44 protein-coding genes and 20 pseudogenes are annotated in these 57,671 nt (G+C 57.4%); 23 read left to right on the forward strand and 41 right to left on the reverse strand.

Annotated features, from left to right (window positions below; genetic code table 11):
* Positions 1-347 (reverse strand): annotated as a pseudogene (locus RCCGE510_RS30235) (transcriptional regulator); the annotation flags it as partial.
* A 130-nt stretch (positions 348-477) separates the two neighbouring features.
* Between RCCGE510_RS30235 and RCCGE510_RS34135 the strand changes: the two are divergent.
* Together RCCGE510_RS34135 and RCCGE510_RS30245 are read left to right on the forward strand one after the other, a co-directional pair.
* Positions 478-726, forward strand: a complete 249-nt coding sequence (locus RCCGE510_RS34135) for a hypothetical protein (protein WP_240539722.1) — start codon at positions 478-480, stop codon at positions 724-726.
* A gap of 32 nt (positions 727-758) precedes the next feature.
* A protein-coding gene (locus RCCGE510_RS30245) for an IS3 family transposase (protein ID WP_192815376.1) occupies positions 759-1,897 on the forward strand; the annotation gives its coding sequence in 2 pieces (ribosomal slippage) (positions 759-1,017 and positions 1,017-1,897; 1,140 coding nt in all).
* A 288-nt stretch (positions 1,898-2,185) separates the two neighbouring features.
* On the opposite strand, the gene RCCGE510_RS30250 is transcribed toward RCCGE510_RS30245, so the two are convergent.
* The 7 genes and pseudogenes from RCCGE510_RS30250 to RCCGE510_RS30280 all read right to left on the reverse strand — a co-directional run bounded on the left by RCCGE510_RS30250 (position 2,186) and on the right by RCCGE510_RS30280 (position 8,216).
* Complete coding sequence (locus tag RCCGE510_RS30250) at positions 2,186-2,413, reverse strand: hypothetical protein (RefSeq protein WP_007636731.1); 228 nt, start codon at positions 2,411-2,413, stop codon at positions 2,186-2,188.
* A 23-nt stretch (positions 2,414-2,436) separates the two neighbouring features.
* Positions 2,437-3,961 (reverse strand): annotated as a pseudogene (locus RCCGE510_RS30255) (IS66 family transposase).
* A gap of 144 nt (positions 3,962-4,105) precedes the next feature.
* Positions 4,106-4,390: pseudogene (gene tnpB, locus RCCGE510_RS30260) on the reverse strand (IS66 family insertion sequence element accessory protein TnpB); the annotation flags it as partial.
* Positions 4,387-4,818 carry a transposase gene (locus RCCGE510_RS30265; RefSeq protein ID WP_007636736.1) on the reverse strand — a complete coding sequence of 144 codons (432 nt, stop codon included), beginning with the start codon at positions 4,816-4,818 and terminating at the stop codon, positions 4,387-4,389. The gene RCCGE510_RS30265 and the pseudogene tnpB (RCCGE510_RS30260), both read right to left, overlap by 4 nt.
* Before the next feature lie 713 nt (positions 4,819-5,531).
* The gene (locus tag RCCGE510_RS30270) at positions 5,532-6,362 is read right to left on the reverse strand and encodes an amino acid ABC transporter ATP-binding protein (RefSeq protein WP_007636742.1); all 831 of its coding nucleotides are present in this window, start codon (positions 6,360-6,362) and stop codon (positions 5,532-5,534) included.
* The gene (locus RCCGE510_RS30275) at positions 6,359-7,333 is read right to left on the reverse strand and encodes an amino acid ABC transporter permease (protein ID WP_007636744.1); all 975 of its coding nucleotides are present in this window, start codon (positions 7,331-7,333) and stop codon (positions 6,359-6,361) included. The genes RCCGE510_RS30270 and RCCGE510_RS30275 overlap by 4 nt, the downstream gene beginning before the upstream one ends.
* 43 nt (positions 7,334-7,376) lie before the next feature.
* Positions 7,377-8,216: a transporter substrate-binding domain-containing protein gene (locus tag RCCGE510_RS30280; protein WP_007636746.1), complete on the reverse strand. Its 840-nt coding sequence runs from the start codon at positions 8,214-8,216 to the stop codon at positions 7,377-7,379.
* Positions 8,217-9,302: 1,086 nt separating this feature from the next.
* Here RCCGE510_RS30280 and RCCGE510_RS30285 point away from each other — a divergent pair.
* A complete protein-coding gene (locus RCCGE510_RS30285) occupies positions 9,303-10,691 on the forward strand; it encodes a M20/M25/M40 family metallo-hydrolase (RefSeq protein ID WP_007636748.1) in 1,389 nt (462 codons plus the stop codon).
* A 398-nt stretch (positions 10,692-11,089) separates the two neighbouring features.
* A complete protein-coding gene (locus RCCGE510_RS30290; protein WP_007636749.1) occupies positions 11,090-11,809 on the forward strand; it encodes a GntR family transcriptional regulator in 720 nt (239 codons plus the stop codon).
* A 58-nt stretch (positions 11,810-11,867) separates the two neighbouring features.
* On the opposite strand, the gene RCCGE510_RS30295 is transcribed toward RCCGE510_RS30290, so the two are convergent.
* A complete protein-coding gene (locus tag RCCGE510_RS30295; protein WP_007636750.1) occupies positions 11,868-13,133 on the reverse strand; it encodes an aminotransferase class V-fold PLP-dependent enzyme in 1,266 nt (421 codons plus the stop codon).
* A gap of 703 nt (positions 13,134-13,836) precedes the next feature.
* On the opposite strand from RCCGE510_RS30295, the gene RCCGE510_RS35805 reads away from it, so the two are divergent.
* The 4 genes and pseudogenes from RCCGE510_RS35805 (at position 13,837) to RCCGE510_RS30310 (ending at position 17,106) form a co-directional block, all read left to right on the forward strand.
* Positions 13,837-14,544 (forward strand): hypothetical protein, encoded by a 708-nt coding sequence (locus RCCGE510_RS35805; protein WP_240539723.1) that lies wholly within the window; start codon positions 13,837-13,839, stop codon positions 14,542-14,544.
* 98 nt (positions 14,545-14,642) lie between these two features.
* A complete protein-coding gene (locus RCCGE510_RS30305; protein WP_007636754.1) occupies positions 14,643-15,812 on the forward strand; it encodes a Xaa-Pro peptidase family protein in 1,170 nt (389 codons plus the stop codon).
* Positions 15,813-15,902: 90 nt separating this feature from the next.
* A pseudogene (locus tag RCCGE510_RS35345) lies at positions 15,903-16,173 on the forward strand (IS630 family transposase); the annotation flags it as partial.
* Positions 16,174-16,249: 76 nt separating this feature from the next.
* Positions 16,250-17,106, forward strand: a protein-coding gene (locus RCCGE510_RS30310; RefSeq protein ID WP_240539724.1) for an IS5 family transposase whose coding sequence is annotated in 2 segments (ribosomal slippage) — positions 16,250-16,532 and positions 16,532-17,106 — 858 coding nt in all. Because the reading frame shifts where the segments join, the coding sequence is not laid out codon by codon here.
* Positions 17,107-17,197: 91 nt separating this feature from the next.
* On the opposite strand, the pseudogene RCCGE510_RS34145 reads toward RCCGE510_RS30310, so the two are convergent.
* Both RCCGE510_RS34145 and RCCGE510_RS30315 read right to left on the reverse strand, forming a co-directional pair.
* Positions 17,198-17,546: pseudogene (locus tag RCCGE510_RS34145) on the reverse strand (IS630 family transposase); the annotation flags it as partial.
* Positions 17,547-17,689: 143 nt separating this feature from the next.
* Positions 17,690-17,905 (reverse strand): annotated as a pseudogene (locus tag RCCGE510_RS30315) (transposase domain-containing protein); the annotation flags it as partial.
* A 312-nt stretch (positions 17,906-18,217) separates the two neighbouring features.
* Here RCCGE510_RS30315 and RCCGE510_RS30320 point away from each other — a divergent pair.
* Positions 18,218-18,397 (forward strand): hypothetical protein, encoded by a 180-nt coding sequence (locus RCCGE510_RS30320; RefSeq protein WP_007636756.1) that lies wholly within the window; start codon positions 18,218-18,220, stop codon positions 18,395-18,397.
* A complete protein-coding gene (locus RCCGE510_RS30325; RefSeq protein WP_007636757.1) occupies positions 18,398-19,942 on the forward strand; it encodes a recombinase family protein in 1,545 nt (514 codons plus the stop codon).
* Here the strand turns inward: RCCGE510_RS30325 and RCCGE510_RS35810 are convergent.
* From RCCGE510_RS35810 to RCCGE510_RS34175, 9 genes and pseudogenes are all read right to left on the reverse strand, one after another.
* Positions 19,891-20,022, reverse strand: a pseudogene (locus tag RCCGE510_RS35810) (IS66 family insertion sequence element accessory protein TnpB); the annotation flags it as partial. The gene RCCGE510_RS30325 and the pseudogene RCCGE510_RS35810 overlap by 52 nt on opposite strands.
* A gap of 86 nt (positions 20,023-20,108) precedes the next feature.
* Positions 20,109-20,408: a hypothetical protein gene (locus RCCGE510_RS35815; RefSeq protein ID WP_007636760.1), complete on the reverse strand. Its 300-nt coding sequence runs from the start codon at positions 20,406-20,408 to the stop codon at positions 20,109-20,111.
* Positions 20,408-22,045: pseudogene (locus RCCGE510_RS30335) on the reverse strand (IS66 family transposase). The gene RCCGE510_RS35815 and the pseudogene RCCGE510_RS30335 overlap by 1 nt, the downstream one beginning before the upstream one ends.
* A 59-nt stretch (positions 22,046-22,104) precedes the next feature.
* Positions 22,105-22,455: an IS66 family insertion sequence element accessory protein TnpB gene (gene tnpB, locus RCCGE510_RS30340; RefSeq protein WP_007636762.1), complete on the reverse strand. Its 351-nt coding sequence runs from the start codon at positions 22,453-22,455 to the stop codon at positions 22,105-22,107.
* Positions 22,452-22,586 (reverse strand): hypothetical protein, encoded by a 135-nt coding sequence (locus tag RCCGE510_RS36020; RefSeq protein WP_007636769.1) that lies wholly within the window; start codon positions 22,584-22,586, stop codon positions 22,452-22,454. The genes tnpB (RCCGE510_RS30340) and RCCGE510_RS36020 overlap by 4 nt, the downstream gene beginning before the upstream one ends.
* Positions 22,587-22,697: 111 nt before the next feature.
* Positions 22,698-22,859: pseudogene (locus RCCGE510_RS35820) on the reverse strand (IS66 family insertion sequence element accessory protein TnpB); the annotation flags it as partial.
* A 92-nt stretch (positions 22,860-22,951) separates the two neighbouring features.
* Positions 22,952-23,062 (reverse strand): annotated as a pseudogene (locus RCCGE510_RS34980) (IS630 family transposase); the annotation flags it as partial.
* Positions 23,037-23,678, reverse strand: coding sequence for a hypothetical protein (locus RCCGE510_RS30350; RefSeq protein ID WP_081525816.1), 642 nt, complete (start codon positions 23,676-23,678; stop codon positions 23,037-23,039). The gene RCCGE510_RS30350 and the pseudogene RCCGE510_RS34980, both read right to left, overlap by 26 nt.
* A 38-nt stretch (positions 23,679-23,716) precedes the next feature.
* Entirely contained in the window at positions 23,717-24,394 is a 678-nt protein-coding gene (locus RCCGE510_RS34175) for a DUF4158 domain-containing protein (protein ID WP_081525817.1), read from the reverse strand.
* A gap of 135 nt (positions 24,395-24,529) precedes the next feature.
* On the opposite strand from RCCGE510_RS34175, the gene RCCGE510_RS30355 reads away from it, so the two are divergent.
* The gene (locus RCCGE510_RS30355) at positions 24,530-25,108 is read left to right on the forward strand and encodes a recombinase family protein (RefSeq protein ID WP_037080465.1); all 579 of its coding nucleotides are present in this window, start codon (positions 24,530-24,532) and stop codon (positions 25,106-25,108) included.
* Between the two features lie 246 nt (positions 25,109-25,354).
* On the opposite strand, the pseudogene RCCGE510_RS30360 reads toward RCCGE510_RS30355, so the two are convergent.
* A pseudogene (locus RCCGE510_RS30360) lies at positions 25,355-27,304 on the reverse strand (alkyl sulfatase dimerization domain-containing protein).
* Positions 27,305-27,763: 459 nt separating this feature from the next.
* A pseudogene (locus RCCGE510_RS34985) lies at positions 27,764-27,911 on the reverse strand (Tn3 family transposase); the annotation flags it as partial.
* A gap of 178 nt (positions 27,912-28,089) precedes the next feature.
* Here RCCGE510_RS34985 and RCCGE510_RS30365 point away from each other — a divergent pair.
* From RCCGE510_RS30365 to RCCGE510_RS30415, 12 genes and pseudogenes are all read left to right on the forward strand, one after another.
* Positions 28,090-28,816, forward strand: a pseudogene (locus RCCGE510_RS30365) (IS481 family transposase); the annotation flags it as partial.
* A gap of 155 nt (positions 28,817-28,971) precedes the next feature.
* Complete coding sequence (locus RCCGE510_RS30370; RefSeq protein WP_007636791.1) at positions 28,972-30,261, forward strand: acetyl-CoA carboxylase biotin carboxylase subunit family protein; 1,290 nt, start codon at positions 28,972-28,974, stop codon at positions 30,259-30,261.
* A gap of 114 nt (positions 30,262-30,375) precedes the next feature.
* A pseudogene (locus RCCGE510_RS34185) lies at positions 30,376-31,281 on the forward strand (IS630 family transposase).
* A 199-nt stretch (positions 31,282-31,480) separates the two neighbouring features.
* Positions 31,481-31,766, forward strand: a pseudogene (locus RCCGE510_RS36100) (hypothetical protein); the annotation flags it as partial.
* Positions 31,658-32,305, forward strand: a complete 648-nt coding sequence (locus tag RCCGE510_RS30385) for a group II intron maturase-specific domain-containing protein (protein ID WP_007636794.1) — start codon at positions 31,658-31,660, stop codon at positions 32,303-32,305. The pseudogene RCCGE510_RS36100 and the gene RCCGE510_RS30385, both read left to right, overlap by 109 nt.
* A 76-nt stretch (positions 32,306-32,381) precedes the next feature.
* A pseudogene (locus tag RCCGE510_RS30390) lies at positions 32,382-32,537 on the forward strand (integrase core domain-containing protein); the annotation flags it as partial.
* A 63-nt stretch (positions 32,538-32,600) separates the two neighbouring features.
* Positions 32,601-33,355 (forward strand): annotated as a pseudogene (locus RCCGE510_RS30395) (IS5 family transposase); the annotation flags it as partial.
* Entirely contained in the window at positions 33,352-33,696 is a 345-nt protein-coding gene (locus RCCGE510_RS30400; RefSeq protein WP_007636804.1) for a hypothetical protein, read from the forward strand. The pseudogene RCCGE510_RS30395 and the gene RCCGE510_RS30400, both read left to right, overlap by 4 nt.
* Before the next feature lie 82 nt (positions 33,697-33,778).
* Entirely contained in the window at positions 33,779-33,940 is a 162-nt protein-coding gene (locus RCCGE510_RS36025; protein ID WP_276310700.1) for a helix-turn-helix domain-containing protein, read from the forward strand.
* Between the two features lie 358 nt (positions 33,941-34,298).
* Positions 34,299-35,504: an aminotransferase class I/II-fold pyridoxal phosphate-dependent enzyme gene (locus tag RCCGE510_RS30405; RefSeq protein WP_240539725.1), complete on the forward strand. Its 1,206-nt coding sequence runs from the start codon at positions 34,299-34,301 to the stop codon at positions 35,502-35,504.
* A gap of 226 nt (positions 35,505-35,730) precedes the next feature.
* Positions 35,731-36,489, forward strand: a complete 759-nt coding sequence (locus RCCGE510_RS30410) for a GntR family transcriptional regulator (RefSeq protein WP_007636807.1) — start codon at positions 35,731-35,733, stop codon at positions 36,487-36,489.
* Between the two features lie 209 nt (positions 36,490-36,698).
* A complete protein-coding gene (locus RCCGE510_RS30415; RefSeq protein ID WP_007636808.1) occupies positions 36,699-37,424 on the forward strand; it encodes a response regulator transcription factor in 726 nt (241 codons plus the stop codon).
* A gap of 251 nt (positions 37,425-37,675) precedes the next feature.
* Here RCCGE510_RS30415 and RCCGE510_RS30420 read toward each other — a convergent pair whose 3' ends face one another.
* From RCCGE510_RS30420 to RCCGE510_RS36105, 19 genes and pseudogenes are all read right to left on the reverse strand, one after another.
* Entirely contained in the window at positions 37,676-38,842 is a 1,167-nt protein-coding gene (locus tag RCCGE510_RS30420) for a uridylate kinase (RefSeq protein ID WP_007636809.1), read from the reverse strand.
* Positions 38,839-39,860: pseudogene (locus tag RCCGE510_RS30425) on the reverse strand (aspartate-semialdehyde dehydrogenase). The gene RCCGE510_RS30420 and the pseudogene RCCGE510_RS30425 overlap by 4 nt, the downstream one beginning before the upstream one ends.
* 335 nt (positions 39,861-40,195) lie before the next feature.
* Positions 40,196-41,044 (reverse strand): annotated as a pseudogene (locus RCCGE510_RS30430) (pyridoxal-phosphate dependent enzyme).
* Positions 41,045-41,068: 24 nt separating this feature from the next.
* A pseudogene (locus RCCGE510_RS30435) lies at positions 41,069-43,524 on the reverse strand (glycoside hydrolase family 2 protein).
* A 67-nt stretch (positions 43,525-43,591) separates the two neighbouring features.
* Positions 43,592-44,551, reverse strand: a complete 960-nt coding sequence (locus RCCGE510_RS30440) for a DUF1839 family protein (RefSeq protein WP_007636815.1) — start codon at positions 44,549-44,551, stop codon at positions 43,592-43,594.
* Between the two features lie 2 nt (positions 44,552-44,553).
* Positions 44,554-45,462: an amino acid--[acyl-carrier-protein] ligase gene (locus RCCGE510_RS30445; RefSeq protein WP_007636817.1), complete on the reverse strand. Its 909-nt coding sequence runs from the start codon at positions 45,460-45,462 to the stop codon at positions 44,554-44,556.
* Positions 45,463-45,467: 5 nt separating this feature from the next.
* Positions 45,468-46,661, reverse strand: coding sequence for an acyl-CoA dehydrogenase family protein (locus tag RCCGE510_RS30450; protein ID WP_007636820.1), 1,194 nt, complete (start codon positions 46,659-46,661; stop codon positions 45,468-45,470).
* Positions 46,661-46,912 carry an acyl carrier protein gene (locus RCCGE510_RS30455; protein WP_007636822.1) on the reverse strand — a complete coding sequence of 84 codons (252 nt, stop codon included), beginning with the start codon at positions 46,910-46,912 and terminating at the stop codon, positions 46,661-46,663. Before RCCGE510_RS30455 ends, RCCGE510_RS30450 begins: the two co-directional genes overlap by 1 nt.
* On the reverse strand, positions 46,909-47,217 hold the full coding sequence (locus RCCGE510_RS35835) for an exopolysaccharide production repressor protein (RefSeq protein ID WP_342585740.1): 309 nt from the start codon (positions 47,215-47,217) through the stop codon (positions 46,909-46,911). The genes RCCGE510_RS30455 and RCCGE510_RS35835 overlap by 4 nt, the downstream gene beginning before the upstream one ends.
* Positions 47,218-47,337: 120 nt before the next feature.
* On the reverse strand, positions 47,338-47,655 hold the full coding sequence (gene fdxB / locus RCCGE510_RS30465) for a ferredoxin III, nif-specific (RefSeq protein WP_007636839.1): 318 nt from the start codon (positions 47,653-47,655) through the stop codon (positions 47,338-47,340).
* The gene (locus tag RCCGE510_RS30470) at positions 47,655-47,858 is read right to left on the reverse strand and encodes a CCE_0567 family metalloprotein (RefSeq protein WP_007636840.1); all 204 of its coding nucleotides are present in this window, start codon (positions 47,856-47,858) and stop codon (positions 47,655-47,657) included. The genes fdxB and RCCGE510_RS30470 overlap by 1 nt, the downstream gene beginning before the upstream one ends.
* 24 nt (positions 47,859-47,882) lie before the next feature.
* A complete protein-coding gene (locus tag RCCGE510_RS30475) occupies positions 47,883-48,371 on the reverse strand; it encodes a NifX-associated nitrogen fixation protein (RefSeq protein ID WP_007636841.1) in 489 nt (162 codons plus the stop codon).
* A 4-nt stretch (positions 48,372-48,375) separates the two neighbouring features.
* Positions 48,376-48,870 carry a nitrogen fixation protein NifX gene (nifX, locus tag RCCGE510_RS30480; RefSeq protein WP_007636842.1) on the reverse strand — a complete coding sequence of 165 codons (495 nt, stop codon included), beginning with the start codon at positions 48,868-48,870 and terminating at the stop codon, positions 48,376-48,378.
* Entirely contained in the window at positions 48,867-50,222 is a 1,356-nt protein-coding gene (gene nifN / locus RCCGE510_RS30485) for a nitrogenase iron-molybdenum cofactor biosynthesis protein NifN (protein ID WP_007636843.1), read from the reverse strand. Before nifN ends, nifX begins: the two co-directional genes overlap by 4 nt.
* Positions 50,223-50,231: 9 nt before the next feature.
* Positions 50,232-51,722, reverse strand: coding sequence for a nitrogenase iron-molybdenum cofactor biosynthesis protein NifE (gene nifE / locus RCCGE510_RS30490; RefSeq protein WP_007636844.1), 1,491 nt, complete (start codon positions 51,720-51,722; stop codon positions 50,232-50,234).
* Positions 51,723-51,780: 58 nt separating this feature from the next.
* Positions 51,781-53,322: a nitrogenase molybdenum-iron protein subunit beta gene (gene nifK / locus RCCGE510_RS30495; RefSeq protein ID WP_007636845.1), complete on the reverse strand. Its 1,542-nt coding sequence runs from the start codon at positions 53,320-53,322 to the stop codon at positions 51,781-51,783.
* Positions 53,323-53,443: 121 nt separating this feature from the next.
* The gene (gene nifD / locus RCCGE510_RS30500) at positions 53,444-54,946 is read right to left on the reverse strand and encodes a nitrogenase molybdenum-iron protein alpha chain (RefSeq protein ID WP_007636846.1); all 1,503 of its coding nucleotides are present in this window, start codon (positions 54,944-54,946) and stop codon (positions 53,444-53,446) included.
* A 106-nt stretch (positions 54,947-55,052) separates the two neighbouring features.
* Complete coding sequence (gene nifH, locus RCCGE510_RS30505) at positions 55,053-55,946, reverse strand: nitrogenase iron protein (protein WP_007636849.1); 894 nt, start codon at positions 55,944-55,946, stop codon at positions 55,053-55,055.
* Positions 55,947-56,890: 944 nt separating this feature from the next.
* Entirely contained in the window at positions 56,891-57,226 is a 336-nt protein-coding gene (locus RCCGE510_RS36105; protein WP_081525818.1) for a PqqD family protein, read from the reverse strand.
* Positions 57,227-57,671 lie beyond the last annotated feature (445 nt).

Below are 57,671 nucleotides of genomic sequence, written 5' to 3' on the forward strand. Positions count from 1 at the left end.
CGCTGTTTCTTCGGCGCATTAGGCGTTTCGACAACGGTCTGTCCATCGACATTGGTTGTCGTATTAGTCTCGTCGGCCATGCTCATCTCCTGTGTATCTGATGCAGTTGTCGACGGGCCGAGAGGCGCTGTCAACAACTGCTCGGCCTGATCTTGTTCCGGCAAAGACATTTCGCTGTCGGGTTTGTCACTCTGAGAGCTACCTGACAGAGCAGGCAATGCCTCTTCCTCTAGATCGCGCGCGACTGACTTTAGATCCACATTGCCCCAGATCGAGTTCGATCTGGTATCGAGTTTTCGCCTGCCGTTCTTGTACTCGACGGCAAAACTGCGTTGCACTTTTTTCAATATAAGAGGCCTTGGAGAATCCACGGGGTGGCTGATGTTATGCTGGAACGGCACGAATAGCGCCTACCGGACTTCCAGTCCATACCCACGGACTAGCCTGCGGCCAATTTTTTAGCCCCGCGTTATTTTTTTGAAGTACCGCGCCTCTGCCGATTTATCGTCGCCCCCGGGGAAGCGCTCGCGCATCCGCCACCGCATCAAGGCAAGTATCGCCGCAGAGGCCTCGGAAGTACTTTCCGATGATGAAATCGTCGCTTGGCTGAAGGAAACCGGCATCAGCATTGCGCGCCGCACTGTCACAAAGCATAGGGAGGCAATGGACAGCCAGAGCTGGCTCGGGGAAATCTGCACAGCTAGGATAAGTGGAATTTCTGCCTGACTTCGGCTTAGATGCCGGGAACAGGAGAGACCATGACGAGACGACCGCGCCGGAACCACAGCCCGGCTTTCAAGGCAAAGGTGGCGCTTGCCGCCATCAGGGGCGAGCAGACGCTGGTGGAATTGTCCCAGCAGTTTGACGTGCACGCCAACCAGATCAAACAGTGGAAAGACCAGCTCCTTGAGGGGGCGACAGGCGTTTTCGGTGATGAAGCGAAGGCGGAACCGGCGGGTCCAACCGTGGATGTCAAAACACTGCACGCCAAGATCGGCGAGCTGACACTGGAGAACGATTTTTTATCCGGTGCGCTCGGCAAGGCGGGATTGCTGGGCGGAAAGAAATGATCGACCGCAAGCATAAGCTATCCGTCGTGCGCCAGGCCAAGCTTCTCGGCTTCAGCCGTGGCAGCGTCTATTATCTGCCTCATCCCGTGCCTGACGGCGATCTTGCCGTGATTCGGCGGATCGACGAACTGCATCTCGACTACCCGTTTGCCGGAAGTCGGATGTTGCAAGGGCTCTTGAGGGGAGAAGGGCTGGAAACTGGGCGGCTGCACGTCGCCACGCTGATGAAAAAGATGGGCATCGAGGCGATCTATCGTCGCCCGAACACATCCAAACCAGCGCCAGGTCACAAAATCTATCCCTACCTCCTGCGAAAGCTGGCGGTCACCCGGCCCAACCAGGTCTGGGCAATGGACATAACGTACGTTCCGATGGCTCGCGGTTTTGTCTATCTCTGCGCCGTCGTTGACTGGTTCAGCCGGAGGGTTCTGTCGTGGCGGCTGTCGATCACGATGGAAGCAGCCTTCTGCATCGAAGCAGTCGAGGAAGCGCTGGCCCGTTTTGGCAAGCCCGACATATTCAATACCGACCAGGGCTCGCAGTTCACCTCGATGGACTTCACGGCGGTGCTGAAGAAGGCGGAAATCGCCATCTCGATGGATGGCAAGGGTGCTTGGCGGGACAACGTGTTCGTCGAACGGCTCTGGCGTTCGATCAAATACGAGGAAGTCTACCTCCATGCCTACAAGACCGTGTCCGAGGCCCGCGTCGGCATTGGCCGATATCTGACCTTTTACAATAGCCGACGCCCACATTCATCCCTTGACCGGCAGACGCCGGATCAGGCCTACTTCAACGCGCTGGCGCCAATGATGGTGGCGGCATAATCGAGGCGGAAATCCACTTAGCAAAACGCCGCAAACTGTTCAGACAAACCGAGCCAGCTCTATCTCGATGACCGCTGGCGTCGGTGGCGTGTCAGGTGCCTGGGTAGCGCTCACCTCCTCGGTGATTTCCACCGGAAGGAACATCGCTGGTCGACCGACATAGCTGAACTGCCGCCACAAACGGATCTGGCCAGGATGAATGTCATGCCGGCGAGCCACATCACCAATGCGAACACCAGTTGATCGTAAGCGCTGTTCTGAGGCCACGGCCAAGCGAGGAGATTAGTGCTACGTTGCGAGCTGGCGAGCAGTTAGAGCCTCTGCCTGTGCCATCGCGGCAGCCTTGGTTTTGAAGGGGCCGACATCGTTTTCTTCGGTGTCAGGTAACCACTTCGGAAGGAACCACCAGCCTCCAGGACGATAACTGGAACTGCTCCTCACTGAGCCGACATCCTTGGCGAAGAACCAGCCGGAGTCGATTCCATCCTGCTCCCAGGAGATGCTCTGCACTGTCATGACATATCCAATCGCTGCCGATTTTATCGGAGCATTTTATCCGTGCGATATGCCCAGGGCAATAACTCGTCGATCCGACTATTGGGGTGGCCGTTGACGATCCTGGTGAGCACGTCCGCGAGATAGCCGAGCGGTTCGACATCATTGAGCTTGGCGGTCTCGACGAGCGAAGCGATGGTCGCCCAGTGTTCCGCTCCGGCGTCGGAGCCTGCAAACAATGCATTCTTGCGATTGAGAGCAATTGGCCTGATGGATCGCTCGACGGTGTTGGAGTCGATCTCGATGCGACCGTCGTCGATGAACGTGGTCAGTCCATCCCAGCGTGACAGGGCATATCGGATCGCTTCGGCCAGCTTTGTCTTCTGGCTGATGAGGCCGAGCTGTTGGGCGAGCCAGGGCGCAAGGTCATCGGTGATCGGACGGCTCTTCTCTTGCCTGATGGTACGACGATCATCCTGCGTCCGGCCGCGCACCTTGTCTTCAATCTTGTAAAGTTCGGCAATGCGCCGCAGCGCCTCGGTGGCAATGGGTGCGGGACCGGCTGCGGCCAATTCGTAAAAGCGCCGACGAACATGAGACCAGCAGAACGCTAACGAGATGGTGTTCTTGGCGGCCAACGGGCGATAACCACTGTAGCCGTCGACCTGAAGAATGCCGACGAAGCCGTCGAGATGGGTCATCGGGCGCTCGGCTTTGCGGTCTGGTGCATAGACATAGACGACACCGGGTGGATCGGCTCCCAGCCACGGCCTGTCGTCGCGGGCATAAGCCCAAAGCTGTCCCGTCTTGGTCTTTCCTCGCCCTGGATCGAGCACCGGCGCTGTCGTCTCGTCGGCAAATAGCTTTGATGATGTCTTCAAAACATCGAGCAGCCTTTGATGAATGGGCCGCAGATGCCAGGCAGCGCGTCCGACCCAATCACCAAGTGTCGAGCGGTCGAGGTCGATCCCTGGTCGCTTGTAGATTTGCGCTTGCCGGTAGAGCGGTAAAATGATCGGCGTATTTGGAGACCAGAATCTGGGCGACGGTTCCCTCGGTCGGAATACCACCTTCGATCAGCCGGGCGGGAGCAGCGGCTTGGACGACCACATCCTCGCAGGCACGGCAGGCATACTTCGGGCGGCGCACGACTAACACACGGAACTGGGCGGGAACGATGTCGAGCTTCTCGCTGACATCCTCACCGATCCGATGCAGATCATGGCGGCAGCCTGGGCAGGCATGGTCATCGATATCGACGATCATCTCGATGCGCGGCAGATGGGCGGGCAAAGAACCCCGGTTCGCTCGCCGTTTGGCAACGCGCGACTGGCGCACAGCGATCGAGGCCTCTTCCTTCGCTTCGAGACCATCGGCCTCGACCTGTTCGGCTTCTTCTAAGCCTAAGAGAAGCTGGTCTTCGGGAAGCGTTTCGGCGCGACGGCCAAAGCGATGACGCTGCAATTCCTTGATGATCTGGCGTAGGCGGGCATTCTCTACCTCGCGCGAAAGCACCATCGCTTTCAGCGCGTTCAGATCATCTGGAAGCTCGTCCGCCCTTATTGTCATGGAGCAAGCACAGCATATTTTTCCTCCCAGAACGAGGTGTCAGATAGCGATGATTCAATTGGTCGCGGGCCCTTACCCGGCCTGAACGGGCGTGCGCGTTTCGCTCGGCGCATGCACGCGCTTCCAATCCAGTCCCTCAAACTAGGCCGAGAACTGGGCGGATGTCAGATGCATCGCACCGTCTTGCATCCGGGGCCAATGGAACTCGCCATCCTCAAGCCGCTTGGCGACCAAACATACGCCGCTGCCATCCCAGAAGATCAGTTTGATGCGGTCGGTTCGCTTGGCCCGGAAGACGTAGATCGTACCGGAGAACGGGTCGGCACCCATCTCGGCCTTCACCAGCGCCGCCAACCCCTCTGCACCTTTGCGGAAGTCGACAGGCTTGGTGGCGATCATCACTTTTACCACGCCGGACGGGCCAATCACAATGATGCCTTCAGTGCTTGGATGACGGCCGCAATCGTCGCGGCGTCCATGCCAGATGCGATCCTGAGTATCGCACCGTCGATCTCTAACTCGATGGCGACTGTTAGAGGCGTACTCTTCGCTATCGTCTTTCGCCGCCTCAAATGCATCTTTGCCGGAGTGTCGATCACCGCCGGTACGAACATCGACGGTGATGTTAGCTCGGGCTCGCTCCGCGATTGCCGCCACCAGGTGAATAACTGACCAGGCGACAAGCCATGCCGTCGCGCAACTGCACTGACCGACATCTCACCGCTATGGCTCTCGGCCACAATCTGACGCTTTTCCTCGTCGCTCCAGTCGCGACGGCGGCCTGCTCCAGTGAAAACCTCAAACCGCTGCACCGTCTCATCCGTCTTGGTGCTAGGCGTAAACCCTGTAATCGTCATATGTCGAAGCCCTGTTCGGGCATAACATCAACAATCGAACGCCGATCCGGAAGGTGGGACGAAAACAGCGCTTACGGTTGATCCGCTTCTGTCAATATCCTCAGTTTCGCCTCATCCGACCAGCGCCGCCTACGCTCAGTGCCGGACATGATCTCCATGCGAGCCATGCAACCTCTTCGATCTGGTTCTAATGCCAGAACATCGCCCGATTTGCCCGATCAGCAAAATCCGCTCGTCGGGCGCTTACGATATATTGACGAGGTACCCAACTGTTAAAATATTACTTTAATGCCTCGTGGGTATTGCCCCAGAAGGATGGCCTTGCTCGGTCTTCAAGCAAGAGTTCCGCACGAGCGTAATGGGAACTAAAAGCAATCGACTTGGTTACGCACTGATTTCCGCTTCTATGATAGCGGCGCGCGAGAACCGCATACCGGGTAACCCGACTCGGTCGGATTCTAGACTGATGATCATTGACGCTTGCCGCGCCGTCTCGTCGCCGTAGCATTCTGCTATAGCTCTTCCGTTCTAAAACGGGTATGGCCGTGCATGATTACACCTGGTACAATGACGGCACTCTGTTGGAAGGATCCAGTTCTTCACTATAGCCCGCTCCACCGCCGGTACTACTTCCCGACATGACAATAAACCTTCGTTCATGAATTCTGATTGGCGGCGCGCACGGCAGTAATCCGACTATCTCTCCTTAGCATTCAATGCTTTAAGACCTGACTGAGAAACAGTTTTGTTCTTGGGTGCTGCGGATTCGCGAAGAAGTCATTTGGAGCACCCTCCTCGACGATCTGACCTGCGTCCATGAAGATGACGCGGTCGGCAACAGATCGTGCGAAACCCATCTCATGCGTTACGCACACCATCGTCATGCCATCCTGGGCGAGGCTTGTCATCGTTTCGAGAACTTCTGACACCATCTCCGGATCGAGCGCCGAAGTTGGCTCGTCGAACAGCATCACGGCTGGTTCCATGCAAAGGGAACGGGCGATGGCAACGCGCTGCTGCTGTCCCCCGGACAGCTGAACAGGGTATTTGTTCGCCTGTTCGGGAATGCGCACACGCTCCAGGAATTTCATCGCAGTCTTTCTGGCCTCGGCTTCCGGAACACCCTTAATCCACATCGGACCCGCCATGCAGTTCATCAGCACGGTCATGTGTGGAAAGAGATTGAAGTTCTGGAATACCATGCCAACGCTTTTGCGAACCTCAGTCACGTTGCGCATCTTGTTGTGCAATCTGACGCCATTGACGGTGATCTCACCCTCTTGATGTGCCTCGAGCCGATTGAAACAGCGGATCAGCGTTGACTTTCCCGACCCGGAGGGCCCGCAGATAACAACGCGTTCACCCTTACGGACACTGAGGTCGACGTTCGTCAATACTCTGAAGCTGCCATACCACTTAGAAACGTTTTTGGCTGTAATGACATCCTCACAAAATTGATCCGAATTTAACTTATGCGCTACATCTTGGGCGGTGGCACAAGTTTTGCTACCTTCTAGGTCCATTTGAACTGTTTTGGTGATCATCGCATCTTGCTCCTGTGGTAATAGCGTTCAATCCTTGATTGAATCAGTTCGAGACAACAGGATAAAACCCAGTAAATCAACGAAGCCGCTACAAGCATCTCCATATTGTGAAAGGTGGGCTGGCCAATCGTGCGAGCCAGGAACGTCAGTTCCCATACGCCAAGGACGGACACGAGCGAGCTATCTTTCAGCATCGAGATGAAGGTGTTCCCCATCGGTGGAACGATAACGGGAAGCGCCTGCGGAAGTATAATCCTTCGCATTGTCAGACCGAAGCCGAAGCCCATGGACCTGGATGCTTCCCATTGCCCGCGGTCGATGCTCTGAATTCCAGAGCGGAAGATTTCCGTCATATAGGCGCCGATACAGACTGAAAGGGCCAATATTCCTGAAGGCACCGCGTTCAGAACGATACCGAACTGAGGCAAACCGAGGTAGATGAGGTAAATCTGCATCAGCAGGGGGAGACCGCGGAAGAACGACGTGTAGAAACTTGCGATCCCGTAAGCGAAGCCGTTACTCGAAAGCTTCGCAACAGCGGCGATGATTGCGATGAGCGACGCAAAAAGCAGCGAAATTGCCGACACATACAACGTCGTAAACACACCCTGCGTTATCAGAAAGGGAAGGTTCTCCCGGATGAAAGGCAGACTGAGCTCAAACGACTTGAAGAATGCTAGAATGAGCAGGAGCAACTCAAGCCAAACCAAGATGATTTGGGCTTTTATCGGCGCGAACCCGATGAGCACGAGATTGAGACTGAACGCAACCGCAATAACAAAAGCGATCGCAAAGCGGCCGTAGAGGCCGCTTTGCGACGGATCGCCGATGACGGGGCGCATAAGCTCCCCCATGGTTGTGCCAGTCAGGTTATACATCAGAAACAGAGCGAGCACGACAGCGAAGGTAGAGGCCACAAACCACGGCTTGTGAACCAAGACCTCGGAGTCAATTGTATCCTGATAAAGCATTACGGCGTCCTTCGATAAGGTTGCTCAAACAGAGGTTTCCAACCTATTCAACGGTGCTATCGACACCATACCACTTAATTGAGAGCTTAGAGAGCGTACCATCAACCCTCATGCTTTTGATGGCGGCGGATATCTTGTCAGAGAACTCTTTGTCTCCCTTTGAAATTGCAATGGCTCCCGGCGTTGGGAACAATGCATCACCGAGGACTTTCAAGGGGTAACCAGCTTTGATCACACCGTGCGCACTCACTTCGTCAGTGATCACTGCATCGAGGCGAACTCCATCACCTAGCCGCAGGTCATCCACCTGCAACGAGGTATTCTCATAGTTTCGCATTTCGCCCAGTGTAAACTTGTATTCTACCGGCTTTTCGTCCGCCCAATCCAACGTCAGGTTATGACGGGCATATGCGATTGCCGCATCATCACCTGTTACGAGGCCGATCACCTTTCCATCCAGGTCGGAAAGTTTGGTTGCTTTACTGTCTTTGTGAATGACAGCAACGTTCCTCGTGTAAAAGTAAATGGCAGGAAAATCGAACTTTTCCGCGCGTGCCTTGGTCGGAACCATCTGGCCCATCGCCATATCCCAACGGCCTGCCCATTTGCCTGCAACTATGACGTCCCAGCCCGGCGTTACGAACTTGACGGAGACCCCAAGGTGTTTCGCCACTCCCTTGGCAACCTCGATCTCAAAACCATCGAGTTCCTGTTTGTCATTCAGAAACGAACTGTTAGGCCAACCGCTAGAAGTCGCTACTGTGAGCGTCTTTGCCGCCTGGACTTGATCGAGAACGGCGCCAGCGTTCGCTGGCAAAGCTGTCGACACAACCGCAATCAACGCCGCAGTTGCAGCTGCAGCTGAAATTAAAGATTTGCTCATGTGATGTTCCTTTTGTGTTCCCCTCGGCCGGTGATGCGACCGTGTTAATCTACCCAGTTCAAACCAGACGTGAGGCTCTAAGCCGCAGTCTGAAGCGATCGCCTTGCAGTCAACGGAGCATCCCGTCGTCCGAAGGTCGAAAGCGCCCGCCGATATTCACTCTCGCTGCGACGCGTTTTCGATCATTCTGTTTCACCAAAGGCTCCCGCCTTTCTGTGATCTCAAATGTGACGATCTGAGATATATTATTGCATGATTTGAGACCTGTCAACGGCGGCGCGAGGGCCAACACGAAGGATGCGATATCACGCAGAGCAAGTCCTGTTTGGGCTTGCCTCGATTCACGAAGGGATCTTTCCTTCCATCTTCACGTGAGGCGCGGCCGCCACGACGACATCGGTTCGGCACAGGCGGCTTCCGCATTCGGCTGGCCAAGACGGTGTGGTCAAGACAGACCTCGGCGTGGCTCACCGGCAGCGGGTGTGCAGCGAGGCAGTCAGTCGGGCCCGATGGCGAGGCGCCTACTTAAATTGCTCCAAACAGGCCAGAAAGAGCCAAAAAGCCCCTCTAAGGACGGTTTATCCGGCTTCGCGCCGCCTAGCCGGCGATGGCAATCGGTGGCGCGGCGTTGATGGTCTATACCTGTCATAGACACGCAGCCGGCCTCTCTATGCGGCCGTTGGAAAAGCCGAGAGGCTTCTATTCGCCGCTAGTATCATGGGCATGACGATGCCGCCCCAGTCTTATCGTGCAGGTTAAATTCGCAGACGACGCCAAACTTCCCGTCGCGCGCTGTGCGGTATTGAAATTGAAGTAGAATGGTATAGGATTCTCGTAAGGTTGTGATGCCAAATGGTGCATACTTGCATTTCGTCGAGCGGGTCCGCAAGTGCGGCCTCGATGCGATCGTGTTAGGAGAATGACCGAAAACTCGGTTGCGCGAGACAGCGTTGCATCTCGTAAAAATGACCGCCGGGACCCCAGTCCAAAACAGATGCCCGCGGGCCACAAGGATGGACTCTGCAGGCGGAGCGCTCGGAACCCACCAGCTTTTTTGAGCTAACAGTAAACACGTAGGAGACCTTAATGACTGCGCTACCTGCCGTCTTGCACCACATCGATACCGAATGCGACGCTGCGGTGTCGCGCCTTTTCAGCCTTTTGCGCATAAAGTCGATCTCCACTGATCCGGCCTACAAAGCGGATTGCCAAAGGGCTGCGGAATGGCTTGTGGATGATCTAGCCTCGATCGGCTTCGAAGCCAGCATACGCGATACTCCAGGTCACCCAATGGTCGTCGCTCACCATGACGGACCCCCCGGTGCTCCGCATGTCCTCTTCTACGGCCACTATGATGTTCAGCCGGTTGATCCCCTCGAGTTGTGGACCCATGACCCGTTTGACCCCGCCGTGCGCGAGAGCGAGGATGGCTACCAGGTCATTGCCGGACGTGGCGCTTCGGATGACAAAGGTCAACTGATGACGTTCGTGGAAGCGTGTCGTGCTTACAAGGCGGTGGGTGGGGTATTGCCCTGTAAGGTTACAATCCTTTTTGAGGGTGAGGAGGAGTCTGGCTCTCCCTCGATGCGCGCGTTTCTGGCGGCCAATGCGGACGAATTAAAAGCAGACTTCGCGCTAGTCTGCGACACGAGCCAACGCGACGCGATGACTCCTGCCATCTGCGTTGGCATGCGTGGACTGGTGGAAGAAGAGATGACGATCCATGCCGCCAGCCGCGACCTTCACTCAGGCATCTACGGCGGCGCGGCGGCGAACCCTATCCGAGTGCTTGCGAAGATCCTTGGGGATATCCACGACAACGATGGCCGCGTGACAATTCACGGCTTCTATGACGGCGTCGAGGAGACCCCGAGCCAAGTCTTGGCCTCGTGGGAGGCCCTCGGGGAGACGGCCGAAAGTTTCCTCGGACCAATCGGCCTGTCGGTTCCTTCGGGTGAAAAGGGGCGCTCGATACTCGAGCTGGTTTGGGCGCGTCCCACGGCCGAATTCAACGGGTTTTCCGGTGGCTACACGGGTAAGGGTTTCAAGACAGTCATTCCGGCTGAAGCGTCTGCCAAGGTTTCGTTTCGTCTCGTACACAAGCAGGACCCAGCCAACGTTAGGGCCTCGTTCCGCAAATTTATCGAGGAGCGCCTCCCGGCAGACTGTAGGGTGGAATTTCAATCGCACGACTGCTCGCCGGCGCATCAGCTTCCCTACGACGCCCCATATCTGGCTGCCGCCAAGTCAGCACTGGCCGACGAATGGACAAAAGCGCCGATCATGAGGGTAGTGGGTGGTTCGATACCTGTTGTCGGCGAGTTTCAGGCATATCTGGGGCTGGACTCACTCTTGGTGGGCTTCGCGCTCCCTAACGATCGCATCCATTCGCCCAACGAGAAGTATAATCTGACATCCTTTCATAAGGGTCAGCGATCCTGGGCGCGGATACTCAACGCGCTGACGAGGAACTAACACACAACGCGAGGCAAACCGGGAAGGAAGAGAGGCCGCTTTTTTTAAATCTAGTCGTTGACCGGCACCGTATTACTTCGCCCGGTCAACGAAAATACGGGGCATCACAGTGGGGACGTCGGAACGATGCAAATCCTGCCTATCGATGGACCTTCGAGAAGCAAAAGAGCTCAAGGGGAGAACTTCTATTCATCACTGCCTCACGTACACGATCCAGGACTGCCTCTGAAGGCTTTTTACTCCCGAGTGCGCGCACCTCGACAGGGTCAACGAGAAAATAGGCAAATCTGCTCTAAGCCCGTTGGCGCCCTCCAAAGACGGTGCCAGTGGCTAGCTAAGGTGTGAATAGGATGATTTTGAGTCTGCAGCGTCTTGTTACAGATGCGTCGTCGATTTAAATGATTGATCAAAATAAGGAAGCCAGAGGTGGGAATTTGATCACGCCGACAACCGCCGTTTTGAGAGACCAGGTTTATGACCGATTAGGAGCGCTGATCCGCGGTGGCCATTTCTCTCCGGGCGAGAAAATCACTATTAGAGACCTTGCCAAGAACCTGTCTATGAGCCCGACACCTGTTCGTGAGGCTCTCTATCGCTTGATATCCGAGGGGGTCCTACAGGGTGAAGTGAACAGGTCCGCGGTTGTCCCCCTATTGATGCCCGAGCAAATCGCCGAACTTAAGGATATCCGTCTGCACATTGAGTGCTTTGCCGCAGAGCGCGCTGCACTTAAGGGCACGCCAGAGACTGCAGACGCGTTACGCAAGACGTCGGAAAAACTGAAAACGGCTCGCGCTGCTGGCGATCGGCGTACCGACATTGCGCTGGTCTATAAATTTCAGTTTGAGCTCTATGCTGCGTGCAGCATGCCCGACCTTATCCGGATCATCAATTCCCTTTGGCTAAAGACGGGACCATATCTGAATTTGCTGTACCCCCACTATATTGCCTCGATATCAGCCGGGCGCGGCGACTGGCGGGAAAGGATCGCGAGCGGGGTCGAGAAAAGAGATGCCGCAGCCGTTGCCGAAGAGATACGGCTGGATATCGACCAGGCGCTGACCTACATCTCCAGTATCATCACGGCTGCGGCATTGTTGAATCAGACACGCGGCTAGCGTTGTAATTCACTCGGGGAGTAGCTGCCGCGGGTCCAGGTTACTCAACGTTCAATCCTCATTTGGTCCCGTAGGTTCCAATGAGGGAACGATCAAAGGATTTTTCGCCCGCGTTGAGCTGAGCAATAACGTCCCGAAGGTCCGTTAAATAGGCCTCCACCACTTCCCCAAAAGCGAGACTGAGAATACCCAAATTGATCGCGGGTGGATTGAGAGACGGTGCAACAGTATGCCAGCCCTTGTCAGCGAGACCTGCCGCAATATCGGCCGCGTCCAGCGACTTTGAACCGTAACTCATCACCGTAAGTTCGGGATCACCGTAAACAAACAAGTCCTCGATTGTCGGGATCTCGCGCATAAGCGTTTCACGTATCGTCCAGATTTGTTCTGCGATTTTGCAATAGCCTTCATTACCCAAGAACCGCATCACGGCCCAGGAAGCAGCAATGTTGGCGCCAGAACGGGTGCCGGCGAATGTGGATGTCACGTACCTTCCACGCGACCAGTTGTTGAAGTCAAACACCTGGTACTGCTGATACTCGGCATCTGAAAAGGCGACAATCGAAGCCCCCTTTGGAGCAAAGCCATATTTGTGCAAATCTGCAGAAATCGACTTTACGCCCTTTACTCGAAAGTCCCAAAGCGGGATCTGGTGTCCATTCTGCTCGGCGAATGGAGACAAAAAGCCGCCGACACAAGCGTCAGTGTGAAACCAGATATTTCGCTCCGACGCGAGGGCAGCAAGTTCTTCAATCTGATCGAAAACTCCCATGGTAAACTGCGGCGCCGATCCTGCCATTATGATCGTTTGTTCATCTAGAGCTGCCTTCAGCGCGGCGATGTCCGTTTTGAAGTCGTCACGCGGCATAATTCTCACGACTTCCAGGCCCAGGTACTTTGCTGCCTTGTCGAAGGCCGGGTGCGCACTGTGGGAAATGAGCATTTTCGGCTTGGTGACCTCGGGGCGAGCAACTTTTGCCCACTCCCGCGCAGTCTTCATAGCGATGAAAATACTCTCGGTTCCCCCCGACGTGATGCTCGCCACACCGCCAACCCCGTGAAAAAGGGAGAGGGCCCATTCGGCAACTTCCGACTCGAATTTCTTGATCGATGGAAATGCGCTGAGTCCCAACGCGTTTGTCGCGTGGAATTTTTCCAGAGCGATTTTACCGATGCGATCAACATCATCATTGGCGAAATGAACGTAAAAGCCCGGCAAACGTCCCGCTCTCCAGTCCACGTCGCCCTGCCTCGCGCACTCCATCGCCTGCCAAATTGCCGCTTCTTCCAGGCCTTTTTGCGGGAAAGTCATCTTTTTCGTCATCAGCTCCGTCTCCATTGGTATGCCAAAGCTATAATAACGATATTACAATTTCAACGAAAATATATATCCTTTCTCCGCTGGGACAACGCATACGCAGCACGCTTGAGGGCAAACTTGGTCACCTGGCGACAGGGCTATAAGTGGTGGCGGCGGTAGCGGTTATATGTGAACCGGAGCTCCCTTCCGCCAATTTACAGGGCTTCTTGGCGGCAAAAGGCGCATCGGCGCCAAAGATGGAAAGCGTACAGGACAGCGAGAAAGCCAGTCCACGCCGCCGGCGGTGCATCTTCATAGCGTGAATGCTGTGACCTGTTTCGAGATCGGCCAGTCAATTGTTCGGGCAGGCATTGCCGTTGACATGCTTCGAAACGAGGAATATTGTATCTCATAATAACAAATTTGTGATCACAGAAGGCGAGGAGCAGCGATCGAGCGGATCTTGGGAAGGCGCTATCGTCACGAGTCGAATATGGTTGAGCGCTTGCGACCTGTCGGCCACGGCTGAGCTGGGTTTGCGCTTCACCTTCGACCGGGTGCCGTCCTTTGTCTGAACACGAGACCTGACAAAGCCTGGAGGTATCAAAGCCATGATCAGCACCGCGGCGCGCGACATCTCTCGTGCCGCGGAGATGGCTGAAAGTGGTATCTGCGCGAGAGGCCTGCCGAAATGCGTACACGAGACAACTTTAGGGGAAAGTACTTCATGACTTCACGAACGACACGGTCTCTCGGAATTCTAACCCTCGAACGAGGGGTGCCGCCGGGGGGCAAGCCGCCGACGCCCGCGCCCGGCTCGATACTCAATCCGTCTTCGTTTGAATCCCCAGCGATCCAGGAGATCGTAGCGGGAGCTTGGGTTGAAAATGTCGTTTCTGGTGATCCGGCACTCGAGCCAGCCTATATAGCGGCCGCCAACCGCTTGGTCGAACGAGGTGCTGTCGCGATAAGCTCAACTTGCGGCTTCTCAATCCGACATCAATCGGCGGTGGCGGCCGCTGTCAAAGTGCCTGTTGTTATGTCAAGCCTGATCCTGTTGCCAGCACTGCTACGGCAAGTGCCGTCGCCGGGCAAAATCGCTGTCTTGACCTATGACTCGAAGCATCTGAGTGAAGACTTGCTTGGGGTTGCTGACCCAGCCGAGCGGGCGCGGGTCGTGATTGGAGGCATTGAAGGCGGTAAGTATTGGCATGACGAGCTAAAGCGTCCAGCGCCACCAATGGACGTTAAAGCGATCGAGTCAGATGTTGCCGACTGCATCGCACGGCTCCGGCGCGCGCATCCCGAGATAGCAGTTATTCTGTTCGAATGCGCGGGATTTCCGACGGTCGCGTCCGCGATCCGGCGAACCGCGAACCTGCCCGTTTACGACATCACCGATCTTTGCCGGATGACAATGGCATCCATAGCCTGAGTTGCGCAGAAAAAGGTCGGGCTGGGTTTCCGAAATCAGTTCACAATGACGCAGTGAGAGCTTGTTCGTTCAACTGCAATAAGAAAGGAAGTTACCTCATGACAATGCCAAAAGGACCGCAAGCGTTTCCACGGGCCGAGTATCTGCGAAGGCTGGCCCTTGTTAAGGCTAAAATGGAACAACGCGAGGTCACTTCGTTACTGATCACCTCCCCTGCAGACATCACTTATCTATGTGGTTACACAGCCAAGTCGGCGTACATTCCACAAGGCCTCGTCATCTCCTTGAAAGATGAAGAGCCAACTTTCTTGACGCGTCGTATGGATGCGCCGGCGGCGGTGCATCAGACGTTTATGGAAAGGGACCGGGTAATTGGCTACCCCGAAGCTCTGATCGCTGACCCTGACAAGGACGGCTTCGACGCTCTAATTAATTTCCTGCGAGACGACGGCCTCGGTGGTGGGAGATTAGCGCTTGAAAACAACTTACTCTCGGCGAAGTTGATCGACAGGTTCCAGGCCGGGGCTCCGGGGACAAAATTAGCAGACTTCAGCAACGAAGTGCCCTGGATCCGACTGGTCAAGTCAGATCTTGAAATCGAGATGATGCGAGAAGCCGCCGCGATTACGGACGCAGGAATGCTGACAGGGAAAGAAGTAATGCGTCCGGGCGTAAGAGAGGCGGATGCTGCTGCAGAAATCATCGCGACGCTGGTTCGCGGCGTCAATGGCAAAGTCGGCACAGATTTGAGGCGAGTTTTCATTTGTGCCTCGCCGCGTTCGGGCACTGCGCACATTATCTGGACCGAAGATGTTTTCCGCCAGGGATCGCAAATTAACCTTGAGATGGGCGGTGTACGTCACGGTTATGTCTCGGCCCTGATGCGGACCTACTCGATCGGTAAGCCGTCAGATCGCCTTCGCCGGGTCCACCACGCCGAGGTTGCTGGCATGGAGGCCGCACTTTCTGCCGTCAAACCGGGCGCCACCTGTGGCGATGTCGCCGTCGCTTTCAACACCACGCTAAAGAAGCATGGACTAGAGAAAGAATCGCGATGCGGCTATGCGATCGGGATTGACTGGACCGAACCTACGGCCAGCCTGAGGGAGGATGACCATACGGTGCTTCAGCCGAACATGACGTTCCACCTGATGCTAGGGAATTGGATTGACGAAGACTTCGGCTACGTGATCAGCGAAACATTTCGTGTTACCGAAAGCGGTGCCGAGACCTTCTCCGCACTTCCGCGGGAGATTTTCGAAATCTAGACCGCTTCCATTTTCAGCTGAATCGGTAGGAATTTCGATTTTTAGCTATCTGTGATTCAAGATGCTGGCTAGAGTGGAAGCCAGCATCCTATGACTCGACCTCATTTCAAATGATCTTCATAATCGTGTTGTTGATGCAATTGAAGCCGGCGAAATCTGCCGGTCGGTGGTGGCGCGGTTCGGTATTGCGGTGTCTTCAGCGATGAAGTGACTTAACGTTACCGTCCCAGCGGATCTGTCGCGCCTGGGAAGATGGGCGGTCACCGCAAGCGTGTTCCTGAGTCGTACCGGGCGTTTATCGCCGAAGGTATCCCACGACACCGTATGGCAATTCCCGCGGCGCGAGGGGCTGCGGTTAAGAGCTGCCCCAAAAAGATTTGAGTGATTTCAGCCAGTTGTGATTCCTTCGGATTTGCGAAGATTCGATGGAGTGCACAATGGCCTGGACTGAAACCACCCGACAGCAATATGTCCGTCGGACGAGCCGATATGCAAGCGATGTTACCGATCGCGAATGGGAATTTATTGCGCCGTTCATGCCCGCGCCACGGCGTCTGGGCCGGCCACGCAAGACCGATCTGCGCGAGGTTTTAAACGCCCTTCTCTATATCGCCTCGACAGGCTGCCAGTGGCGGATGCTGCCGAAGGACTTTCCGCCCTGTTCAACGGTGCAGCGGTATTTCTATGAATGGCGGGCAATGGGTCTTTGGCCACGGATCACCATCACCTTGTCATGGAGGCGCGGGAGCTGGATGGGAAAGAAGCTTCACCGACGGCTGGTGCCATTGACAGCCAAAGCGTCAAGACTACTGAAAGCGGTGGTATTCGGGGCTTTGACGCTGGCAAGACCGCGACAAACTGCGTTTGCGCTGAGATCAAGGGCCGCAAGCGTCATATCATTGTCGATACGCTCGGGCTGATGGTTGGTCTCATGGTGCACAGCGCTGATATCCAGGACCGCGACGGGGCTCCCGATCTTCTGAAGTCCATCCGCAACCGATGGCCGTGGCTCCTTCATGTCTTCGCCGATGGCGGCTATGCGGGCGACAAGCTGAAAAAGCGGCTGCAGAAAAGAGGAAAATGGAAACTCGAAATCATCAAGCGTACCGACAAGGCCAAGGGTTTCGAAATCCTACCGCGCCGCTGGGTCGTCGAACGGACGTTTGCGTGGTTGGGTCGATGCCGCAGGCTGGCCAAGGACTTCGAGACATCCATCGCTTCAGCAGAAGCCTGGATAACCATCGCTCACATCCGAATGCTCACCAGGCGGCTGGCAAGATACGGATATCGTTGAAACCTTTTCGAGTCCGACTCTACCGTTCGCCCTTGAACCGGGGCGTGCGGACATCGCGAGGCAACGACAACACTAGAGTCTGTCAGGTTTATTATGAACCATACCCTGCATGTCTGAGGTAGTTGGAGCACTCTTGGGGACTGAACGCCTTCAAGAGCTCTCCAATGCGTCTCCATGTTGTTTCGACGGCTCGTTCGTCTGCCTTTCTGACGAGTGTCTTGAGCTTTGCGAACATCATCTCGATGGGATTGACCAGACACTGCCGAACCCATGCGGTAAAAGCGATGCCGTTGATGGGACCATCGAGGACGAAGGGGGCAACGATGCTATCGCGGCGTAAGCCAGCCAGGAAGGTCAGCGTCTTCCAATGACTATGAGGGACTTTTGCAATGAGGGGCTCTCCCCGCCTAACACCATCCGCAGGTGCGTGTCATGTTGGTTTTGACCCAGGGGTGAGTAGGCCGGAGGGATTTTACCTAGGTCGGGGCTGTAGGGGGCAGGAAGAAGGTAAGCGCGATTTTCGATGCGCATTGACGGCTGCGGCACTGAACCGCCCTCACATCGGTAGCGATATCCAGCTCTATTAGGCCGCAGAGTTTTTGGAGAAGTTGAACGGTAGCAGGTCGACGATGTTGGCCGCTTCGTCGCGCTGCGGCAGCTCAGTTAGCACATGGCGCAGCCAGGTGAGTGGGTCGATCCCACAGGCGCGGCAAGTGAGCATCAGACTGTAGATCACGGCGCTGGCCTTGGCTCCGTCAGCGGTGTCGCTGAACAGCCACGATTTTCTGCCGGTCGCAAAGCCCCGTTCATTCTGCCCATGTCGGCGATGAAGTCGAGGTTCACTATCGCTGGCATCCATATTTTGGCCAGAGGGTTTCCATTCGTCGCGTCGAAGAACGAGCGACGGGTCGGTTTCTGAAGGTTTTGGGGCCGACAGGTGTCGTGGTCTCGATTTCGGGCTGGATGATTGATCCTGTGGTGTGCGGCGGCATGACCATGGGTCTTGCACGTGTCGATCTTGGGGCGCTGATCGAACTGAACAGGCTGGTCACCGGCGGCGACAAGCCTGCACTCTTCCGAGGTGGACGTAGAATCACTCAGGAGGAAGACGATGAGATCCCGCAATACGCTGGTGCCGGCATCACGCCGGCAGCTCGACCTGATATTCAAATCCCGGACGCTCGACGGACTGAGCGACCACGACCGCAAGAAGGCGATATTAACGGTAGCTTGCCTGCTGATGCAGGCGGCCGGTCAGGTCGTCGAGGAGCTTAACGATGACCAGCACTGATTGTTTCCGACAGCGCTGCTCGCGCGCAAGGCCGTCGTTTATGTGCGGCAATCCACGCAGTCGCAGGTTATGGCCAATCTGGAAAGCCAGCGACGGCAGTATGATCTTGTTGACGTCGCGCGACAACGCGGCTTCAGCGACATTGAGGTCATCGACGACGACCTCGGACGCTCCGCCAGCGGAACTGTCGCCCGCCCCGGCTTCGACCGTCTCGTCGCGCTGTTGTGCGCCGGCAAGGTTGGTGCCGTTCTGTGCTTTGATGCATCACGCCTTGCACGGAACGGACGTGATTGGCATCATCTGCTCGAACTTTGCGGCGTTGTTGAAGCCCGCGTCATAGACCATGATGGTGTCTACAACCCATGTCGACCCAATGATCGTCTGCTCCTGGGAATGAAGGGCAGTATCAGCGAGTTTGAATTGGGCGTACTGAGGGGCCGCATGCTCGATGCCGCCAGATCAAAAGCGAGCCGTGGCGAATTACGACTTTCCGTTCCGTTCGGCTACATTTGGCATCGGGAAGCCGGGCTTGGGCTGGACCCCGATCTGCGTCTGCAAGACGTGATCCGATCCATATTCGCCCGTTTCCAAGAGCTTGGAAGTGCGCGCCAGGTGCTGCTGTCGATGACGAAAGATCAGATTCACTTCCCCCGGCCGTCGGATGAAGGGCGCATGACCAACTTCGTCTGGACGCCGGTCCGTTATCGCAATGTGATCGGCATCCTCAAAAACCCTTTCTACGCGGGGGTCTACGTCTATGGGAAGAGTGAGAAGCGGACTGCCATCGTCGATGGACGGGCGCGGCGCAGTTACGGGCATGGCAAGCCCGCTGGTACTTGGGAGGTGATGATAAAGGACCACCACGAGGGTTATATTAGCTGGGACGAGTACGAGCGCAACCAACAGCAACTGGCTCTCAATAATTATGGCCGCTGGGACGGGACTAAATCGGGCCGCGGCGGCAAAGCGCTATTGTCGGGTCTCCTAACCTGCGGACGGTGTGGGCGGCGGCTGAGTGTTGCCTATACGGGCAATCCGCAAAGTCCTGTCTATCGATGCTATAAGCAGAATCTGATGATGGGCCTGCCCCGGTGCATGACGTTCGGCGGCCCGAAGGTCGATGCGGCGGTTGCGCGCGAGTTGTTGCGCGCGGTAGAACCATTAGCGATCGAGGCGACTTTTGAAGCAGAGCGGATGCACCGGGAGCGACAGGAAGACCAGCGCCACATTCACGATTTGGAGCGACAACAGGCCCGCTACGAGGCTAGCCTCGCCGAGCGCCGCTATGCGGCATGCGATCCCGACAACCGCCTGATTGCGGCGCAGCTCGAGAAGAATTGGGAAGCTGCATTGCGCCGCGTGCGGGATCTGGAAGGGCGCAAGCCTGCCGATAGTCCTTCGACCATCGAGGTCGACCCAGGCACCTTCGCGAACTTAGCCGACAATCTCTTGGCAGCCTGGGATTCGCCTGATGTGACCATGCGGGTGCGCCGCGCCAGCCGAGAGACCGAAACGCCGGGCTCTAAACACGCTGCGACAAGCTGATCTCGCGAGGCAGGGTCATATCGACGGCGGCCGTCGCGGCCAACAAGCCGCACCTGCAGTTTAGGAGCATCTTCATCCATGATTTGGTGTCCACCTATTTTGGTGGACACTTCATGCCTGAGTGCACTGCGCTTCAGAAGTATCCATTCGGTGGAGGCCGCGACAGTTATGATTTCGGCTCGTCTGCCATGATGCGTTCGATCTTTTCAGGATCGCATTGCTCGTCGTTGAGGAACTGCCGAACACCGCCCTCCCAAGTGCGGATATCGGCGATAAACTCCTTCAAGCTCTCGACGCCGCGTTCGGTGAAGGTCGTGATGCCCTCGTCGCTGCCGTCATAAGCGTGGATCATCTCGCCATAATCGATGTTGTCGGAATTGCTGGCGATTTCCTGGAGGAGTTCGAGGTTCTCGCCGATCAGCGTGGCAACGTAACCGATCGTGTAGACATGCGTCGGCCGCGCCATCAAGCGGCAACCTGCCTGGCATGGCCTGCGACAGACCAGTTCCAGGGCAACAGTTCCGGCAGCCGTGATACGGGAATGCCGGGCATGCGGGCGAGCACGTCCGCCAGCCAGGCCTGCGGATCGATATCGTTCATCTTTGCCGTGACGATTAGGGAATACATGAAGGCCGCACGCTCGCCGCCGCGCTGGGAACCGGCGAATAGCCATGCCTTTCTTCCGAGAGCGATACCGCGCAGGGCGCGTTCGGCCGCATTGTTCGAAAGGCAAAGCCTGCCGTCGTCGAGGAACCGGGTGAAGGCTTCCCAGCGTCCTTCCTTCTCGAACATGTAGTTGATCGCCTTGGCGACGGGATTGTGCTTCGACATCTGGGCACGCTGGGCCATGAGCCAATCGTGCAGTTCCTCGACGAGCGGACGAGCATGCTGCTGTCGGGCAGCAAGCCGATCCTTGGCAGGCATTCCGATTAGGCCGCGCTCGATGTCGAAGAGCGCGTCGATGCGGGCCACGGCATCGAGCGCGACGGGCGATATCTCGTGGGCAGGTTTGCCCTTGCGCACGTTGCCGGCGATATCAGCGAGTTCGAAGAACTTGCGCCGCGCATGGCTCCAGCAGAGCGCGCTGTGGACCGGCGCAGGGCTGCGGTCGGCACGATAGAGGTCGTTGTAGCCACCGTAGGCATCGGCTTGCAGGGTGCCATGCCATCCGGCGAGATACCTATTGGGATGGGTCTTCTCGCGATCGGGAGAGAAGTGGAAGAGGGCTGCGGGAGGCGCGCCGCCCGCAAAGGGACGGTCATCGCGGACGTAGGTCCACAACCTTGCCTGCCGTGTTGCGCCCCGAGCCAGAAGCGGCACCGTGGTGTCGTCACCATGCACCCGTTCGGCGGCAAAAACATGGGCACGGATCAGGTCATGGATTGGTTGAAGCGCCGTCGCGCACGCCCCGACCTGGTCAGCCAACGTGGAGAGGCTGAGATCGACACCCTCCCTGGCGTAGCGCTCGGCCTGACGGTTCAGTGGTTGATGCTGGCCGAACTTCTCGAACAGGATCGTCGCCAGTAAATTCGGTCCTGCCCATCAACGTGGGGTCGCATGGAAAGGTGCCGGCGGCTGGCTGATCTTCTCGCAATCCCGACAGGTAAACTTCTCGCGCACTGTCTGGATCACCTTCCACTGGCGCGGGATCACCTCCAGCGTCTCGGTGACGTCCTCTCCCATCTTCACAATCCGGGCTGAGCCACAGCAGGTGCAAGTCGAGGGAGCTTCAATGATCAGGCGCTCTCGGGGCAGGTGATCAGGAAACGGCTTGCGGGCCGGCCGACGGCGTTCGAAGGCGGAAACACTCGTGATCTTTCCCGCGACGCGTTCCGCCGCGATCTCATCTTCGGTGGCGTCTGCCTCGAGTTCTTCGAGCTGCAGTTCCATCTGGTCGATCAGCCGGGCGCGGCGTTCCGAACTTTGGCCATACTGCTCGCGGCGCAACTTGGCGATCTCGAGCTTGAGGTGCCGGATCATCGCCTCCGATGTCGTAACGACAGCGCGCACCTGTGCGAGATCAGCCTCGGCAGACGCGGCACGCGCTTCCGATGCCGCAAGCGCGGCGCGCAGTCTGGCTATCTCCGAAGCAGCATCATCCATGGGAGAAAGCTATCATGGAAGTCGCTGAAAGCCCAACAAAAACAGGGTAATGCGAGCGATCAGCCTGCTCTGGAAGGTCGTTGCGTCCAGCGCGGATTGCGCCAGTCGATCCCTTCCAGGAGATAGCCGAGCTGCGCCGCCGACACCGGCACGGCGGAGCCATTCTGGCTGACCGGCCAGATGAACTTTCCAGCTTCCAGCCGCTTCAGGTAAAGCGACATGCCGACCCCGTCATGCCACAGGACCTTGATCAGATCACCCTTGCGACCACGAAAGCAGAAGACCTCGCCGCCATGAGGGTCACGGCCAAGGCCTTCCTGCACCTTCAGCGCCAAGCTGTTCATACCGCAACGCATGTCTGTCACGCCGCCCGCGATCCACACCTTCACCCCAGCCGGAAACGCGATCATGATGCATCCAGGATCGGCAACAGGCGGGCAAGGATGGTCGGATCAAGCGAGGCTGGGATCGTCAGTCGCCGGCCATTCGGCAGGCCGATCTCGATCAACTTATCGCCGTCCGCCTGGAGTGGAGCCATCATCTCGGAAGATGCTGCAGGCGGCGGCAAAATCGAAAGCGGCACGAAGCTCGTTGATCCGGAAACGCTCAGAAGCCCGCTTCGGTACTCCCGCCGCCAGGTCGTCAACAATGACCGCGACAATCCATAACGCCGGGCTGTCGCCGAACCCTGCCGGTATCCGTGCAGACTTTCTTCGACAATCCGCACCTTCTCTTCATCCGACCAATCTCGACGGCGACCAAGATCGTCGACGGACAGAACCTCAATGGGGGAAACGACTGTAGCGCATGACATAAGGCATGGACTTAAAGCCAATCAGCAAATCAAGACAGACGGCCTTCGCCGGATGGATACCTTCAGAAGGTGCGCAGAAATTCGCGCTTACGGAAGAAGAGATGTGCACCGACGTCTCGGATCGCATCGCGGGCGGGCTTTCCCTTGTGGCTTCCCAGATTATCGAGGGTGACGATGTCACCGGCTTTGAGTGTTGGGAACAAGCGGCATCCAGCCTTTCGGCGCGAAGGATATGGGAGCGTTGTCCGGTATTGCCCGTTTCCCTGTACGATAGAGATCGGCAATCACGGAGAGCGCCCGCAAAAGATTCGCCGCCACGGCGTGGCCGCGGAACACGAGTGTCGAGAGGAATTGCAGCGCTAGTTTCCGGATCGTCGGATAGCGCTGGATCATTTCGATTTTGCCGTCGATGACATCCGGCGCGATCAGCGTGTCGACCGCCTGGACACTGGCGGCAAAGGCTGGCCATTGAACGACCTGTTCGAGCGCCTTGGCGATATCCTCCCCTTTCTCCTTGGCCTTGATGATCGCATGGCAAACTTTCGAAACGTCCTTCAGTGGCTTCTGCACCTCCCGCACGGAGCGGGTGACGCGGGCGGCCGCCTGATTGTCGGCCCGCCGCGTCAACATGCCCATGAGCTTCTTGAACATGTCGATGGCGCCGTCGGTCAATTGGCGGGAAAGATACAGCACCGTCGCCGCCAGCACAGCATACCGGCGTTCTGAGTTGAGGTCGCGCAGATGTTGGGCGCTCGTGCGCATCCCCTCTGCGGCAAATTCATCAAAGACCTTGGCCGGAATGCGCTCCATCAGCGTCACGGGCAGGTCTAGGGACCGAAGAAAGCGAATTCGCTCGGCTATTCTGTCGAGATTGGCGGCGGCTGGCGATAATGCTGGTGTCCTCGCCCAAGCGAGGACGGTGACGCTCGTCCCCTCACGCGGGTCGAGAAGTTTGTCCAGGTCGAGCTTGTGGCCCTCCGACAATCCGCCCGCCAGCGCCCGGTAGGCGATGCGGACCCCGTGCCGGATTGCCAGATGAAGGATGGCTTCAAGGGCGGGGCGCGCAGGCAGGAGAATGCGGCGGCGGCGCAATTCCTCCACCACCATATCCGCCAATGCATGGCCTGGCGCAGGCTTTGCGCGGCAGGCGTCAGCCAGCCGGTGAGCGCTTTCACGTCCGCGGGCGCAAAAGGGCGCATTTTCATCCTGTCGAAAAGCAGGGCGAGATGCTCGCGTCGTGTCTGCGGGCGCTCGAAATAGCGATCGATCTCGCGGTGATCGACGCCGATCTGCCGTGCCAGAAACCGCAAAACGCCAGACGGCAAGACCTCGCCATCCGCAAGCGGTCGGCCGGGATATCGCAGCAAGGCCATGACACAGGCAAGGCCCAGCCTGTTCGAGGCCTTGTTCTGCCGCATGATCAGGTCGAGATCCGGCCGGTCCAGCGTGTAATGTTTGGCGATCTCCCTTTCGTCCTGCAGGATGGTTGTCGCCTGTAGCCACCATATCTCGCTCAGCAGTGCTCTTCGTGCCATTGTTTCGGCTTCCAGTTTCGTTGCGGAGACCGCAGCGAACTGGAATCCATGTCCGACAAACGACCGTTTCGCGGCATCCACAGTTTTTGTCCGCAAACCTTGTTCTTGAACGGCAAATCGGACAAACCACGTCTCATGACCTCTATCGGCTATGCAAGGGTCTCCACCGGCGACCAGGACACCGCCCTGCAACTCGACGCTTTGCGCAAAGCAGGTTGTGAAAGGCTGTTCGAGGATAAGGCATCCAGCGTGAAGACTGACCGGCTCGGATTGGCGGAGGCGATCCGCTACGTTCACGACGGCGACACGCTCACGGTCTGGAAGCTCGACCGCCTCGGCCGGTCGATGAAGCACCTCATCGAGATCATCACCGAACTGGAGGCCAAAGACGTCGGCTTCCGGTCCATCACCGAAAACATCGACACCACGACACCCGGCGGTCGCCTGGTCTTCCATCTGTTCGGGGCGCTGGCACAGTTCGAGCGCGATCTGATCAGGGAACGAACACGTGCCGGTCTGCAAGCCGCAGAGGAGCGCGGCCGGCGCGGTGGCCGACAAGTTGTCGTAACCCCGGAGAAACTTGCCAAAGCCCGTCAGCATCTGGCGGCCGGTTTGAACGTCCGGGAGGCCGCGGCCCGCGTGAAAATCGGGAAAACTGCCCTCTACGAAGCTCTCAGGGCCGAAAAAGCTACGACGGCCCCTGAACATCATTAATGGGCCTAACCGGCCCGAATGTGCGATTTTGGCCATTTGAAAGAACAGAAGGATCTTCTCTTCATCCGTCCCATCCCGCCGACGGCCCAGGGCATCGGCAGGCAGAACCTCAATTTGTGAGACAACTGTAGCGCATGACGTAAGGCATGAACTTAAAGCCATTTATAAAATCAAGGCAGACGGCCTTCGGCGGAGGCATGCGGTTTATGCGGCACTTGGGCACGGCATCGGTTGCTCCCTTGCAGATCAACCACCCGAAGTGTCAGCCGGCTCCTCCGCCGCAAACGGGGTTTCCGACGATGTTGAAACGCCTTCTTCCTGGCATGTCCCCGGCATTAATTCGAAGTTCGGACTGAATGTGTCCAGAGCGTTCGCGAGTTTGTCGAACGGGGCGCGATCGCCGTCGAACTTGGCTTTGCCGGCCTTGATCAGATCGTCAAACGTTGCTGTACCCGCCATGATGGTTTCAAGATCGGTACGATTGACCGTGATCGTCAGATCAGGATCCTTGGCCCGTTGCCCCTTGATGTTTGTGAGGAACGCATTGCTGACCTCAACCACATATTCCTCGCCATTGTCAGGCGTGATGAGGTTGATGACGTATTCAAGACCTTCGATCTTGCTGCTGTCGAGGCGAATTCCGAGGAAATTGAGCCAGAGTTCGGTGGTCATCCCCCGGATCGTGTCGACCCCACTGCTCTTGGGCGCAGTACCTTTCGGCATGCCGTGGCGAAGTTCGTAGGCGGCGGCGAGGAAGCTGTTGCGCACGCTCGGGCTCTCTTTTTGGTAGCCGATCTGCTCAAAGATATCCGCCAGAAGATCTTTCGCTGGTTGCCGGGCTCGGCATAGACGAGCTTGTTCATGATCTCCATTGCCTCACGATATTTGCCGTCGCCGTAGAGCTGTGTACCCTTGGCAATAATTTTTTCCGCGCCGCCCATCATCTCGACATACAGGGGTGCAGACTCGCGTGGCGATAGCGGGATCAAGGTCGCCGGATTGCCATCCCAGTAGCCGAGATAGCGATTCAGCACAGCGCGGCTATTATGCTCCTCAGACCCGTGATAGCTATGCGCTGCCCACTGTTTCTGAAGGCTGGCGGGCAGCTTGTAGACATTTTGGATCTCGTTGATCGTGACGCCCTGGTTGGCAAGGTGCAGTACATTGTTGTTGAGATGCGCATAGGTGTCGCGTTGTGCCCGCATGACCTCCTGAATGCGTTCGTTCCCCCAGCGACTATGGGCGGCAAACATGAACTCTGCCTCTGTCCCGTAACGGTATAGAGCGGTGTTGACATGCTTCGACCAGGCCAGCGCATCGCGCACGAGGGCGCAACGTGTAGATATTGTGGATGGTCCCGGTAATGTTCTCTGCCGCCCAGAAAGCCTTGAACTGCGGAAACCATGTATTCATCTCCGCCGGCGCTTCCGTGCCCGGCGTGTTCTGGAATTCCATCGTGACGCCATCGATCGTCAACGTCTCGAAATCTTTCTCGATGTAGCACGTCGGCTGGATCAGGCCCAGGTTACCGGCGGCAGTATTCTTGCCGATAGACTGGTCCACGTGACCGAACGGGCTGCGCGGCAGCAAGACGCCATACTGAAAGAACATGCGCCGGTTCATCGCGTTCCCCGCATAGACATTCTCCGAGACAGCATGTTCCATGAAGCCGGCTGGCGCTATCACCGGCACCTTTCCGCTCCTCACGTCCGCTTCGTCCACCACGCCGCGCACGCCGCCGCAGTGGTCGGCATGAGAGTGGGAATAGACAACCGCAACCACGGGGCGTGCGCCAAGCTTCTCGTTGATGAAGTCGAGTGCTGCCTTGGCGGTTTCCTTCGCCGTCAATGGATCAAAGACGATCCAGCCCGTATCGCCTTTGATGAAGCTGATATTGGCGAGGTCGAAACCGCGAACCTGGTAGATCTTGCCCGGCACCACCTCGTAAAGTCCGTAAGCCATGTTCAGGATCGCCTGACGCTGCAGCGATGGGTTGATGCTGTCGAAATCCTTGCCCTGTAGCAGAAACTCATAGATGCCCATGTCCCAGGCGACGTTGCCGGCCTCGGCCATGATGCTTTTATAAGGAGGTGCAGCGATGAAACCCTTACTGGCCTCTTCGAAATCACGCTTGTCCTCAAAAGGCAGCGACTTGCGCTGCGCCTGCTGAAGTTCGATCGTATACTTTGACGGCATCTTGCCCTTGGGATCGAAGTGCTTGCCTTCCATGGCCCCGGGATCCGCCACGGTTGCCCCTCCTCCGGCGGCAAGGGCGAGCACGGAAATTCCCGAGACGAGCGTGGCAGCAAAGGCCACGACGAGTTTGTTTTTCCTCTTCATAGGTGGTCTCATCCACATTGAATCCGATATGGGCGCGTCCGCTTCAGTTCAGCGGTGTCTAATCTATACAACCAGCAGGGGCTCACAGATTTGATCTGCGTCAATGCGAGTTGCGCGCGAAGGAGGCCATAATTAGAAGATGTGACGCAAGGGGCTGCTAGGTTGCACGGGGCGAAAGGCGGCCGTGGGGTTTGTCGCGATTATCCCGACTTAAAATGAGATTTTGCGTCAGATTATTGTAGCGTTTCTATCGCCCATGATTGGTATTGGCGTATTGTTCAGGCCGCAAGCCATCCGAAATCTGGTGGCGATCTTGCCGAAGAAGACGAAGCTGTTGGCACTGATCCAGTTTTCAACAACGTTCAAGCCTTCGTGGATTTCCCGCCTCTTGGCGTAGATAGCGGCACAGAAAGATGGTTTTGACCGCGCGGCCGAACTCGCTCAGAGCCTTGTAGGTCGGATGCATGCGTGAGAATCCGAAGACCGCCCTCTACGAAGCTCTCAGGGCCGAAAAAGCAACGACATCCACGGTTAAACTAACCTGAGTTCCGGATACGTTCTCAAAAGTCGGACAGATTCACCAGTTCGTGTCGTGACGCCCTCATGGGAGCGCCACGACGACAGAGGCAGTCCGTCGAGCGATACAACATAGTCAAGAGAGCCTGAGGACGCTTTCGAAGCGTTATGGAATCAATCAGAAGACCGTCGCCAAGTGGCGGAATCGGTCCTCGGTAGCGGACCTTCCGACCGGCCCGAAAGAGCCGAGATCGACGGTGCTCTCCGTCGAGGAGGAGGCTGTTATCGTTGCCTTTCGCCGGTATACGCTGTTGCCGCTCGATGACTGCCTCTATGCACTGCCGCCGACAATCCCGCATCTTACGCGGTCTTCGCTGCATCGTTGCTGCAGCGTCACGGCATCGGCCGCTTGCCAGATGTCGACGGCGACAGGTCGGCGAAGAAGAAGTTCAAGAGCTACCCGATCGGCTACTTCCACATCGACATTGCCGAGGTGCGCACCGAACAGGGTAAGTTACACATGTTCGTTGCCATCGATCGCACCTCGAAGTTTGCCTTCATCGAACTGCACGAGAAGGCGACCACCGCCGTCTCGCGCGAGTTCCTCCTGCGCTTGATTGCAGCCGTCCCCTACAAGATCCACACCGTGCTCACCGACAACGGGATCCAGTTCACCACGCCCGGTGCTGGAGGCTCCGCTGTGCCGCTGATCAAAGAAGCAATCGCCAATGGCGAACCTTTCTGGCCCATGCCTTCGAATATACCTGCGCCACTAACGATATCGAGCGCCGCACCACCAAGGTAAAGCATCCATGGACCAACGGTCAGGTTGAGAGAATGAACCGAACCATCAACATTCAAAAATCATTCAACAAAGTTTACAAATTCTTTGCAATTATAGATCGCGGACAATGGTACCTTCACCTCGAATCTGGGCCAGGCACGAACAAAGGCTGATGCCTGCTGATCCTCAGACCGCCCAAAGAGTGCAACGGAGGTCATCGCCAATGGCAAGAAGGACGCTCATCCTGCTTGAAGGCCACAGAAGTATTGGCCCAATGTACTTAAAAGAAGCCCGAGGACTTGGCCTCAATCCAATTACTCTGTCGGCTGATCCAACCGAGTACGATTATCTTGCAGCGGAAGGAGTCGACGTAATCCAAGTGGATACAGAAAATCTCGGTGCACTAATCGACGAATGTTCCCACCTGCGCGCGAAGCATGACATAGCTGGCATCACCGGCTTTACGACCCTCGACGAGTCGCTCTATGCGACAGTCGGCAAACTCTGCAGGCATTTCGATCTCCCGGGACCCAACCCTGCATCGATTGAACGATGCTGCGACAAATTCGCTCAACGTCAGCTTCTCGCGCAAACCGGTGTGCCGATGCCTGATTATCGCTTGGCAGCGAGCGCGACGGACGTAGAAAGATATGCTGCGGAGATCGGCCTGCCGGTGGTTGTTAAGCCAGCCGCGGGTACGGGCAGCAGCGGTGTCCGATTGTGTCGCAGTGTCAATGAATTAGCGGAACACACAACTTATCTATTGAGCAGAAAGCACACATGGAAGTCGTTGCCAAGGATACTAGTTGAAGAATTTGCACAAGGTCCTTTCTATGGCGCTGATATAATGGGAAATGAGGTCGTTGGGATTGGCACCGCTGATTTTGCCTCCCCGCCCCATTTCATCTTTCGTGAGTGCACCTATCCGGCACCGCTAACTGACGACGCGCATAAGCGTATTGCCGATGTTTCGCTAGCCTGTCTGCAAGCTCTCGGCCTTGATTGGGGCCCAACGAGCATTGAGTTCCGGTGGACGAAGCGTGGTCCAGTTGTCATTGAAGTCAATCCACGTCTTTCGGGTGGGACCAATCCTCAAAGGGTTCAACTGGCTTATGGTGTCGATCTCGTTGCCGAGCACATCAAGGTTGTCATCGGCGAGGAATGGAATTTGCGCAGAAGCCGTTCAGACGTTGCGGCCACACGGTACCTTATTCCTGACCGCGACGGCACCCTTGATTGGATCGATGGCGGCAGTCGGGCGGCGGCCGTACCAGGTGTCGCTGAGGTCAAATTGTATGTTGAACCTAAGAAGACGATCGCCAGGAACGGCGATTACCTTGACGCTATTGGACATGTTATTGCAGCCTCACCCAGCCTTGCCCGGACCGAGGCAACACTTGAGCGCGCGGTCGACTTAATCAGTTGGTCGATCGCACCATCTCCGACCGAACAGGAAAAACCAGAGGCCCCCCACCTCTCCGCACCAGCACAAGTGCCCCCAGCTAAAAGGTGATCATCGCCGAACATCGGTCGAATCGCTAGAGCAAGTCCTGCGATCGATGAATCGATTGTGATGTGACGGCGTCCATCGAAGCTGATTCAAACATCCACAGAGAAGAGGTGGATGATGGGACAAGCACTGAGCGATGATCTTCGAATACGGGTTTTGAAAGCGTCTGCGGCGGGAATGTCGGCTCGACAGGCCGCAGCTCGGTTCGGAATTGGGATTTCGACGGCGATCCGCTGGATTGCGAGAGCGAAAGAGGGTGAGCTGACTGCTCGGCCGCAAGGGTGGAGACGCCCGTCGGCGGTGGATGCACACGAGGAATTCGTTGTCACACTGATTGAAGAGCGTAAGGACGTGACGCTCGATGAATGGTCGAACGTTTGTCTGTCGAGCGGCAGGTGAAGATCAGCCGCAGCGCACTTGGCGCTTGGCTTCGAGGCCGCGGATGGACCTTTAAAAAAAGACCGCCCACGCACTGGAGCAGGACCGGCCGGATGTCCTAAAGCGCCGGCGTGTCTGGTTCGACGGCCAACTGGATCTCGATCCAGAAAAGCTGATCTTCATCGACGAAACCGGCCTTTCGACCAAGATGGCACGGCTACGCGGACGTGCACTTCGAGGTGAGCGTTGCCGAGCTGGCGTGCCACATGGCCATTGGGATGACCGCGCCGTTTGTCTACGATGGCGCCATGAACGGTAGTGTCTTTCCTGGCTTACGTCGAACAGGTATTGGGGCCTACCCTGGAGATCGGCGACGTGGTGGTCATGGACAACCTACCGGCTCACAAGACAGCCGGTGTACGCGACTCCATCGAACGTGTCGGCGCCACGCTCATGTTCCTGCCCCCTGACAGCCCAGACTTCAATCCGATCGAGAACGCCTTCTCCAAACTGAAGGCGATGCTGCGAGGTCGGGCAGAGCGAAAGATTGACGCCCTGTGGGATGCAGTTGGCGCCTTGATACCCCGCTTCACCCCCGCAGAATGCGCCAATTACTTCAAGGCTGCTGGATATGATCCGAATTGAACAGGATTTGCTCTAGACGCGAGAGATGCAGGTCGTTGATCGTACTTTGCTGTCGGTTAGTAATACCTATCACGCTGTTCTTGCCGAACCGAGATGCTGTGTTGCTGCGAGCGGAGTGATCACGATTGAGCGCTCCAAAAGCCTCAGCCGATTGAGGAGGAGTGGGAGTGAACTAGTTGCAGCATCGGACCCAGGGCTGAAGCCGATTCGGATCCGCAGGAGCCAGTATTTGAACAATCGGATCAAACAGCACCATTGACGCATCAGGCGCCGAGTCTGGCCGATGCTCGGCTTCAATCGACGCCCACCGCCCCACCCTTTCCGGCATCGAAGATTCACATGATGGCAAGCGACAGGAGGGTAAGCGCGTAGCCCCGTGCTGGCGAATCTCTTTCTTCACTACGCGTTCGATCGCTGGATGCAGAGGGAGTTTCCGACCATCCCGTTTGAACGCTATGCAGACGACGCGATCTGCCATTGCGTAAGCAAGGAGCAGGCGCTTGAGTTACGTCAAGCGCTGGAACGGAGGTTTGCGGAGTGCCAGCTACAGCTGCACCCGCAAAAGACCAAGGTTGTCTACTGCAAGGATGCAAATCGCCCGGGAGACTACCCGGAGCGATCGTTCGACTTTCTCGGCTATACATTCCGGTCGAGAGTAGCGATCGGCCGCAACCACAAGCGCTTCGTCAGCGTCATTCCCGCTGTCAGCGATAAGGCTGCCAAGAGAATGCGGCTCGAGGTGCGCAGGTGGCGACTGCATCTTCGGAGCGACCTTGATCTGGAGGAAATAGCCAAGTGGGTTCGCCCCGCTCTCGTTGGGTGGGTGCGCTACTACGGCCGTTTCTATCCCTCCAGGCTTCGTGAGGGACTGCGCACGATTGATGCGTTCATCGTGCGATGGGTGTCTCGCAAATACAAACGGTTCCGGGGGCACACGTTGGCGGCCTGGGAATGGTTACGCTCGCTTCGGCGACGCAACCCCAAACTGTTCGCCCACTGGACCATAGGACGAGCGGCTGGATGATGGGAGCCGGATGAATCGAGAGGTTCACGTCCGGTTCTGGGAGAGCGTGGGGCTGCAATGCCCCGCGCCACTCACCTACCTCCATGCTTACAAGACCGTGTCCGAGGCCCGCGTCGGCATTCGCCGATATTTGACCTTTTACAATAGCCGACGCCCACATTCATCCCTTGACCGGCAGACGCCGGATCAGGCCTACTTCAACGCGCTGGCGCCAATGATGATGGCAGCATAATCGAGGCGGAAATCCACTTAGCAAAACGCCGCAAACTGTTCAGACAAACCGAGCCAGCTCTGTGACATCGCCGCGAAGCTCCTGGGTGCGATCCTTTCGCAGCCCAAGGTAAAGCGGCTGCTGTCAACGGACCACTTCTCTGTCGATGGCACGCTGATCGAAGCCTGGGCGTCGATGAAGAGCTTCAAGCCGAAGGACGGCCCAAGGGGCGATCATGGCGAACCACCATCGGATGGCGGTGGTCGGAATGCAGAAGCAGACTTCCATGGCGAAAGGCGCTCCAACGAGACGCATGCTTCAACGACCGACCCAGATGCAAGACTTGATAAGAAAGGAAAGGGCAAGGAGGCCAAGCTGTCCTTCATGGGGCATGGGCTGATGGAAAACCGCCATGGCCTGCTGGTCGATGCCTGCCTGACTGAGGCCAGCGGATATGCCGAACGGGTCGCGGCGCTTACCATGATCGAGCCCTTCACTGAGCGGACACAAGCGATCACGCTGGGTGCCGACAAGGCCTATGACACAAGGACTTCGTCAAAGATTTGCGGTCGATGAAGGTGACGCCGCATGTGGCGCAGAACATCAATGGTCCCCGCTCGGCCATTGATGGGCGCACGACGCGCCATTCGGGCTATGGGGTCAGTCTGCGCCTCCGCAAGCGCATCGAGGAGGCGTTCGGCTGGATCAAGACCGTCGCGGGGCAGGACAAGACGAAGTTCCGTGGCCGCGACCGCGACCGCGTCGGATGGGCCTTCACCTTCACGGCCGCCGCCTACAATCTGGTGCGGTTGCCGAAACTGATGGCGGTGTCGTCATGAGCGCGGCCGCGAACTGCCACCTGATTGGCCGCTGGCGGATCGTCGCGGCCGATCTATGGGATCGGGATTATCTCGACCTGGTTGAGCCCGCCACAATCACCATCGGGGCCAATGGCCATGGCGAAATCGGCTTCGGTGCGATGCAAGCGAGCCTCGATCTCGGCTACAGCCCGTCCATGGTCTTCTTCCGATGGGCCGGATGCGACGAAATGGACGAAGTCTCCGGCGACGGTCATGCCGAGTTACTCGATGATGGCGTGATCGAGATCACTTTTGCATACGACAGCGGAGACGAGGCCATCCTAAAAGCCAAACCAGAGACTTCTTCAACAGCCTGCTAGAGTCTGTCAGCGCTAGGAATCGTGCGGAGATTCCCTTGGCTTTAGTTTTGTGATTCAAGATCGTTGCTGGAGGCCGGCAATGATGGTGCGACCTCTTTCTCTGAATTTGCGAACGCGCATTGCTACAGCGTTGAATGATGGTATGACGGTTCGCGCCGCAGCGGAGCGGTTCGGCATATCGGCTGCGACAGCGGTACGGATAGTAGGACGTCGCGAAGGTGTCATAACCGACTGCCTCGGGTGATGTCGAAAAACTGACAACTGCTGTCGTTTGGTTCAAGATGCGACACGATCACGTTGGAACGAAATCCTGCTGTGCGAAACTTAGCCTTGAAAGATCTACAGATAATCTGTTCTGGCGCTCCCTCGGCGGAGTTGGCACGGCTATTGATACTCCTTGACCAGCTACTAGGATTGGCTTGAAGCCGGGACTTGGTGCTACGGGACATGAGGTGCAGACCCGCTGTTATGCAGGCTCCCTCAGAACGGCCTAACGACGTTGCCGTTTATGAACTTTGAGCCGCGGTGTGATGGGATTGAACGTTGACCGCTTAAGATAAAACAAGCGCAGTTATCTTATGGTCATGTCGATGGAGAGTGACGTGAACAAGCAGAGATTCCGTAATCTTGCAAGTGTGATTGAGAGGTCGAGATCAGATTTCGACTACGCGTACTCCAAAGGAATAATGACCCTGTATGCTCGGTCGCTTGAGCATCGACATGTGGAGATCGGGCCGGGACGATCAGTTATCGACTTCGCGAGAGGCAGCTATCTCGGGCTTGATAACCATCCACTGATCGTGGACGCTGCAATAGCAGCATTAGCGTCATATCGCTCAATACAATGGTCCGGTGCGCGCACGAGATTGAATTTTTCGCTAACTGGAGATCTCGAAAACAGCTTATCTGAACTTTTCGATGCTCGGATAGTCGTTTACTCGTTGGTTCTGACGGCGAACATGAGCGCGCTCCCGTTGCTCGCATGCGGGGCTTTCACCAGAGGACGTGAGCCGGTACTGGTCTTCGACCGATTTGCACATGCCACTTTGGCATACCATAAGGCCGTTTTGGCCGAAGATGCGCAGGTTCTGCAAATTAGACACAATGACGTTGAGGAACTGGAGGGTATTTGTCAGAAACACACTTGCGTCGCCTACATATGCGATGGTGTGTATTCAATGGGCGGAAATGCCCCGATCAGTGAGCTATTGCGTCTCCAAGAACGTTATGGGCTATTCATCTACATCGACGATGCGCATGGCATCTCAATCCGCGGAAGGCATGGCCAAGGATATGCCAAATCCCAAATCGCAGATCTCGGCGAAAACACAATTATCGCGGCTTCTTTAAGCAAGGGCTTTGGAGCGACCGGCGGTGTTCTCATGCTTGGGACGGACGAACAGGAGAAACTGCTTAGACGTTACGCCGTCCCGCACGCATTCTCAATGGGGCCAGACTTGGCCGCAATTGCGGGTGCCTTAGCATCAGCAGAGATTCATCGTTCTACGGAATTGGGTGAGCGCCAGGCCCGCCTGAGTAGGGTTATTCAAGCTTTTGACGAAAGAACCCCGACGCAATCATCAGGTGACGGAATGCCGATCCGGATGATTCCGATTGGTGAGTCTCGGGCAGCTGTGGATACGGCGGCCGAGCTATTGCGGCGCGGCTTTTATGTGGCCGCAGCATTCTATCCAACGCTACCCCGAGACAAGGCTGCTTTGCGCGTATGCCTGACTGCGGACCACAGTCAGGATGAGGTCACCCAGCTCTGTGCGTCCATCCGGGACATAGCTAGTGCCCGTCCATAACACCCGTCTTTCGGGTATTCCCGTGGGTAAATTGCGCGTTCGAGCCGATCTGCAGTGCATGTCGTCACGGAGTGCGCGGACCACGGTCGCGGAGGGCCGATGAGATGAGGCGAGAACGACTGACATTTGCATGCCCGATTTGTGATCCCCATTTAGACCCATATACTGTTTGTTTCACGACTTCTGGAATGCCCCCGTTGCGAGGATCTGAAAGCTGGAGGATAATTTGAGCACCTCAAGATCCGCTGTCCTGAGAGACCATGTTTACGAGGAATTAGGTGCTTTGATAGGCGGCGGGCAGTTTCCTCCAGGCGAGAAAATCACCATCCGAAACCTAGCCAAAGACTTTGCAATGAGCGCAACTCCTGTCCGTGAGGTCCTCTATTGCTTGATATCCGAGGGTGTTTTACATGGTGAAGCGAACAGATCCGCCTTCATACCGCTTCTAACGCCCCAGCAAATTGCGGAACTCAAGGACATTCGTTTGCACATCGAGTGCTTCGCGGCAGAGCGCGCTGCGCTAAGGGGTACAACGGAGATTGCGGCAAGGTTGCGCGAGACATCGGCAAAACTGAAAACGGCTCGTGCCGCCGGTGACCGTCGTGCGGACCTTGCGCTGGTATATAAGTTTCAGCGCCAACTTTATGCCCCATGCGCGATGCCAAACCTTATTCCAATCATCAATTCACTTTGGCTAAAAACGGGGCCATACTTAAATTTGCTTTTTCCTCATTACATTTCTGGGATACAAACCAACCGCGGAGATTGGCGCGAAAGGATAGCTGCTGGCGTTGAGAACAGAGATGCCGCAGCAGTTGTGGACGAGGTCAAGCAGAGCGTTGATCAATCTTTGACCTATATCGCCAAAATAGTTGCCGCCGCGGCAATGCTAAAGACTTCGGACGGAAACTTACTACCGCGTCCGATCACTAAAGAAAGGAGACAAGTGAATTTAATCACCATCGAGTGCCCTTCGCGCCGATAAAAAAGAACCGCATCAAAGTCCGGTCCAATCATGCTGACTTGAAAGCATAGTGTCGGCGGCCAATCATTGCGTCGGCAATCCTGTCTCCCATACTATGTAATCAAACGTCGCCTTATCAGTCGCAGCAGAGTGCTCTTCGTGTCCAAAATTCAAATTCGACAGAACCACAAATTGAGCGGCAGGTCGAAGGCAAATCTGAGGGGTCTACGATGTCGAACGACGCTACTAATACGGGTTTCCTGCCGCCGCCATTGGTACTGATCGCCGCGGCAGACGACAGCTTTCGCACGTTCTTGGAATATACCGTAAAGAGCAGGGGCCTCTTTGTAGCCGGCGTGAGCGATAGCGAAGCACTTGCGAAGCGCCTCCAGACAACGGCGCCGGATCTGCTGCTTCTCGAATCACGTATACCCGGTGTGGAGACGCAGACACTCTGTGAACGCCTCCGCCTGGACCGCCGAACCCAGTCAATGTCGATTATCGCGCTTGCGGCCGAAGGTGACGAAGCAAGTCGAAAAGAGATGCTTGAGTCCGGTGCCGACCAGTTTCTGAGCAGACCATTGTCGCCCGAGATACTCATGACAAGTATTGGCGCGATCTGGCACGAGGCGAATTGGGATCCCGCCCCCAGCAAAAGAGAACTCTTGACCTTTCTCGATCTCGAACTGGATGTCAGCAGCTATCGCGTGCGGCGGAATGGACGTACGATTCATCTTGCTCCGATGCAGTTTCGATTGTTGCGCCACCTCATGAAGAACCCGCATAAGGTATACTCCAGGGATGAACTGCGGGCCGCGGCTTGGCCGCGCGCTGTTCATGTTGGCCCCCGCACCATAGATGTCCACATTGGCCGCTTGCGAACGGCTCTCAATAGCATGGGCGAACAGGAACTCATACGCACAGTATGGTCCATCGGATACGCACTTTCCGACTAGGCATTTCAGGTGATTTGTCTACGGTAGCTTTGTCGACCTGCGCCCTCCCCCCGCGCCCTCGATTCCACTGATGTTGGAGCCGTTGCGCACCATCGAATCTGCTTTGAAGTGACTACTATTCAAATGCCGGGAAAGGATGAAAGCAAACTCAATGTTTGCTCATTTTCCTGCTTTTTACGCGTTGCCCACGCGCGGAGAGGACCGACAGCCTCAAGCGGCGGCCCCATCCGCTTCGGCACCCCTGAACGGCCTCATTGCGAATTTTTTGGCGCGTAATTCGGACCGATGAGGAGCGAACTATGAGCGGAGCGCTGCTTAGCCGTTCTCGACGCTACTGGTTCGCCGTCTGTTCCGGGATAGATTCTTTCATGGATCTCGCGCGCCCGGCAAATCGCCCGCGTATAGTCGTCTTCCAAATAGATGCGCAACGTTGAAGAATCTAGCTCAGTCACTGCAGTTCTTGAGGCAACGGAAACCGCGCGATTGCCGGCCAGCGCGACAATCCGAAGGGCAAAATCAACGTCGCTTAAGATGCATAATCCGGCCCCGCGGTTGTCCTCGGTACAGATTGCGCTGACGTCCTCCTGATCAAGAAGCACCCGGAGCTTGTTGCGTTCCGCAAGGTTGCCGCACGATAACACCGCTGCGTCGCGAGCCAGTGTCACTGAGGGGGCATTATCATGCCCTGTGACAATTGTGCCACTAACTACTCCGTCGCTTGTAAGTGATTTGCAAGCAATGGTGACCGAGTAGTTTTCCGCATGCTCCACCGCCCTGTGGTGCAGTACTTTTGCGCCATATCTCGACATTCGTGCGATTGTCCCATAGCCAATCTTGGGTATCAGTCTCGCTCCCGGCACAAGATAGGGGTCTGCTGTATAGACGCCCGGAACGTCCGAGTATATTTCACAAGAGCGCTCTCCCAACATGGAGGCAATCACGACAGCTGTCAGATCAGAGCTATTTCTGCCGAGAAACGTTAACCTGCCAGACTGATTGATTGCCTGTCCGCCCGTGGCAATGACAATGTCATTTTCCTTTAGTGCTGCAATAATTGAATCAGGATCTACGCTTTCTATTGAAGCGCGACCAAAGCTTGAATTCGTACATATGCCAAGAGAATAGCCGTTTAAAGACATCACGGGAATCCCTTGCCGGCTCACGGCGGCCTCCAGCAGGCAGGCACTGAGCATCTCTCCAGTTGCGAGTGCCGCATCGAGGTTCGATGGTTTTACTTGCTTATTGACGCCGAGCATGACTGATTTGAGGTTGTCGGTCGTACCCGACATTGCACTGACCACGGCAACGATTTTGTCCTCCCCCGCCGCGAGTCGCTCGGCTAAATGCCGAGCGACTCGACCGAAGTCTTCAGGGTGCTGAAAACTAGAGCCTCCGAATTTCAGAATTGTTGCGTTCATTGGCCACCAATCACGTTGTTGGAAATTGCAAGCTTCAAGATGAGAGGTGCGTTAAGCGCCGCACCTTAAGATTATCTGCAACGATCCAGAGGCAGTACGGATTCTCGGGGTTTACTTTCACGCGCGCGACGTGAACAATCGCAGGATCTGTGAGATGGCGCGGCGTCGGATATCCTACATGAGGTCCGCCAACAGAGAGCCGAAAATCGGGCTCTAACGTCAGTAGCTCACGAACCTGTACGACATGAACGGACTCTTCTAGCTCGAGATAAACCGCCTCCGGATGGCCATTTACTACGGGAACCCGAACGCAGCTGGAGGTTAACCGCAGATGAGGCAGACCTAAGAGTTTTCGAGACTCTTGAAGGCGCTTGCGTTCTTCTAAAGTCACCCCCTCCGAGGTGATCTCACCAACTTGCGGTATTACATTGAACGCAAGGGGAAAAGGGAAATGCTTCGCGCGTGGCGGCGCGCGTCCAGCCAGTGCGGCTCTGGATCCTTCCAATAACTCGTCGATCCCTTTCAGGCCGCCCCCCGAGGCCGCCTGATAAGTGGTCAAAATGATCTGATGAACATGAAAGGCTGTTACCAATGGTCTGAGAGCTCGGACAAGCTGAATCGCGGAACAGTTTGGGTTTTCCACTATCCCCGAACGCGGGCGAGCCGCGAGCGCATTAGGATTAATTTGTGGTACGAGGAGCGGTACGTCTGGGTTCATTCGAAAGGCGTTCGAGTTGTCGATCACTAGGGCGCCCTGGGCTGCGAACAGAGGACCGTATTTGGCGCTTACCGCGCGCCCTGCCGAAAAGAATGCGATATCGGCTTGGGTGTCGTCGATCTCGTCGAGTGGCTCCACGATGCAGATTTCATCTCGAAACCTCAAGCGGCGACCAACCGAGGTGCGGGACGCTAGCAACCGCAAACGAGAGACCGGAAGCTGGCTCGATTCCAGCAACTTGATTAGCTCAGCTCCGACGGCCCCCGTGGCTCCGATGATAGAAATATCTATGGCTCTCATGATACTCGACCTCCAGAGGGCACTTCCGGGCACTCGCTGCCCGCGTGGCTATGTTCGCTGCTCCTATAGAGGCTGTATCGGGCCCTCGACTGGGGTATGATGGACGATTGCCGCCCACACTCTATGTGATGGTGGAATCATTAAAAACTACTATGTTCGGTAGGGGAGTAAAATGCACCCGCTGTGCATCACACAGAAAACCTTCAGCATACGCTATTTGTTGCAGGCGCCCTGTCACTGCCGCCGTTGGTTCTAAATTTCCGAGACTCACAAGAGCACCTTCGTGGAGCAGTGCGATCACTTGGCGGGTGCGTGCGCCGCAACATCGCCTGACGTCAGCCGTTGCGAAAGATATAGCTGTAACCGTTGATCGCCGGAGCGCCACCCAGATGCGCATAGAGGACCTTCGATCCCTCTGGAAAAAGCCCTTCTGCACGAGATCGACCATCCCTTGCATTGATTTGCCCTCGTAGACCGGATCGATGATCATGCCCTCCAACTGCGCGCACAGGCGGATGGCCTCCTTCGTTTCCTCTGACGGAATGCCATAACTGGGATACGCATATCCCTCGAGCAGAAGCACGTCGTCGATTTCCTCGCCGAGCTCAACGAGCGTTGCAGTATGCCGGGCAATTTTAGCACTTGCGCCTTGGCTTGGGCGGGGGTAGCGGAGGCATCGATCCCGATCACGTTGCGCTGTCGCCCATCTCTCGCGAACCCGACCACCATGCCGGCTTGCGTCGAACCGGTCACCGTGCAAACCACAATATAGTCGAAGCCAAATCCAAGCTGCTTCTCCTGTGCACGAACTTCCTCGGCGAAGCCGACGTAACCGAGACCACCCAATGTGTGAACGGATGCCCCGGCTGGTATTGCATACGGCTCAAGAAAATATTTCCGACTCGGTCGTAAACGGCATCTTCATGTGGTACCCAGCTCTCTTCTACAAGCACGCATTCATGCCGATCTTGGCGGCGACCGCCGCGACCATCCGCGTGTGGTTGGACTGCACGCCTCCGATGGAGACAATCTTATCGGCTTTCGACGCGATCGCAACGGGGATGATGTATTCGAGCTTAGGAAGCTTGCTTCCACCTTTCCCCCTAGATGCTTGCCGAGGCGGTCGAGCTTCTCGATAGCGTAGGTCCAAAGGTGAGCGGGTATCGTTCGAACTTTTTCAGCATGTTCTCTCCGGTGACTTACCTTGATCAGACTTCGACTATTCGCCGGCTACCCCGGGTTTTGATCTGACAGGTGGGAACAGTTTCCGCCGACGTTCCAGTTCTCGGATGAAGCCTCAACCGCCGCATGGGACCCGGCGGTAGGTGGAACCAATCATCCCCGCCCGATAGGCCTCAAGATCGATCTGTAGCGATTGTGCCAGCCGGTCGCTGCGCAGATCAAGGAACCAGTGATCGTCCTGATGCGCGATGGAAGCGGTGATTTCGGCCTCATGAAAGGCATTCGTCCTGCCCAAGGGGAAATAGAAAGCTTCCGCGATCAGCGCCTCGGTGTCGGGCGCTATGAGACGCGCTACCGTGACGTCATGCGACGGCGGGCCGAAGCGGAAGGCATAGGTGGTGTCGAAGAAGGCGCCGAGGAGATCGGTGCAGGCGATCTTGCACTTGGCGCGGGCTTCGATCGAGAGGCCAAGCTTACCGCTCACCACTTTTTGCCGGCCATCGCGCAGGCAGCGGACCTCGAGATCGAGGTCGAGCGTCACATTGCTCTCGTTGACCACATGCACATCGAGACCGTTATTGCCTTCGTCGGTGAAAAGCACCTGCACGGGCCGAAAGCCCGGGGCAGCGCATACCACGTTGGCTTCGGTTCCCGGGTCGAATCAATACGCCCCAGCCGGGCCAGGCAATAAATCCTGCAGCGTCCAGACCAGAGCGCCGTTGCAGCCCGAACCCTGCCGCCGCCACTCGGCATAACACTCTTCCGCGACTTCGCCGGTGACCGCCTGCGACAGAGCAAGATAGAGATCGGAATCCTCCCGGCGCAGCCGATCCGACCCGAAAATCATAGAGCTCGCGGAGATAATGATCGCGCACATCCTCAAAATCCCAGGAGGTGCCACGATCGCGCGGCACACGCTCCTTCCATAGCGGGCTTTGGACTGGAGGAACCGACAGATGCCGCGACAGCGTCCGGGCCTGTGGTACATGCGCGAAACCCTAGCTTTCCGCCGCAAAGCGGACATCAGCGCGGCGTGAGTCATCGAGAGGGCGCAAATAGGCTCCGACGCCGTATTAATGCGTCACCCCTTAATTCGGAGAAAACGGCATGGCGCCGCCGAAGGGCGAATTGACGACATAAGGACATCCGGCCGAAGCGATCGGGCAACCGCCGGTATGATCTCCTCGACGATGGGGCTCGGCCAGATTCGCTCCGGCAGGCCGAGCATCGCCGCCTGCTGGTGGATTTCGCTGCCGCCGCAAACGACGGCGAGTGATGGCGTGGCGGAAACGAACTGCGCCACTTCCGCCTCGACATGGGCGTTCAAAGCCTTATCGTCTTTCGGATAGTCGAAATTGGCGAACATGAAATCCTGCCAGACCAGCAGGCCGAACTCATCGCAGAGGCGGAAGAACTCCGGCGTCTCATAGGCCATAGTGCCGCCAATGCGGATCAGGTTCATACTGGCCTCCGCCGCCAGCCGCAGCCACGGTTCGTAATCGGCGCGACCGCCAGGTAGGCGCACGATATCGGCTGTGATCCAGACCGCGCCACGGCAGAAGATGCGTTCGCCGTTTACCATCAGGCCGAAATCCTGCCATCGGGGCCGCGATCGATCGTCAGCCGACGAAAGCCGGCGCGTCCGAGCGGATGCTCGACATCATCGATGATCAGCGTGACCTCATGGAGGTGCGGTCTTCCATGCGTGCGTGGCCACCATGGCGTCACACTAGGGATCTTCAGGATCGTCGTGCAGCGGCCGTGGCTATCCCGCTCGAAGGCCTGCTTGATCTCGCCGCAGCGAAGGGTGACCTCGCTGACATACCCTTCGATCGAAGCGAGGCATAGAGCAGTCCCTCGCCATCCTCAAGCAGATCAGACCGCAGCGAAAGGTCGCGAACGATGGGCTTATGCGGATGCAGCAGCGATACCGGCCGCCAGGGTCCGACGGCCTGTCTTTCCGGGCACCAGCCAGGCATATGGCCGAGCAGGGTCGTGCGCACCAGCCGCAATCCCTGCGGCGTGATCATTTGCGGCCGCCAGCGGGCGCGCGGGCCGGGTTCGCCAAGGCCCGGCTCCAGCGCACGGAAGCACAATGCCAGTTCGTCGCCGTCATGAAGGTGAACGGCAAGATCATGGGTTTCGAACATGCTCTCGGAGACGAGAATTTTCTGGCCGTTCAGGAAGACTTCGCAGAGCGTTGCCAGACCTTCCAGCCGCATACGGCATCGCCGGCATTAACATCGACCAACCGGCAGAGATACCAAGCGTCACGGTCGTTCAACGGATGCGGTTGTTCTCGGCCGAAAAGCCCGGCCTTTTCCAGCGCTTCCGCCACAGTGCCCGGCACAGGTGCCGGGATGAGACCAGCCGAAGGCGATAGATCCGAAGGCGAAGCGCCGGCGCCCGCATCCGTCAGAACCAGATTCCAGCCATCGCTCTGCAGCGCGTCGCCGCTGATATCAGCCAAACGCCCTTGCATTGGATCCCCCAACTCAAAACATGATCCCGATAAGTGAAAAGCGACTTTTGGAGGAGATCATGTTCAACTACAGCTTTTGTTGAAGCAGGCCCATCATGGAATCCCATGCATCCACGGCCGGCTCAAGCGCCATCTGCAACGGCTCGAATTTCTTGCGCGTCACCGCTCGGGCAAGCTGGAACTGCACCGATTTCGCCACTTCCGAAATCCGCCGTGCCTCACCAGCCGCCTCAGCGAAATCCGCCGACAGCCAATCGAGATGACTGCCCGCCAGCTCGAAATTGGCCCCGAGTTGGCGCAGCGTATTGAAGGCATATTTATGGAAAAAGCCGAAGGACCGCTCGGCCACCGCTTCCGCCTGCGCCGGGAAAACCGCTGCGAAAGCACGTATGGGGTTGGCCGTGGGGCGGCGGGAGAAATGGAAATCCAGGAGCTGCCGCGATGTTTGCCGAATGGCGGATTCTCCCGGCGCCTTTTCCGGGAATTTAGCAAATTCGGTATAGGGCAGGAACGGGGGATCCTCTTCCGTAAGCTGCAACTGCAACAGTCCGTCGAAATCCTCGCCCGAAAGGCTGAAGAAGCCGCCATTGTGAAAATAGTCGATCGAACGGCCCGCGATATCAAGCCGATTGATCGCCATCGTCGTCTTGCCGTGCTCGCAGCGATAGCCGACGCCCTGCGTATCCGGCATAAAGAAGGGGTCCATCTCCACCAGGCAAAGCCGGCCACGACCGATCTGTTCGGCAACGTGATGATGGACCTCGTCGTAGATCGCCAGCTCCGTGCAGCGGATGCCGTAGATCGCTTCGAGATCTTCGAGCGGCACCTTGAAGAAGGGGAACTGGTCGCCTTCGAAATCCAGGGTCACAGTGAAGCCGAGCATCGCTTCCGGAGGCAGCCAAAGCGTGTTCAGCACTTCGATCCAGAGGTCGACATAGCAGTTGGTTTCCGGCCACATGCGCTCGCTGGCGTGCAGCGCGTGTGACTTATGGGTAACGGGATCGAGGTCCCTGAAGACGGAAGCCATGATCAACTCCACAGTGCCTTGCGCACGCTCTCGGGCCATTCCACGGTATCGAGCCCATGATGATGGAGAAGCGCAAGCGCGATCCGCTCCAGTCCGAAGCCGACGCAGGCGGTGTGCGCGACACTGCCGTCCTCGAGATTGAGACCCCACTTCGTCCCGAAAGCGTCCTGATGGTAGTTAAAGCTCATGCAGGCAGTCGGATTTGCGGCCGAGGTGATCGGGATCAGCAGTTCGAATTTCAGGTTCTGGTCGCGCTGGTTGTTGGCAAGCATCTTGCCGGCGCGGCCGAAGAACGGATCGTTGGCGACGTCGATCGTCACGTCGAGGCCGACGGCCTTCATCATCTCGACGCCGCGATCCATCCAGCGCTGGCGGAAATCGGTGACATGCTGTTCGGTACCCATGCAGACATATTCGCGCATGCGGAACAGCTGCTGGCGGGCCGGATCCTTCGACGGCTCGTGGCGGAAGCAATAGGATTGCAGGTCGAAGAGGCCGCCTGTCTTCGGCAGGTTGCCGCGCTTGGCGATCGTCGGATAGAGCGGATAGCAGGCAGCCGGCGTCAACACGATATTGGTCGCCTCCTGTCCCTTGGTCCAGTCCTCGCCCACCTCCATGCATTGCAGCAGGCTGACATGATCGAGTTCGCTGCCGCAGAAGCTGTGCACCGTGCCGGCGAGTTGCGGAAAGCTCTTCATGTAGCCGCTCTTTTCGAAGAAGGCGCGGTTCATGCCCGGCGGAAAGCGCATGGCCTCCGCGCCGTCGGCGCCGCCGAACGTGTCGACCAGGCGCTCGAAGGCAGCGATCACCTCTTCGAACTGGCCGCTGCGGCCATAGAGCCCGTCGATGCCGGTATCGATCAGCAGGCCGGATTCGAAAAGCCGGTCCAGAAACGAGGTCTGCATATCCATGACTGTCACCCCAGTAGGCTAGTGTCCTGCTTATGGACAAGAAGCATGCTCGACGTATTGCCGAGGATGCGGTCGTTCGAAATCATCAGCTGTGCGGAATGCGCGTCGCGCAGATGGCGTCCGAGGCTGAAGGGCGTGCCATTCTTGTAGCCCATGATGCCGCAGATCAGCATGGCATGGTTGACGATCTCCAGGATCGTCTCGGACGAGGCGATCTTGACGTTGTTCATCGCCACCGCAAATCCCATCGAAGATAGCCTGTCGGCATCGGCCTTGGCATCTTCATAGGCCTTGAGGCCGGCAACCACGTTGGATTTCACCATCTGCAGCAGGTTCGAAACCTCGGCAAGGCGCAGCGCGCCCGGCGGCTGGGCATCCGGCGCCTTGCGGGCAGCGGCGCGCACGAAAGCCTGGGCGCGCACAACGGCATCGACGGCGATGCCGTACCAGACGCCGCTCCACAAGAGGTGCGAGGAGGCAAGCATGGATTGCGCCGCGATCTCCGCGAAAGGCTTCGGCAGGATCTGCTGGGCCGGCGCCTGCCCCTTGAAGAGGAATCCGTCGGAGCAGGTGCCGCGCATGCCGAGCGTGTTCCACGCGACCGTGCGCTCAAGCCTGTATTGACCCCTGAGGAAAACCGTTAGCACCTGGTCGGACGAGGCGGCCTCGGGATGGCTGCGCGAGGTGATCAGAACCGCATCGGCATGGGCGCCATAGGAGATGACGGTCGCATCCTTGTCCAGAAAGCAGGTGCCGTCCACGACCTTGATGGCGCAGATGCTGTTTCGCAGATTGCCACCGATCCCGCCTTCCGTCGTCGCCGAGGCCAGCAGAAGCTGTTCCTTGGCGATACGGCGCATGAGATCGCGGTGCCAGTCACTGCCGGCGGCGTGTTCGACCAGGCTCGACAGCTTGATCTGGTGCATGGCGAAAACCATGGCGCTGGCCGCACATTTCTGCCCGAGGATCGAGCAAAGCTCGGCGATCTCGCTGATCGACGCACCCCTGCCGCCCAGATCGGCGGGAATCTGGATCGACAGCAGCCTTTCGGCGCGCATCGCATCTACAGCTTCGCGCGGGAAACGGCCTTCGGCATCGACTGCATCAGCATATTTGCCGGCGATCGCCGCGACGCGTGCGGCGCGCACCGCCGCCGCGTCTCCGGCCCTGGCTTCAATCAGAGCGCCCGCGACGTTCATCAGACGACCTTTCGGCTATCCAGGATCATGCCAACCGTCTTTTCGATGGCGACGATGCTGGCAAAGGATTTACGGTTCAGCAGATTCTCGGGAAACTCGATATCGAAAGCCTCTTCGATGCGGAGCATGAGTTGCACCGACGCAAAGGAAGACAGCCCCGCCGCATAGAGATCGGCGTCGTCGGCAATCTGATCCATTGTGACGGGGAGCGCAGCACACTTGGCCAGCAAATCGCGAATAGTCTCATTCATCCTGGAGTCCCTCTAGGCAATCGCAAACACGGTAACGGCGTCTTATCCTGAGCCGAGAGGTAATAGTGAAAGGCCACCCAAGGGAGCGCCGATACTCGGAGGGTTTGACCCGGTTGGAGCGCGTCGGAGCATTCATTTGTCGCCCTCATGATACGCTTGCGACTGATAGCGTCCTTCCTGGCAATGATCGAACGCTTAGCCCTTTGGCGACCGCTCTGAGCGCGGCTAGACCGCCAGATGAGAAAGAGCATGCTTGCGAAATAAGCCACTTGAAGAAGGAGCCAAGCACCCATCGTTGTGACCATTACGATGCGGATGGAATGCGAGACGAAGTAGCTCGTTGGGGCGCTGGCGCCGACGACGAGCAGCAGGAGGAGACAAAAGATTCTGAAGGGCAACACTGTTCTCCTGATTTGTTCGCAAGATCACGCAGCAACCTTGTCTGCGGCAACATGAGTCTGGCAGTTCTTCGGGCAGACGCGGCCACAGGCTCCGCAGCCAATGCAACGGCCGGCATGGTCGACGACCATCATCATGCGATTGAGCTCGCCATCGAAGTCGTCGTCCTGGCCGTCGCAGATGCCGAGGATTTCACCGGTGTCATCGATTCCGTGAAGGTGCATGACCTCGCGCGAGCAGACCTTAAAGCAGCGGCCGCAACCGATGCTGGTCGTGCCATCGATAGCGGTCAGATATTCCGGCATCCATCTGGAGCCATAGCGGGTAACGAAAATTGGGCCCATCATCGTGAGTTCTCCAATGCGCCGAGCTCTCGTTTCGCAGCCTCCAGCTCGGCAAAAATCCCGAACGTCTTCTCGGCGGCCGCCTTGATCTCGGTCCAGTTGACCGGGAGGTCCTCGGCTAGGTCGTGCAATTCCATCTTCGCAGTGCACGCCCGCGACTGCAGCTTGCGGACCTTCTTCAGCTGCTCCACAATGTTTGGCATGATCTCTTTCCTCGAAAACTGATTTCATGATGCCCGCGCCACATTGGGATAGACTTCGATGACTGCGATCGCATCGTCGACCAATTTTGTGCCGACCTCGGCGAGTTTCCCAAGCGTCTCAAAGCCGAACCGGTGGACATCGCGCAGGGTCTTCGACAGAACGACCAACCGTCCAGTCGTGAAAAGCACGCGGCCGAAGCCCTCATGGCCGATCGTCATGATCGGCGATGCCAATAGGCCTGTGCACTCTTCGATCACAAGCCCCACGCAACTGTAAAAATTCTGGAGCCTCCACAGCACATCCGGATCGGGATCGCCTATGATCGGGATCTTACGGCGCTGCTCCTTGGTGAGGATGAAGTCGGCCAGCAGGTCAGCGTCCGATTTGCCCTCCCACGCCCCATGGGCATCCTGAGCGCGGATGAGCCTTATGAGGCATCTGAGAAAAGGGGTGGCGAGATCCCCATCCTCGTTGATAGCAGGGCCATCGGTGATGCCCGTGAGTGTGGCCATTTTTTTAGTCCTCCTCGTCGAAAGGTTTCTTTTCGGTGGCGCCTGCTTCGGCTAGCACCTTGCGCAACCAGGGCGGTGGAGTCGTCCTGAGCATCGCCCGAGTTTGAGACAGTACGTCTTCAATCAATTGAGCATCGGGTACTTTGATCGGGTGGATTTTGGCCGAAACGACCCTTGCTGCCGAAGGCCCGCCAATCGCCAGACAGAACAAGAGGTGACAGCCTTCCAATGCCTTCACCTTGGGGGCAATGCGATCGTCGCCCTCGTTTCGATGCATTCCGCTCTCATCGGAAACGTCTTCGAAACACAGGACCTCCACGAGTTTCCAATCGTCGGGACTGACGTCAAAGACCGCGAAGCGCTTGGCCGATCCGAAATGGGCGTCAAGACATTTCATATCTTGGGTGGCGATTGCTACGCGCAAGGCGCCAGCCTTCCGCTTCGGAGCTGCCGAGTGAGCCCCGTCAGAGACGATGGAGAGGCGACGGGCGGCGGTCATCTAGCCAGTTCTCCTTTGCGGGAGGGATCAAGCGATCCAGGACACGGCGCGCGCTGATTGGCCTGGAAGATGTTGGAAGCATCGAAGATCAGGTCGCGCGTTCCCTGATAGAGACTTGTGATCTTATGCTGGCTGCCGAGTCGGTCGAAAATCGGGAAGCCCACCCGCATAAGCGGAATGCCAAGGCGCTCCGCCGCTTGTCGTCCATGCGAATGCGTAACAAGAAGATCAGCGTCGACGGCAAGTTCTTCGAGATCGCCAAGATCACCCACCTGGAGCGATTCGACCGGCATTTCCTGGATTATTTTTGAAGTGCCGGTCGTGGTGACTGCCGCCGTAATCTTGGCGCCCATGCCGGTGAAGAAGGTAGCGAATTGGTAGAGCTGGTCCGGCTCCGCAGCAATTGCGATCTTCTTGCCGCCGAAATGGAAATGCCCGTCGAGCAGGGCGTCCTGCAGCTGTGCTCGGCGACGGCGAATGTTTGCTGGCACCGGCGCACCTGAAATCCTTGAAAGCAACGAGACGAACCGGTCGGCTCTTTTCAATCCTGTCAGCGACTGGAACAGTGCGTAAGGCACTCCCGTCCGGGTCCGCAGTAGCTCTGCGGGGCGGCGCATATGCTCGCCGATCGCGATGCATTGTGCCGCCGTGCCAAGCTCTTGTATCTCGTCGACGGGAGTACCGCCATAGGTGGTCGGCACCCAACGATCGTCGGGCACCGTGCCGTCGAGCGAGCCGGAAATGTCCGGAAGGATTACCGGCTTCAGACCGAAGCTTTCGACCGTTTCGCGCAGAAGCTCGATGTCGGCGACTGTCACATGCCATCCTGGTAGGATCGCAATCTTCTTTTGATCGTGGCTTTGCTCGCCTTGCGTGGTGATGCGCTCGATCATAGAGGTGACGGCCTTCGCCCATCCCTCTTCGATCGCTCCCTCGAAATCCGGTGTGCTCGCCAGCACGATCTCCGTACCCGCAAGCTCATCGGCACGATCCCGCTTGATGTTGGTGAGATCGCCTGCAAAATCTTCGCCGCGGGTTTCCACCAGGGCTGTCGTGCAGATTCCGATCAACTTCGGTTTTGCGCGCCTCTTGAGATTGAGTATCGCCTCTTCCAGATTGCCTGCGCCGCCGAGGATCGTCGCCACTGCGTCCAATGCCGTTGTCTGCAAGGGAATGGCTTCCTTGAAGTGCCGGACTAAAAGTACGAGAGCCAGGCTGGTGCAGCCCTGGCTGCCGTGGAACAGCGGCACTGCACGCTCGACACCAAGAAAGGCGAGCGCGGCGCCGAGCGGCTGCGACGATTTCAGCGGATTGACCGCAGCTGATTTGGTCTGGGGAAAGACTTGAACCATCGGCTTTCCTCAACGCTTGCCGAAGCTGCCGGCGACCGCGCCGACAAAGTTTTGCAAGGCGTACCCAGTCTCGTTCTCGCTCTTGGTATTCGTCAGTTCTTCTTCCACCGCATGCTGGCATTCCCACGGTGCCGGCTCCCGCACCTCCATCCAGATCGGATTGTGAATAGCAAGATCGATCTGGCGAACGAGCTCCACCATGCCGTCATAGCCGGCATAGGGCTGGTGGCGTTCCTGGTTGATATCGAGCCAAGGTGTCTTGGCCTTCAGCGCGATGAATTGCGTGCGTCCGCCAGACAACATGATGTCGGCTTTACCGTCGGCGAGCATGTTATAAAGCTCGCGCGGCGCCATCGACTCGAACAGGTGGTTTTCGTCTTTCAGGAGTTGCTTGATACGTTCCTTGTCTTCAGGCGTGGATTTCTTAACCGAGGTGCCGACGAACTCGATGCCCACCTCCATCAGTGCATGGACAATCGACCAGGACTTCACGCCGCCGGTGTTGAGCAACACGCGCTTGCCTTCAAGCCTTGGTCGATATGCTGCGAGTTTCTTCCAGGCAATCGCCTCCTCCTCCGCGATCAATGCCTCGGTGCGCTCGAGGATTTCGGGATCCGCCCCCTGCGTCACGAGCAGCTTGGCGATCTGCCTGAGTGCTTCAGAGGTGTCGGTAATGCCGTAGAAGGAGCCTTCGAAGAACGGGATATCCCAGAGCTCCTCCATTTTGCGGGCGAGGTTGATGAGTGCTGTCGAGCACACCAACATGGACGCCTTGGCGCGATGCGCAGAAGCAATGTCAAGATATCGAGCGTCTCCTGGAATGCAGGCCCGCACTCTGATCCCCAGCCGGTCAAGAAGCGGCTTCACCAGCCAAAACTCGCCGGATAGGTTGAACTCACCAATGATATTGATGTCGTAGGCGGTCACGTCGTTCGGCTCTACGCTGCCGATCACATGATCGAGCAACGCTTCACCGGCGAGCTTATTGCCAAGGTTCTTGGAGCCGGCAAAGCCCGGTGCGTTGACCGGCACCACCGGAAGGCCGAATTTTTCGGCGGCCCGCTTGCAGACCGCCTCGATGTCGTCGCCAATCAATGCTGTCACACAGGTCGAATAGACGAAGACCGCCGGTGGAGCATAGGCCTCCTTGATCTCGCGGATTGCTTTAAAAAGTTTCCGCTCGCCGTGCCCCATCACCACGTCGGTTTCAGTGAGGTCGGTCGTGAAACTCGTGCGCCAGAGCGTTGGACCTGAGGAAGCCGATCCTCGGTTGTCCCAGGAATTGCCCTCACAGCCGAGAGGCCCGTGGATCAGGTGCGCGACGTCGGTGACGGGCTGCAGCACGATCTTGGCGCCATCGAAAGCGCATCCGCCGGCTGCCGCCCCGGGGATCAGCGGCTTCGAGCAGCCGTTCTTACGCGCCTTGGAATCCTTGCTGCGGTTCTTCTCGCAGGCAGGCTCGTCGAAGACATCCTGGACTTTAGCATTGAGCGAGGGCATTGCGGTCTCCAAGTTCAGATGAAGGCGGCCGGCCTCACAAGGCCGACCGCCGCCGCTCCTAGCGGGTCAGGTCGTAAGAATAGTCCGTCACACCCGGCTCGCTCGTCTCGCGATCGAGCGTGTCGAAGATCTTGTCGAGGATCGTCGTCACGACGCGCAGGCCGCCCTGGTAGCCCATGAGCGGGAAACGGTGATGATGGTGCCGGTCGAATATCGGAAAGCTCAGCCGGATCAATGGGGTGCCGGTGTCGCGCTCAAGATACTTGCCATAGGAATTGCCGATCATAAGATCTACCGGCTCGGTAAAGAGCAGCGAGCGCAACGCCCACAGGTCCTTGCCCGCCCAGACCTGGGAAGCCTTGCCGAAGGGCGAGGATGCGAGCAACGCCTTCATCTCGGCTTCCCAGGCCGACGTGCCGTTGGTAGCAAGGCAGTGGGTCGGCTCACCGCCGGTTTCCAAGACAAACCGGGCAACAGCGTAGACGAAGTCAGGATCGCCGTAGATCGCGTATTTCTTCCCGTGCAGCCAGGCCTGGCTATCTGCCATAGCGTCGACGAGACGGCCGCGCTCCAGGCCGAGTGCCGGAGGAATTTCCTTGCCGGTAATCTCCGAGACCTTCATCAGGAATTCATCGGTCGCCTGGACACCCAGCGGATAATGGAACGAGGCCGTAGCCTGACCGACCTCCTTGCAATATTCCAGCGTTTTGCGCGTGTTATAGTGCTGCAGCGACAGGGTCGCTTCGGCGTTCAACGCCGTTTTCACGTCCTCGATCTTCGTGCCGCCGTCATACATGCGGTACGTGCCGTCAGACGGCGTGTCGAACTGGTCGGAGGCATCCTGGATGAAGATGTAGGATACGCCCATCATGTCGAGCAGGCGCTTCAGTTCGCGGTTGTTGCCGACGCAGAAGCCGTCGAAGCCGGGAATGATGTTGATGGCTTGAGCAACCTCCTTCCGCTCGTTGCCTTTCCAGAAGTTCTCCAGAATGCCCTTGATCATGCCGTCATAGCCATCGACGTGGCTGCCGACGAAGGCAGGCGTGTGGGCAAAAGGAACATCGAAGTCGTGCGGGACCGATCCTTCGTTCTTTGCGTTTTCGATGAAGCTGTGGAGATCGTCTCCAATGACTTCGGCCATGCAGGTGGTCGAGACGGCGATCATCTTCGGATCGTAGAGCTTGTATGTATTGGCGAGCCCGTCGATCATGTTCTTCAACCCGCCGAACACCGCCGCGTCCTCCGTCATCGAGGACGAGACCGCCGATGAAGGCTCCTTGAAGTGACGCGACAGATGCGAACGGTAATAGGCGACGCAGCCCTGGCTGCCGTGGACGAAGGACATCGTTTGCTCAAAGCCTGCGGCTGCGAAGACGGCACCGAGCGGCTGGCAGGCTTTGGCCGGGTTCACGACCAGGGCTTTGCGGCCCAGGTTCTTTTCGCGATACTCCCAGGTCTTCGTGAAGTCGTTTTGATCGGCAACGACCTGATCCGGGTGGGGGCATTCGAAATTGGCTTTCTTCTCGGCGAGCATCTGCCTGTATTCCGGCTCGCGGAACAGGGGAGCATGGTCGAGAACTTTTTCCGCCGACTGCGGCATAGTAAGCACCTTTCTTTTCATCGCGCCGCACCGGTGGCGGCAATGGGATGTCATCTGTCACGAGTGCGGATCAAGGCGATGGAAGTGCCTGGCCTGCCCCCTCCCAAGACAGGCCAAGCTCTCATTCGGCCGCAACCGCCTCAGCTGGCGCGGCCTTTTTTTTCCAGGGGACGTCGTAGAGATCCCACACCGGATTATTGATGGCCAGATCCATGTCGCGGGCGAATATGGCAAAGCCGTCATAGCCGTGATACGGGCCCGAATAATCCCAGGAGTGCATCTGGCGGAAGGGGATGCCCATCTTCTGCACCGGATACTTCTCTTTGATGCCGGACCCAACAAGGTCGGGGCGGATGCCTTCGATGAACTTTTCCAGCTCGTAACCGGTCACGTCGTCATAGATCAGCGTACCCTTGTTCACATAATGGCCGGTGCGCTGATAGTCGTCGTTGTGGGCGAACTCGTAGCCGGTGCCGACGATCCGCATGCCGAGGTCCTCATAGGCCGTGATGACGTGGCGAGGACGCAGGCCGCCGACATAGAGCATCACCGTCTTGCCTTCGAGGCGCGGCCGGTACTTGTCGACGACAGCATCGACCAGGGGCCGGTACTTGGTGATGACAGCCTCGGTCTTGTCGACGATTTCCGGACCGAAGTGCTTGGCTATTTCGCGCAGGGAGGTTTCGATCTGGGACGGACCAAAGAAATTGTATTCCATCCACGGGATGCCGTACTTTTCCTCCATGTGCCGACAGATGTAGTTCATCGAGCGGTAGCAGTGGATGAGGTTGAGCTTGGCCTTTGGCGCGCGCTCGACCTCAGCGAGCGTGGCATCACCCGACCAGTTGCCGACCACGCGCAGCCCCACCTCCTCCAATAGAATGCGCGTAGCCCACGCGTCGCCACCGATATTGTAGTCGCCGACGACGTTGACGTCATAAGGGCCGGTCTCGAACTCGACTTCGTTCTTGTCGAAAACCCAGTCACGGATGGCGTCGTTGGCGATGTGGTGGCCGAGCGATTGCGAGACGCCGCGGAAGCCCTCGCAGCGCACCGGCACGATCGTCTTTTCGTGCTCCTTGGCCTTCTTGCGCGACACCGCCTCAATGTCGTCGCCAATCAGCCCGATCGGGCATTCCGACTGCACGCTGATGCCGTTGTTGAGGGGGAAAAGCGCCTCGATCTCGTCGATGACCTGTTCAAGCTTCTTGTCGCCGCCGAACACGATGTCCTTTTCCTGGAAGTCTGAGGTGAACTGCAGCGTCACGAACGTGTCGATGCCCGTCAGGCCGACGTAGTAGTTGCGGCGTTGCGACCAGGAATAATGACCGCAACCGACCGGCCCGTGCGAGATGTGGACCATGTCCTTGACCGGCCCCCATACCACGCCTTTGGAGCCGGCATAGGCGCAGCCGCGGATCGTCATCACGCCCGGAATGGACTTGATGTTCGATTTGACGTCGCATTCGGAAAGCGCCTTCGGCTCATCGCCAGGCTCGTCGCCGCTCGTTGCGACGCTGAGGTGCTTCTTGCGGCGCTTTGCCGCCTTGTCTGGATATTGCGCTAACACTTCCGCAATGAGCTTTTCATGCAAAACGCTGTCATTCTCGTAATCAAGGCTCATGGGCCCCTGCCCCTTTCAAGGTTCGGGTTATGTCGTCGTCGACGAAGCGTCTTTCGTGGAAGGACGCGCTGGCTCAAGGGCCAGCGCGTCCTGTCGACAGCGGCAGTTATTGAGCCGCAGCCACCGCTGACTCCTTGGCCTGTAGTTCGGCCAGCATCTGCTCGTCGCTCTTCATGATGCCGAAGTCGAGCAGCATGTCTTCGAGCTCTTCCATGGTAATCGGGGTCGGAATGGTCCCTTGGCCCGAATTGGCATGGATCTTCTCGGCTAGCGCCCGATATTCCCCGGCCTGCTTGGAGTCCGGCGCGTACTGGATCACCGTCATCTTCCTGAGCTCGGCGTGCTGGACGATGTTGTCACGCGGCACAAAGTGGATGAGCTTGGAATTGAGCCTGGCAGCCAGCGCCTCGGAGAGGTCGAGCTCGCGGTCCGTCTGGCGCTCGTTACAGATCAGGCCGCCGAGCCGCACGCCGCCGGAATGGGCATATTTCAGGATGCCCTTGGCGATGTTGTTGGCGGCATAGAGCGCCATCATCTCGCCGGACATCACGATGTAGATCTCCTGGGCCTTGTTCTCACGGATCGGCATCGCGAAACCACCGCACACCACATCGCCAAGCACGTCATAGGAGACGTAGTCGACATCGTCATAAGCGCCGTTCTCCTCGAGGAAATTGATCGAGGTGATGACGCCGCGCCCGGCGCAGCCGACGCCCGGTTCCGGACCGCCGGACTCCACGCACTTGATGCCTCTGTAGCCGGTCTTGAGCACGTCCTCGAGTTCGAGGTCTTCCACCGAACCTTCCTGCGCTGCCAGATGCAGAACCGTGTCCTGTGCTTTGGCGTTCAGGATCAGCCGGGTGGAGTCGGCTTTCGGGTCGCATCCGACGATCAGGATCTTCTGCCCGAGGTCGACAAGCGCTGCGAGCGTATTTTGGGAGGTGGTGGACTTGCCGATCCCCCCTTTGCCGTAAAATGCGATTTGACGCAAATCTGACATATCGCCTTCCTTCTTTCGTTCCATCCATCGCTGAGTAAAAGGCCGGCAGCTCGCGCCGCCTCCCATGGCAATCTTCAAAACCCGTGCCATGTGGGCCGATCGAGCCAAAGAAAAGATCTCTTTGGTTGGGTTTCAGGAAGTTAGCCCGAGCCAGCACAGGAAACTGGCCAACCAACCCCAATGTCGCCGACAAGACAAAGCCGACAGACGGTGTCGTAAGGGCATCACTTGCACCGCTAGGTCGACCGCGCGGCAGGGCGACCGCGACTATCAGCAGGATCAAACGAAGCTCCGAAAACTGGAGACAATCGCACCCAGCTCCCAATCGAAAAATGGTGAAGCTTTCGATCCCGCAAAACGTCGAGGGCGATCAAATCGCGAACAGTATTGAATAGGCCCGTCCTGCGCCCGAGCTTCTTTCTTGAGTGGAAGACGCCTCGCGACTTGATCATCGGGCAGTTTCCGCCCCTGCCAGGTCGCCCACGAACGGTAAGCCCGCCAGGGAACGACAAACTTTCCGCAATATTGCTCGGCCCCAAACCGCTCAGGAATGGCGCGGAAGTGTTGCACGGCTGCCCAGCCGGCGTGGACAAAAGTTCTTCAAATAGAAACCGCCGCTCAAGCTCACCACGCCCCGCAGCGACGGCAGCTCCTTTGCAATCGTTGGAAGCAAACAAAGCCTGGTCGCCCGGGCTACAGGGACTCGATCAACTGACTGCGAACCGCCGAATCTTGTGTTCGCCTTGAGGAATCTGCGACACCCACTCTGTCGCTCGGTCGAGCAACCAGCTTGACCGACGACGGCTGCATTCGAGGACGAATAGCGTGTCGCCGAACGCTCGTTGCGCGATTCCCTCAATGGATAAACTTCGCTAGTTCCAACGCCGCGGCCGGACATGGGGCAACCATTGCTCGATTGACCCCCTGTCTCCAACTTAAGTGGCTCAGCTCTCTTCAATGAGCCCACAGCTAGCAAGGGCAGAGACGAAATCGTGAACGTCGCATTTGGTGACGTCATACCGTTCTGCTTTAAGCTCGCTCAGTATCCTTGGTAGTGTATGCTCGCCGTCCAGTTTCGAAACCAAACCGGCGACCCAAGGCGGAGGAGATTGGATGATCTTTCTTGATTTCCGGGATTCCTTCCCGATCCAGATACTCCCGTCCTCGGCTACAAACACCTGATGAGAACGCTTTAATAACGGCTTAAAGTAGTGCACGAGGGACCTCACTCGGTACGAGGGGCGACATCGCACCTGAATTTGCAGCCGGGACAGACACACCGTCGCCCTTGTTGCAGTTTGGCGTCTTCTTCGCCAATGGCAGAACCGCGGTGGACGGTCCGAAACATAATGCCGTTCATGCTCTTTTCCTCCTCTTCGAGCCTTTCATTTGGCCCAACCCATCGCTGGCGATTTTCCAGTTTGTTAAGAAGTATCCCTTAAGGCGGCTTCGGGAGGCCCATACGGTCGTATGAAGCCCCACTTCACGATTACGGTCGACTCGGCGACCAATTGCTGACAAACAAAACTCCAATCCCTCGGCATGTGGGAGATCCAAAAATCGTGCCAGCTGCGAAAAGAGCCTCAGAAAAAGATTTCCGATTTGTTCAGAGCCTAAGATGCGACTGCATCAACAGCGCCCGAACAATATCGCGTCGCGTTTCAACAAATCGGCAGCGCCGCATGCGCGCCAATCAACCGCAGACGAGGGAGAAAACTCCGAGCA

The organism is Rhizobium sp. CCGE 510, from assembly GCF_000292525.1.
Taxonomy (GTDB): Bacteria; Pseudomonadota; Alphaproteobacteria; order Rhizobiales; family Rhizobiaceae; genus Rhizobium.

What these genes read in the sequence shown, in the direction of transcription:
- RCCGE510_RS30250 (WP_007636731.1), bottom strand. Translation starts at nt 2,413, where the DNA reads ATGACAGTGCAGAGCATCTCCTGGGAGCAGGATGGAATCGACTCCGGC.
- RCCGE510_RS30265 (WP_007636736.1), bottom strand. Translation starts at nt 4,818, where the DNA reads ATGACGATTACAGGGTTTACGCCTAGCACCAAGACGGATGAGACGGTG.
- RCCGE510_RS30270 (WP_007636742.1), bottom strand. Translation starts at nt 6,362, where the DNA reads ATGATCACCAAAACAGTTCAAATGGACCTAGAAGGTAGCAAAACTTGT.
- RCCGE510_RS30275 (WP_007636744.1), bottom strand. Translation starts at nt 7,333, where the DNA reads ATGCTTTATCAGGATACAATTGACTCCGAGGTCTTGGTTCACAAGCCG.
- RCCGE510_RS30280 (WP_007636746.1), bottom strand. Translation starts at nt 8,216, where the DNA reads ATGAGCAAATCTTTAATTTCAGCTGCAGCTGCAACTGCGGCGTTGATT.
- RCCGE510_RS30285 (WP_007636748.1), top strand. Translation starts at nt 9,303, where the DNA reads ATGACTGCGCTACCTGCCGTCTTGCACCACATCGATACCGAATGCGAC.
- RCCGE510_RS30290 (WP_007636749.1), top strand. Translation starts at nt 11,090, where the DNA reads ATGATTGATCAAAATAAGGAAGCCAGAGGTGGGAATTTGATCACGCCG.
- RCCGE510_RS30295 (WP_007636750.1), bottom strand. Translation starts at nt 13,133, where the DNA reads ATGACGAAAAAGATGACTTTCCCGCAAAAAGGCCTGGAAGAAGCGGCA.
- RCCGE510_RS35805 (WP_240539723.1), top strand. Translation starts at nt 13,837, where the DNA reads ATGACTTCACGAACGACACGGTCTCTCGGAATTCTAACCCTCGAACGA.
- RCCGE510_RS30305 (WP_007636754.1), top strand. Translation starts at nt 14,643, where the DNA reads ATGACAATGCCAAAAGGACCGCAAGCGTTTCCACGGGCCGAGTATCTG.
- RCCGE510_RS30320 (WP_007636756.1), top strand. Translation starts at nt 18,218, where the DNA reads ATGAGATCCCGCAATACGCTGGTGCCGGCATCACGCCGGCAGCTCGAC.
- RCCGE510_RS35815 (WP_007636760.1), bottom strand. Translation starts at nt 20,408, where the DNA reads ATGGCGCGGCCGACGCATGTCTACACGATCGGTTACGTTGCCACGCTG.
- tnpB (WP_007636762.1), bottom strand. Translation starts at nt 22,455, where the DNA reads ATGATCGCGTTTCCGGCTGGGGTGAAGGTGTGGATCGCGGGCGGCGTG.
- RCCGE510_RS36020 (WP_007636769.1), bottom strand. Translation starts at nt 22,586, where the DNA reads ATGATGGCTCCACTCCAGGCGGACGGCGATAAGTTGATCGAGATCGGC.
- RCCGE510_RS34175 (WP_081525817.1), bottom strand. Translation starts at nt 24,394, where the DNA reads ATGGCACGAAGAGCACTGCTGAGCGAGATATGGTGGCTACAGGCGACA.
- RCCGE510_RS30355 (WP_037080465.1), top strand. Translation starts at nt 24,530, where the DNA reads ATGACCTCTATCGGCTATGCAAGGGTCTCCACCGGCGACCAGGACACC.
- RCCGE510_RS30370 (WP_007636791.1), top strand. Translation starts at nt 28,972, where the DNA reads ATGGCAAGAAGGACGCTCATCCTGCTTGAAGGCCACAGAAGTATTGGC.
- RCCGE510_RS30400 (WP_007636804.1), top strand. Translation starts at nt 33,352, where the DNA reads ATGAGCGCGGCCGCGAACTGCCACCTGATTGGCCGCTGGCGGATCGTC.
- RCCGE510_RS36025 (WP_276310700.1), top strand. Translation starts at nt 33,779, where the DNA reads ATGGTGCGACCTCTTTCTCTGAATTTGCGAACGCGCATTGCTACAGCG.
- RCCGE510_RS30415 (WP_007636808.1), top strand. Translation starts at nt 36,699, where the DNA reads ATGTCGAACGACGCTACTAATACGGGTTTCCTGCCGCCGCCATTGGTA.
- RCCGE510_RS30420 (WP_007636809.1), bottom strand. Translation starts at nt 38,842, where the DNA reads ATGAACGCAACAATTCTGAAATTCGGAGGCTCTAGTTTTCAGCACCCT.
- RCCGE510_RS30440 (WP_007636815.1), bottom strand. Translation starts at nt 44,551, where the DNA reads ATGGCTTCCGTCTTCAGGGACCTCGATCCCGTTACCCATAAGTCACAC.
- RCCGE510_RS30445 (WP_007636817.1), bottom strand. Translation starts at nt 45,462, where the DNA reads ATGGATATGCAGACCTCGTTTCTGGACCGGCTTTTCGAATCCGGCCTG.
- RCCGE510_RS30450 (WP_007636820.1), bottom strand. Translation starts at nt 46,661, where the DNA reads ATGAACGTCGCGGGCGCTCTGATTGAAGCCAGGGCCGGAGACGCGGCG.
- RCCGE510_RS30455 (WP_007636822.1), bottom strand. Translation starts at nt 46,912, where the DNA reads ATGAATGAGACTATTCGCGATTTGCTGGCCAAGTGTGCTGCGCTCCCC.
- RCCGE510_RS35835 (WP_342585740.1), bottom strand. Translation starts at nt 47,217, where the DNA reads ATGGTCACAACGATGGGTGCTTGGCTCCTTCTTCAAGTGGCTTATTTC.
- fdxB (WP_007636839.1), bottom strand. Translation starts at nt 47,655, where the DNA reads ATGGGCCCAATTTTCGTTACCCGCTATGGCTCCAGATGGATGCCGGAA.
- RCCGE510_RS30470 (WP_007636840.1), bottom strand. Translation starts at nt 47,858, where the DNA reads ATGCCAAACATTGTGGAGCAGCTGAAGAAGGTCCGCAAGCTGCAGTCG.
- RCCGE510_RS30475 (WP_007636841.1), bottom strand. Translation starts at nt 48,371, where the DNA reads ATGGCCACACTCACGGGCATCACCGATGGCCCTGCTATCAACGAGGAT.
- nifX (WP_007636842.1), bottom strand. Translation starts at nt 48,870, where the DNA reads ATGACCGCCGCCCGTCGCCTCTCCATCGTCTCTGACGGGGCTCACTCG.
- nifN (WP_007636843.1), bottom strand. Translation starts at nt 50,222, where the DNA reads ATGGTTCAAGTCTTTCCCCAGACCAAATCAGCTGCGGTCAATCCGCTG.
- nifE (WP_007636844.1), bottom strand. Translation starts at nt 51,722, where the DNA reads ATGCCCTCGCTCAATGCTAAAGTCCAGGATGTCTTCGACGAGCCTGCC.
- nifK (WP_007636845.1), bottom strand. Translation starts at nt 53,322, where the DNA reads ATGCCGCAGTCGGCGGAAAAAGTTCTCGACCATGCTCCCCTGTTCCGC.
- nifD (WP_007636846.1), bottom strand. Translation starts at nt 54,946, where the DNA reads ATGAGCCTTGATTACGAGAATGACAGCGTTTTGCATGAAAAGCTCATT.
- nifH (WP_007636849.1), bottom strand. Translation starts at nt 55,946, where the DNA reads ATGTCAGATTTGCGTCAAATCGCATTTTACGGCAAAGGGGGGATCGGC.